Raw genomic sequence first — 49,372 nt, 5'->3', positions numbered from 1 at the left:
TCCTTCAAGCTGCCTCTTTGTTGGCTTCGTTTGCCCGCCCCGGTCACTGACTCATGTCAGCTCCCGGGGACGAACAACCTTGCCGCCTCGACGCAGCATGAATGATTTTGTGTATTGGCATCATCCTTCAAGCTGCCTCTTTGTTGGCTTCGTTTGCCCGCCCCGGTCACTGACTCATGTCAGCTCCCGGGGACGAACAATCTTGCCGCCTCGACGCAGCGTGAATGATTTTGTGTATTGGCTTCATCCTTCAAGCTGCCTCTTTGTTGGCTTCGTTTGCCCGCCTCGACGCAGCGTGAATGATTTTGTGTATGGTCATGTATAGCGAATGGCGGCGGACAACCCGCCATTCCCTGAAGCAAGGAACTCTTAATGGCGCAACAGAAATCGGTGACCCTGGTGATCAGCCATGTGCTCGACCCGGAGCATGGCCAGCGGTATGAAGCGTGGCTGGGCAAAATTATGCCGATTGCGGCAGAGTTTCCCGGCCATCTTGGCGCAAACGTCATTCGTCCGGCCCCCGGGCAGAATTTATGGAGCGTGATTATTCGCTTCGACACCATTGAGCATCTTTACGCCTGGACCCAGTCTGAGACCCGCCGCCAGCTGGTGGCGGAAATTGCGCCGCTGCTGAGCGAAGGCGATCGTACCGAAGTCCGGACTGAACCGGCCTTCTGGTTTACGCCGCCCGCGGCGAACGTGCGCCAGCCGCGACGCTGGAAGCAATTTTTAATCACCCTGCTGGTGATTTTCCCCAGTACTAACCTGGTGCCGTCAATAACCGGGATACTGTTGCCCTCGCTGAAGGGAAGCCTGTTGCTGCATCTGATCAATGATGCCTGTGTGGTCGCGCTGGTGGTCTGGTTCTGGATGCCCATCGTGACCCGTCTGTTTGCTGGCTGGTTAAAGAAAAACTGAGCCAGCCTCCTGAAGGAGTGCGTTATGTCGCAAACTGCCACACTGATCCTGACCCACGGTCGGGTTCATACTCTCGATCGTCAAAATCCCCTGGCCGATGCGGTGGCGATCGCTGACGGTAAAATTCTCGCCGTCGGTAGCCACGATCGGATCATGAGCTTTGCCGCGGACGGGACGCAAATTATCGATCTCAAAGGCCATACGGCGATCCCCGGCCTGAACGACTCCCACCTGCACCTGATCCGCGGCGGCCTGAACTACAATCTGGAGCTGCGCTGGGAGGGGGTTCCCTCGCTGGCGGACGCGCTGCGGATGCTAAAAGATCAGGCCGATCGCACGCCGTCGCCGCAGTGGGTGCGGGTGGTCGGCGGCTGGAGCGAGTTCCAGTTCGCCGAACGGCGGATGCCGACGCTGGAGGAGCTTAACGATGCGGCGCCGGATACGCCGGTATTTGTCCTGCATCTGTACGATCGCGCATTGCTGAACCGCGCGGCGCTGAAGGCGGTGGGCTACACCAAAGAGACCCCGGATCCGGCGGGCGGCGAGATCGTTCGCGACGGTAACGGCAACCCGACCGGGATGCTGATCGCCAAACCCAATGCGATGATCCTCTACTCGACGCTGGCCAAAGGGCCGAAGCTGCCGCTGGAACTTCAGGTCAACTCAACGCGGCAGTTTATGCGCGAGCTTAATCGTCTGGGGCTGACCAGCGCTATTGATGCCGGGGGCGGTTTCCAGAACTACCCGGAAGATTATGAAATTATTGAACAGTTGCACGCCAAAGAGCAGATGACCGTACGTATCGCCTATAACCTGTTTACCCAGCGGCCTAAGCAGGAGCTGGAAGATTTTGAGCGCTGGACCGATATGCTCAAGCCGGGACAGGGCACCGATTTTTACCGCGCCAACGGCGCCGGGGAGATGCTGGTTTTCTCGGCGGCGGATTTCGAAGACTTCCTCCAGCCGCGTCCGGATCTGCCGGAAGGGATGGAAGATGAGCTGGAGCGGGTGGTGCGCCATCTGGTTGAACACCGCTGGCCGTTCCGCCTGCACGCCACCTATGATGAATCCATCAGCCGGATGCTCGACGTCTTCGAGAAGGTGAATCGCGATATTCCGTTCAACGGGCTGCACTGGTTCTTCGATCATGCGGAAACCATCACCGAGCGCAATATCGAACGCGTTAAAGCGCTGGGCGGCGGCATTGCCGTACAGCACCGTATGGCTTTCCAGGGCGAATATTTTGTCGACCGCTACGGTAAAGACGCGGTCAAACATACACCGCCGGTCGCGAAAATGCTCGAACTGGAGGTTCCGGTGGGTCTGGGGACGGATGCCACCCGCGTGGCGAGCTACAATCCGTGGACCGCGCTTTACTGGCTGGTATCAGGGCGTACCGTCGGCGGGATGGCGATGTACGACGACAGCAACCGCCTGCCGCGCGACGTGGCGCTGGAGCTGTGGACGGCGGGAAGCGCGTGGTTTTCCAGCGAGCAGGGCAAGAAAGGGCGCATTGAGCAAGGCCAGCTTGCCGACCTGGTGGTGCTGTCGAAAGACTACTTCAGCGTCGCGGAAGAGGAAATCAAGGGGATCGAGTCGGTGCTGACGGTGGTGGACGGCAAGGTGGTGTACGCGGCGGGACACTTTTCGCCGCTGGCGCCGCCGCCCATTCCGGTGCTGCCCGAGTGGTCGCCGGTGGTGAAAGTTCCGGGCCATTACCGTTCCGCGCCGCCGACGGCCGCGAATATCGGCGCGATAGTTCAGATGCACCAGTGCTGCGGCAGCTGCGGCGTACATGGGCATCAGCATGATATTGCGCGCAAATCGGCGATTCCGGTTGCCGATGAGCAGGCGTTCTGGGGCGTACTCGGCTGCTCCTGCTTTGCTTTTTAGCGTGACGGGCGCTTATTAATACCGGTAGGCCAATGAGAGCATCAACGCCCTCATTGGCCTTTTTCATTTTCTCGGATAGCGCTGATAAGACAATGTGTGTCATTCTGCTCTCTCTTCAAATAGTGAAGGTGAGAACATGGATGATCTACTGATCTTTGGCGCTGTGATTTTATTCTGCGGGCTGGTGGTTGGGCCGCTCGTGGCGATTGCCGCGCTCAGGCGCAGCGCGGCGGTCCGTGTGGAACTGGCGGCTTTGCAGCGTCGGGTTGAGGAGCTTGAGCTGCGCGGCGTTGCGCAGGCACCGGTGGCGGAAGCAAGTGGCGTCGTGCCGACTGCTCCGGAAGTCGTTGCCTCTGTTGACGCAACAGCGCTGGTAGAACACGAGCCATCACCGGCGCCCGTGGCGGAAGCCGTTGACCCATGGCTTTCGCAGCCGAAGCCAACGCCGAAGCCGGAGCAGATGGCGAAATCGGCTCCTGAAACCGAACAACCTTCCGCGTTTGGCGGGATGGTATCGTCATTGGTTCGTTGGTTTATGCAGGGCAACCCGCTGGCGAAGCTCGGGATCCTGCTGCTGTTTCTTGGCCTCTCCTTTCTGCTGCGCTATACCGTGGAACACGCTCTTTTCCCCCTCGAGTTACGTCTGGTCGCGGCGTCGTTGTTCGCCATTGTCCTGCTGGCTGTCGGATGGCGATTGCGGCATAAGCAACCGATGTACGCCCTGATCTTACAGGGTGGGGCAACGGGGGCGCTCTATCTCACCGTTTTTGGCGCCTTTCGCCTGTGGCAGATGCTGCCGATGACTCTGGCGTTTGCGCTGCTGGTGGTGATTTGCGCGGCGAGCGTAGGGCTGGCGATTGTGCAAAAAGCGCTCAGCCTGGCCATGCTGGCGAGTCTTGGCGGTTACCTTGCGCCGCTGCTGCTCTCTACCGGCGGCGGCAGTCATGTGGCGTTGTTCTCCTTCTATCTTCTGCTGTCAGTCGGCATTCTTGCCATCAGCATCCGCCAGCACTGGCGGGAGCTTAATCTGCTTGGCCTGCTGTTTACCTTTGGCGTCGGTGGCCTGTGGGGGCTGAATGATTATCGGCCAGAGTATTACCTGAGCTGCCAGCTGTTCTTAATCGCCAATACGATTATTTTTGGCGTGTTGAGCGTGGCGCTGTCGCTGCGGGCGCAGGAAAAGGGTAAGCAGATTATTGACGGCGTTCTGCTGTTTGCACCGCCGCTGGTCGGCTTTGGTATGCAGTACGCTATCATCCGGCATATGGAATACGGTCCGGCGCTCAGCGCGCTGGGCTACGGTGGCTTCTATCTGGCTTTAGCCTGGCTGGCACTGCGTCGCTACCCCTCTTTAGGGAAGCCGCTGGTGCTTGCCGCGCTGGCGCTCGGCGGCGCATTTACCACCCTTGCTATTCCCCTTGCGCTTTCGGCTCGCTGGACCGCGATGGCCTGGTCGCTGGAGGGGCTCGGGATCCTCTGGCTGGGCGTGCAACAGCAGCAGCGGCGTATGAGCTATAGTGGGACTGCGCTACTCTTTTTGGCGGTTGGCAGCGCGCTCTGGGCGCAGGCAAATGACGCCACGCCGCTTTCTTTGCTGCTGATTTTCGCTGTACTCAGTCTTAGCTGGCTGGTCGCCGCCTGGCTGTGGCGAAGCATTGAGGTGCACGCCAGTGGAGGACTGCTTTTGGGCGGGCTACTGTTCTGGGTGGTGGCGCTGGTCGGCGCATCGCAGCTGGCGTTGAGTAAAGACTCGCAGGTTATATTTGGCGTGCTGGCGACGCTGGCCGCGTCGGTATGGTGCTGGCGCACGGTCGCCGGGCGTTTAGTCTGGCAAGAGCTGGATGCCAGCAAATGGTTGTTGTGGCCAATGATGCTGATAGTGCTGTTTTATCAGCTATCCCAACGGCAGATTTTCGCTGCTGGCTGGCAAAATCTGGCCTGGTGCGCGGCGCTGCCCGCGGCGGTGGCGCTGCTCTGGCATGATGGGCCTTCGCTCCCGCCGCGCATAAACAGGCTCGCCCACCTGTCGCTGTTCTGGATGGTGTTGCTGGCGCTGGCGATGGAGCTGTTTTGGTTTACCCGGGATTTGCCGTGGGGCATGTCGGCCTGGGCGAGTGGATTAATGATGGCGGCAGGCGGGGGGCTGATCTTCCTTGTCTCTGAAGCCGTTCATCGGCAAATATGGCCATTCCGGGTATGGCCTGGGCTGTATGCCTCTCAGGCCATGATACCGGTGGCGGTTGCGCTGGGATGCCTGCTAACGCTGACGAACGTGCAGGATGGTACGGTCTACGGTCAGACCTATTTGCCGTTGATTAACCCGCTGGAAGAGGGCGCCGCTTTCGCGCTGCTTGGGCTGACGATATTTTATCGCGTTTCGCGGCGTTATTTTCCGCTGCAGCTATCGGTATGCCGCCCCTGGCCCGCGGTCGCGCTGCTGGCGCTCGGCTTCTGGTGGCTGAATGGCCTGCTGCTGCGCGCCCTGGCCTGGTACGGCGAGGTGGCCTGGAATATAGAGGCGCTGTGGCATTCGCGCTTAATTCAGACCACTTTCGCTCTGGTCTGGACGCTGGCGGCGCTGGCGGTCATGCTGCGTGCGACGCGGCGACACTCCCGCCGCGAATGGCTGTGCGGCGCGGCGTTGTTAGGCGTTGTCATTGTGAAACTCATGCTGGTGGACAGCGCGCGCGGCGGCGGGCTGGCGCGCGCTGTCGCGTTTATCGGCGTGGCTATTTTGGTGCTGATCGTCGGGTATTTTTCCCCGTTACCGCCCAAAGCAGGAGAAGAAAAATGAAATGGATGAAAGCGGTGTTATGCAGCGTGCTGCTGGGCGTGACGGGCGCGGCTGTCAGCGGCGATGAAGCGCGAGAAAAACCACTGGACTATATGCAGGGGGTGATGCTGGAAACCACCGGCGCGTCGCCCTGGTATCGCGTCGAGCTTTCCCCGCTGCTCTATCAGGGGACGGCGTGGCCTGACCTGCGCGATGTGCGGGTATTTAACCATCAGGGAGAGACCGTACCGTTCGCGCTGCAGGTGCAGAAGGCGCAGCCCGTTACGCCTGAAGCGATGACGCTGCGGCTTTTCCCTCTGGAGATGTCGCCGGTTCCGCCGCGCGAAGAGGGGCGACGCGGCGGAGAATCGCTGGTCCTGCGTTCAACAACGGGGATCGAAATTCATCTGGAAACCGATGATGCGAAGGCGCTCGGGCAGAGCTACTTACTGACGCTGCCGGCGGAGAAAACGGACGCGTTTGCGCTGGCTCAGCTGCGGCTGAACTGGGCGGCGCTGGCGGGCAGCTGGCAGGGGAAAGCGTCGGTCTATTCCAGTCGGGATTTGAAGTACTGGCGCCCTGTCCAGGAGGATGCGCCCCTTATGGATCTGGCGCGCGATAGCGATCGTTTGAAAATGGATACCATTAGCGCTGACCTGACGCTCTCCGCGGACGGGAATCGTTACCTGCTGGTGATCCTCGATTCGCAAAGCAAGGCGGTCGTGTTAAATAGCGTGATGGCCCTGGCCGAACGCAGAGAGCCCGAGTCTACGCGCATTGAGCTTGATGCGCAGGCGAACAAGGTTTCAGATGAGGAAGCCGTTTGGCGCTGGGCCCGGCCTCAGCCGCTGACTTCGCTCAGGATATCGATGGCCAGCGAAGGGGTTCTGCCGGTCGCGCTCTCCTGGCGCAGCGGCGAAAAAGAAGCCTGGCAGCCGCTGACCAAAACCGTGCTGTATCGACTGGACGGCAAGCGTTCGCAGGATATTCAACTTTCAGGCCAGCCGGTTGAAGCGGTGCGGATCACAACGATTAACGCCAGATTACCGACGTCGCTGCCTGCGATAAGCGGTGCGCGAGACAAATACCAGCTGGTTTTTAATACCCAGGGAAAAGGGCCTTATATGCTGGCCTGGGGCAACCGGGCGGCGCCAAAGGCGGATGTCGCCATGGACATGCTGATCCCGGCGTCGCTGCGCAAAACGCAGGATGTAAGCGATCTACCGCTGGCCGTCGCGCAGGAGAGCGTCACCCTCGGCGGTGAAGCGCGGTTGACGGCGACGTCGGCTACCGAGCAGCAAAGCGGCTGGAAAACGCTGCTGGTATGGGGAGCGCTAATAGTGGGCGTCCTGGTGCTGGCGCTGATGGCGTGGCGAATCTGGCGCGAAGTGAAAAAAAGCGGCTCCGTATAAAACAAAAAAGGCCCGCATCTGCGAGCCTTTTGCCGAACGTACGCCGATTACAGGCTGGATACGTTCTCGGTCAGGTATTTAGCGACGCCTTCCGGAGAAGCGGCCATACCTTCTTTTCCTTTTTCCCACTGCGCCGGGCAAACTTCGCCGTGCTCTTCGTGGAACTGCAGCGCGTCAACCATACGCAGCATTTCGTCGATGTTACGGCCCAGCGGCAGGTCGTTAACCACCTGGTGACGAACAACGCCGTTGGCGTCGATCAGGAAGGAACCACGCAGGGCAACGCCTTCGTCCGGGTGCTCAATACCGTACGCTTTCTGGATTTCGCGTTTGATGTCAGCAACCATGGCGTATTTAACCGGGCCGATGCCGCCCTGGTCTACCGGGGTGTTACGCCACGCATTGTGGACGAACTCGGAGTCAAAAGAAACGCCAACCACTTCTACGCCGCGTTTCTGGAATTCTTCGTAGCGCTTGTCGAACGCGATCAGTTCAGACGGGCAAACGAAGGTGAAGTCCATCGGCCAGAAGAACAGAACGGTGGCTTTACCGCTGGTATGCTGTTTGAAATTGAATTTCTCAACGATTTCGCCGTTACCTAAAACCGCTGCCGCGGTGAAGTCCGGAGCCTGACGAGTAACCAGAACCATATGATTCTCCTGTTAATACTAAGGTTAATTGGAACGCAACGCGGGCAAGTATAGGGAGAGGCGTCGGCGAACTCAACGTGACGCTGACAATCGATGAGATAGGTTTTGTCTATCAATCGTTATTTGAAACGGCTATTCAGAATAGTCTTTTGCCAAAAAAGCGCAATCTTTTACAGTTCACCTTTTTTCGCCTGCGCCATCATCTGCGGGTAGAAGCGCCAGAACTGCTGCTCAAGACGATCGTAATGGGTATCCAGATCCTGCCAGGAGTCGCGCAGGGCGTCCAGCCGCGGACGGCGGCTGGCCATACCGTTCAGAACCCGCTGAATAAACGCCATATCCCGATAGCGTTCAAGCCAGCGCTCTGACCACAGGTATTCGTTGAGATTGACAAAACGCGGCGGGGAATCGGGCAAAATAAACGTGACCTGGGCGTGGGCGTAGCGGACAAACTCCGGCAGCGGCAGCTCGGGCGACAGCTGCGTCCAGTGGCGTGACAAGAAATGGTCCCACATCACATCCAGCGTAATCGGCGCGACCCGGCGCGTTTCGGGGCGAAACCACCCTTTGGCTTCGGTGACTTCGGGCAGGTTATCCGTCAGTACATCGATCCGGCGGTGCATAAAAATGCCCTCCACGACGTCAGCGGGCCACTCGCCGGCGGGGTCGCCGCGAACGAAATCGGCCAGTAAATTACCGGAAAGGGAGCTGTCAGCGAGATGGGCGAGGTGCAGGTGTGCGAGAAAATTCATGCGATTCGTTATCCGGATACGGCTAGTTGTTGCAGCGAAGAGGTGTGAGCACTAGACTAAGCCGCCTGTTTTTAAGTCATGAGTATATGCCATGCGCGTCGCCGATTTCTCCTTTGAATTACCCGAATCCCTGATTGCCCACTATCCCATGCCCGAGCGCAGCAGCTGCCGCTTGCTGTCATTAGACGGGCCGACGGGCGCGCTGACGCACGGTACTTTCACCGATTTACTCGACAAGCTCAACCCTGGCGATCTACTGGTTTTTAATAATACCCGCGTGATCCCGGCCCGCCTGTTTGGCCGTAAAGCCAGCGGCGGCAAGATTGAGGTGCTGGTCGAGCGCATGCTCGATGATAAACGTATTCTGGCACATATTCGCGCGTCTAAAGCGCCGAAACCGGGCGCGGCGCTGCTGCTCGGCGACGATGAAAGCATTAAAGCGACCATGGTTGCGCGCCACGACGCGCTGTTTGAAGTTGAGTTCGACGACGCGCGCAGCGTGCTGGACATTCTCAACGCTATCGGCCATATGCCGCTGCCGCCGTACATCGATCGTCCTGACGAAGACGCCGACCGCGAGCTGTATCAGACCGTATACAGCGAAAAACCGGGCGCCGTCGCGGCGCCAACCGCCGGCCTGCACTTTGATGAGCCGATGCTGGCGAAGCTTCGCGAAAAGGGCGTTGAGATGGCGTTCGTCACGCTGCACGTGGGGGCAGGAACCTTCCAGCCGGTACGCGTAGACAGCATTGAAGAGCATATTATGCACTCTGAATATGCGGAAGTGCCGCAGGAGGTGGTCGATGCGGTGCTGGCGGCAAAAGCGCGCGGCAGCCGGGTGATTGCGGTGGGCACGACCTCGGTGCGTTCGCTGGAAAGCGCGGCGCAGGCAGCGAAAAACGACCTGATTGAGCCTTTCTTCGGTGATACGCAGATTTTCATCTACCCGGGCTATCAGTACAAAGTCATTGATGCGCTGGTGACCAACTTCCATCTGCCTGAATCCACGCTGATTATGCTGGTTTCCGCATTTGCCGGCTATCAGCACACCATGAACGCCTATAAGGCTGCGGTAGAACAAAAATATCGCTTTTTTAGCTACGGGGACGCGATGTTTATCACGTACAATCCGCAGGCTATTTTTGAGCGCCCATAAGAAGGCTGTCGCACTGGCTATTTTGACGCCTTCAGGAATTTATTAGCTATGGAATCATTCCGTAGCGAGTCGTTAAACGTCAGACTGTTTTTCTGACGCGGGAGTGATAATGAAATTTGAGTTAGATACCACCGATGGTCGCGCGCGCCGCGGCCGTCTTGTGTTTGAGCGCGGCGTCGTTGAAACGCCAGCCTTTATGCCGGTTGGCACCTATGGCACCGTGAAAGGGATGACGCCGGAAGAAGTTGAAGCGACCGGCGCGCAAATCATCCTCGGCAACACCTTCCATCTGTGGCTGCGTCCTGGTCAGGAGATCATGAAGCTGCACGGCGATCTGCACGATTTTATGCAGTGGAAAGGACCGATCCTCACCGACTCCGGCGGCTTCCAGGTCTTCAGCCTCGGCGATATTCGCAAAATCACCGAGCAGGGCGTGCACTTCCGCAACCCGATCAACGGCGATCCGATTTTCCTCGATCCGGAAAAATCCATGGAGATTCAGTACGATCTCGGTTCCGATATCGTGATGATCTTCGACGAATGTACGCCGTATCCGGCGGACTGGGATTACGCTAAGCGCTCAATGGAAATGTCCCTGCGCTGGGCGAAGCGCAGCCGCGACCGGTTTGACGGTCTGGGCAACAAAAACGCGCTGTTTGGCATCATTCAGGGCAGCGTTTACGAAGATTTACGTGATATCTCTGTTAAAGGTCTGGTAGAGATTGGCTTTGATGGCTACGCTGTCGGCGGTTTGGCTGTCGGCGAGCCGAAGGAAGATATGCACCGTATTCTGGAGCACGTCTGCCCGCAGATCCCGGCCGACAAGCCGCGATACCTGATGGGCGTCGGTAAGCCGGAAGATCTGGTTGAAGGGGTGCGTCGCGGGATCGATATGTTCGACTGCGTCATGCCGACGCGCAATGCGCGCAACGGCCACCTGTTCGTCACCGACGGCGTGGTGAAAATCCGTAACGCGAAGCACAAGAGCGATACTTCGCCGCTGGATGCAGAATGTGATTGCTACACCTGTCGCAACTATTCACGCGCTTACTTGCATCATCTCGACCGTTGCAACGAAATATTGGGCGCGCGACTCAATACCATTCATAACCTGCGATACTATCAGCGCTTAATGGCTGGTTTACGCAAGGCTATTGAAGAGGGTAAATTAGAGAGCTTCGTGACCGATTTTTACCAACGTCAGGGTCGAACCGTTCCACCTTTGAACGTTGACTAATTTTAATAATGAGGGAATTTCAATGAGCTTTTTTATTTCTGATGCGGTAGCAGCAACCGGTGGCGCGGCGCAGGGCAGCCCGATGTCTCTGATCCTGATGCTGGTGGTGTTTGGTCTGATTTTTTACTTCATGATCCTGCGCCCACAGCAGAAACGCACCAAGGAACATAAAAACCTGATGAACTCCATTGCCAAAGGCGATGAAGTACTGACCAACGGTGGCCTGGTTGGGCGCGTCACTAAAGTCGCGGAAAGCGGCTACATCGCTATCGCGCTGAACGATACCACTGAAGTGGTTATCAAACGTGACTTCGTAGCTGCCGTTCTGCCGAAAGGCACCATGAAGGCGCTGTAATTACCCATTTTCCCTAAGGGAACTGCCGTGTTAAACCGTTATCCTTTGTGGAAGTACGTCATGCTGGTCGTCGTCATTGTCGTCGGCTTAGTGTATGCGCTTCCCAACCTGTATGGTGAGGATCCGGCCGTTCAAATCACTGGCGCGCGCGGCGTCGCCGCCAGTGAGCAAACGCTGATCCAGGTCCAGAAAACACTACAAGAAGAAAAAATTACCGCGAAGTCTGTGGCACTGGAAGAGGGCGCAATTCTTGCGCGCTTCGACACCACTGATATCCAGCTGCGCGCGCGCGAAGCGCTGATGGGCGTGCTGGGTGACAAATACGTCGTGGCGCTTAACCTTGCTCCGGCAACCCCGCGCTGGCTGGCGGCCCTGTATGCCGAGCCGATGAAGCTGGGTCTTGATCTGCGCGGCGGCGTGCACTTCCTGATGGAAGTCGACATGGATACCGCGCTGGGCAAACTGCAGGAACAAAATATCGACAGCCTGCGCAGCGAACTGCGTGATAAAGGCATTCCTTACGCGACCGTGCGTAAAGAAGACAACTACGGCCTGAGCATCGCTTTCCGCGACAGCGCCGCGCGCGACCAGGCTATCTCATACCTTAGCCCTCGTCACCGCGATCTGGTTATCTCCACTCAGGGCAGCACTGGCCTGAAAGCCGTGATGACCGACGACCGTCTGAAAGAAGCCCGCGAATATGCCGTTCAGCAGAACATCAATATCCTGCGTAACCGTGTAAACCAGCTGGGCGTTGCCGAACCTCTGGTTCAGCGTCAGGGCGCCGACCGTATTGTGGTTGAACTGCCGGGTATCCAGGACACCGCGCGTGCGAAAGAGATCCTCGGCGCGACCGCGACCCTGGAATTCCGTCTGGTTAACACTAACGTTGATAGCGCCGCGGCGGCCGCCGGTCGCGTTCCGGGCGACTCTGAAGTGAAATATACCCGCGAAGGCCAGCCGGTTGTGCTGTACAAGCGCGTCATCCTCACCGGTGACCACATCACCGACTCGACGTCGAGCATGGATGAGTACAACCAGGCGCAGGTTAACATCTCCCTGGATAGCGCTGGCGGCAACATCATGTCTAACTTCACCAAGGACAACATCGGTAAACCGATGGCGACCCTGTTTGTGGAGTACAAAGACAGCGGGAAGAAAGATGCCAACGGGCGCGCGATTCTGGCGAAAGAGGAAGAGGTGATTAACATCGCCAACATCCAGTCTCGTCTGGGTAACAGCTTCCGTATTACCGGCATCAGCAACCCGACCGAAGCGCGCCAGCTCTCCCTGCTGCTGCGTGCAGGCGCGCTGATTGCGCCGATTCAGATTGTTGAAGAACGGACCATCGGTCCAACCCTCGGTATGCAGAACATCAAGCAGGGCCTGGAAGCGTGTCTGGCCGGTCTGGTGGTCTCCATCCTGTTTATGATCTTCTTCTACAAGAAGTTCGGCCTGATTGCGACCTCTGCGCTGGTGGCTAACCTGGTGCTGATTGTCGGCATTATGTCCCTGATTCCGGGGGCGACGCTGACCATGCCGGGGATTGCGGGGATCGTGTTAACCCTTGCGGTGGCGGTCGATGCGAACGTTCTGATTAACGAACGTATTAAAGAAGAGCTGAGCAACGGGCGCTCCGTGCAGCAGGCGATTGACGAAGGTTATCGCGGCGCGTTCAGCTCCATCTTTGATGCCAACATTACGACGCTTATCAAAGTCATTATCCTGTACGCGGTCGGTACCGGTGCCATTAAAGGGTTTGCGATTACCACCGGTATCGGTATTGCGACCTCAATGTTTACCGCTATCGTCGGCACCCGTGCCATCGTGAACCTGCTGTACGGCGGCAAGCGCGTTAAAAAGCTGTCTATCTGAGGAGTGCGTTGTGGCACAGGAATATACTGTTGAACAATTGAACCACGGCCGTAAAGTCTGGGACTTTATGCGCTGGGACTACTGGGCTTTCGGCATTTCAGGTTTTCTGCTGATTTTGTCCATCGCTATTATTGGCGTGCGCGGGTTTAACTGGGGTCTGGATTTCACCGGCGGTACGGTGATTGAGATCACCCTCGAAAAACCTGTCGATATGGACCAGGTGCGTCAGTCGCTGCAGAAGGCGGGCTTTGAAGAGCCGCAGCTGCAAAACTTCGGCAGCAGCCGCGACATCATGGTGCGTATGCCGCCGGTGCATGACGCCAACGGCAGCCAGGAGCTGGGCAGCAAGGTCGTTAGCGTGATTAACGACTCGACCAGCCAGAACGCGACGGTCAAACGTATTGAGTTTGTGGGGCCGAGCGTTGGCGCGGACCTTGCGCAGACCGGCGCGCTGGCGCTGATAGCCGCGCTGGTATGTATCCTGATCTACGTCGGCTTCCGCTTTGAGTGGCGTCTGGCGGCAGGGGTGGTTATCGCGCTGGCGCACGACGTGGTGATCACCATGGGCGTGCTGTCGCTACTGCATATCGAGATCGACCTGACCATTGTGGCCTCGTTGATGTCGGTTATCGGCTACTCGCTGAACGACAGTATCGTGGTATCCGACCGTATTCGTGAAAACTTCCGCAAGATTCGCCGCGGTACGCCGTACGAAATCTTTAACGTGTCGTTGACGCAAACGCTGCACCGTACCTTGATCACCTCCGGGACAACCTTGATGGTTATCCTGATGCTGTACCTCTTCGGCGGTCCGATTCTGGAAGGCTTCTCGCTGACCATGCTCATCGGTGTCTCCATCGGTACGGCTTCTTCTATCTACGTCGCGTCCGCGCTGGCGCTGAAGCTGGGCATGAAGCGCGAGCACATGCTGCAGCAGAAAGTCGAGAAAGAAGGGGCGGATCAGCCGTCAATTCTGCCGTAAGGCAATCGCGTAGCGATAAAACGAATCCCGGTCGCAAGGCCGGGATTTTTTTATTACAGCCGCCCGGATTTTGGTTACTCTCCCGTATCAGCACGCAATGACATGGAGAAATGCCGATGGCTGTCGTAACGCTTTCCACCGTTCCTCAACCCCCGCTCTGGCACGATGTGCCTTCCGTTACGCTTAACGACGACACGCTGCGGCTGCGCAAGTCCAGGGTGCTGGCAAATATGCGTCAGTCCGGCGTAGACACGCTTATCGTCTATGCCGACAAAGAGCACGGCGGCAACTTTGAGTATCTCACCGGCTTTATTCCCCGTTTCGAAGAGGCGCTGCTGGTGCTGCATCGGGACGGCGAGGCGGTGCTGGTGCTGGGTAACGAGAATCTCAAGCTGGCAGGCCATGCCCGGCTGGAAAACCGTGTGATTCACGCCCCGTGGTTTTCGCTGCCCAATCAGCCGATGGAAACCGGTAAAACGCTGGCTCAGCGGCTTCAGGAGGCAGGCGTTGCGGCGGAAAACCGAATTGGCCTGGCGGGCTGGAAGCTCTTTACCGGCGCGGCGGATGACCGCGCGCAGATGTTCGATCTGCCTGCCTTTATCGTGGACGCTATTCGCCAGGCCGCCGGCCCGCAGGCAAGATTAACTAACGCCACCGGCATTTTTATCGACCCGGCAAGCGGAGCGCGAGTCACCAATAATGCCAACGAGCTGGCGCACTATGAGTACGGCGCAAATCTGGCTTCCACCGCGATTCTCACCGCGCTTAACGCCGTTGCGCCGGGTAAAACGGAAAAGCAAATCGGCGCGCTGCTGGCGGCGGAAGGGCAGCCTAATAGCGTGGTGATGATTGCCGCTACCGGCGAGCGCTTCGCCTGGGCGAATCTCTATCCGGGCGATAAGGTTATTCAGCGCGGAGATAAATTCTCGCTGACCACCGGCTTCAAAGGCGGCCTGAGCAGCCGCGCCGCCTACGTGGTGGCCGATGAGAGCGAACTGGCGCCCGAGGTGGCTGATTATCTCGAGGTCGTGGCGAAGCCCTATTTCAACGCGGTGGTGAACTGGCTGGAAAATCTGCGCATCGGCATGCGCGGCGGCGATATGTATGCGCTGATAGAGCAGGCGTTGCCGAAGGCGGAATATCACTGGCACCTGAATCCGGGGCATCTGGTCGCGGATGAGGAGTGGCTCTGTTCGCCCATTGGCCCCCATTCAACCGCCTGCCTGCAAAGCGGGATGATACTGCAAATCGACATCATTCCTTCCCGCCCGGGCTACGGCGGCGCAAGCATTGAAGATACCGTGGCGCTTGCCGATAGCGCGTTGCGTCGGGAGCTGGCGCAGCGCTATCCCGAACTCTGGCAGCGTATCGTCGCCCGGCGCTTGTATATCGGCGAGCAGCTTGGCATTGTGCTTCCTGAAGAGGTGCTGCCATTTTCCAGTACCGTGGGATACCTGCGTCCGTGGCTGCTGAGTCCCGAGCGCGCGCTGGTGTGCGCACCATACTGACACAATGCTGTCAGTAGGCCTGTCTTACACTCCTCCTGAACCCAAACAATGGACAGGAGGATGTATGAACAACGTAATTAACTGGTTTGAGATCCCGGTTGCTGAGATGGATCGTGCCGTGGCGTTTTACGAGCCGGTGATGCAGGTGACGCTGCGTCGGGAAAAAATGGATTGCATCGAGATGGCCGTTTTCCCGCATGAGGATCCGGCTCCCGGCGGCGCGCTGGCAAAGTTCGATGGCGTTAAGCCCTCCGATCAGGGATGTATTATCTATCTGCATACTGACAATCTGGCGGCCACGCTCGATCGCGTCAACTCGGCGGGCGGAAGCTGCGTGTTTGGCCCCCTTGAGCTGGCGGACGATATCGGCACGATTGCCCTGTTTATTGACAGTGAGGGTAATCGGATTGGCCTTCACCAACCCGCGTAAATGAGACAACAGAAATGAGCCGACGCGCCGACCGCCTTTTTCAAATCGTCCAGATCCTGCGCGGGAGGAGATTAACCACCGCCGGGCTGCTGGCCGAGCGGCTCGGCGTGTCAGAGCGCACCATCTACCGCGACATTCGCGACCTCTCGCTCTCCGGCGTCCCGGTTGAGGGGGAAGCCGGGAGCGGCTACCGGCTGCTGGCAGGCTATGACCTACCGCCGCTGATGCTGACAACTCAGGAATCGGAAGCGCTGATGGCCGCTATACGGCTGCTGCAAACCTGGGGCGGCGCCTCGCTGTCCCAGGCGCTGGAGTCGGCGCAGGAAAAAGTGCTGGCTATTTTGCCTGCCGAGAGCCGCCGTAAGGCGGAGCAGTCGCGCGTGTTCGCACCGGACTTTGGTGCGCAGGGCTATAGTAAAGATCAGTTTGATATAGTGCATCGGGCTGTCTCCGCCCAGCAGGCGCTGGGGCTGCGTTATCGCGATGAAGCGGGAAACGTGTCGCAGCGTGACGTACTGCCGCTGGGGCTTTTTTTCTGGGGCGAGCGCTGGCTGCTGGTGACCTGGTGCGAACTGCGGGAAGATTATCGCTGTTTTCGCCTTGACCGCTGTCTGGAGATTTCCGCCACCGGGCGTCATTTCAGCGAACGAGCCGATCGCTCATTGAGTGATTTCTTGCGTAAGGTGAGATGCGAAGAGCGTTAGCTTTTATGATCCCCGGCGTAGTTGCCGGGGATCATCGAGCCGATTAGAAGTTGTAGCCGACCACGAAGTAACCACCCCAGCCGGTAGAGCGGACGTTAAAGTCGCCGTCGCCGAAGTTCAGCTTCGCGTCATCCGCCCACTGGCCGCCGTTGTGGAAGTAACGCGCCACGACGGAGTAGTGCCAGTGATCGTAGTTCAGCGCCAGGATATGGCTGGACGCGATGGAGTTGCTGGTGCGTGAATGCTTACCGTTCAAATCATAAGCGTTGTCATCGCCCAGATCGGAGCCCCAGTCAAAGTTGGTGAAGCCGATATAGCTCAGTGAACCGCCCCACAGGTCGGTCAGCGGCACGAAGTATTTCACTTTGAAGCGGTAGCCGTCCCACTCATTCTCGTTTGATGCGCCATAGTTTTGCCACTGATATTTCGCATAGACGTTGAGCGAGAGGCTCATCGGCAGGCCGGTATCGATATCGGTACCCAGACCCATATACCAGGTGCTCTGACGACCGGACTTGTTGCGGCCCATGTCGTAGATATAGTTGTTAGCGAAATACCACTCTTTGAACGGGCCGAAGCTGAGGTCGGTACCGGTCAGTTTGTCGATGGAGAAGCGCGGCTCAATTTCCATAAACAGCGGGGAACCGTGGTTCCAGATACCTTTCGCGTTGGTGTTACCACCGAAGAATACCGGCGCATCCATATAGCCATAGAAATCAAACCAGTCTTTCTTGGCGAACGCTTCATATTCCAGATAAGTATCGTTACGGATCTGCGGCCCAAAACGAGTGTGGTAGCTACCCACCACGTTTACACTCTGGTGCCACCAATCAGACAGGTATTGCGGTTTGTCGTTTTCTGCCGCGCTGGCAGAGAAAGATGCGGAGAGCGCCAGAGCTGCGCCGGCTGCCAGTAATGTTTTTTTCATAATGATGCCACTGTTTAAATTAAGCCTGAAGGCGTTAAAAGAAGCGCCGAAGCGTTTCTAAATATTTCGTATTTCTGTGGCGTCTATTATAGGAATCATTGCTCACAAAAATATGTGTTGTTTCACATAACGAACATATGCGTAATCGATTGCGTTCACGATTTTATGCATTTCTTGCGGGAATGCCACCGAAATTCATAAATTCTGGCAATTTTTAGTGAACTGAATGGAAAATCTGTAAGTGGATTAGCATGAGAGGAGGGGAGCCGGATGTTCAGGGCATCCGGCTGACGGGGTTACGGCGTGTTTGCGGGCTGGATATCGTGGATGCGGACAAAGCCAACCTGCTCGGGCGTTACGCCATTCAGGCGTAGCGGAATATCGACGTCGCTCGGCGCCAGAACGCTTGCCGGCGCGCTAATCAGCTGATTTTGTACGTTAACTTCCTGATAGCTATCGGTGGTACCGCTGATCTGCCCGGAGGCGACCGTCGCGCTAAAGGCCGGCAGCGGATCGTTTGATTCACCCTGGATACGCAGGGTCAGGCGGGTACCGTCGCCATCCGGCGCGATATTGAGCAGCGACATGCGCAGCGTACCAATCTGACTTTTGAGACGGGCCGGCGTTTTCGCCTCCGGCAGCAGGTATACGCCGCTGCTCGATTTCGCATTCAGCACGTTTTGTTGGGTAATTTTGACCGTTTGCTGGTTGAGCTGGGTCATCTCTTTGCTCAGCGTGCTCACGCTCTGGTTCATCTGGCGGATTTCGCTTTGCTGCGCGCAGGCGCTGAGGGTGAAAATGCTACCCACGATGGCCAGCTTTAAATAACGTCTTGTCATAGTTGGGATTCCGTTAACAGAGGATGCTTAATGGTAGACCGATCGGATAATCGCACTATAGATCCTTTGTCTCAAAAGCTCTTTCTTTGTTGTCGGGTCACTTCGCGGTAAACTACCCGTTAGTTTAACTACATGTCAGGACGCGCCATGCATTGCCCTTTCTGTTTCGCCGTAGATACCAAAGTTATCGACTCTCGTCTGGTGGGCGAGGGCTCTTCCGTGCGTCGTCGTCGTCAGTGTCTGGTCTGTAATGAACGTTTTACGACGTTTGAAGTGGCGGAACTGGTGATGCCGCGAGTCGTAAAAAGCAACGACGTGCGCGAGCCTTTTAATGAGGACAAACTGCGCAGCGGTATGCTGAAAGCGCTGGAGAAGCGCCCGGTCAGCTCAGACGATGTCGAAATGGCGGTTAACCATATAAAAACCCACCTGCGCGGGACCGGCGAGCGGGAAGTGCCGAGCAAAATGATCGGCAACCTGGTGATGGAGCAGCTGAAGAAGCTCGATAAAGTCGCCTACATCCGCTTTGCTTCCGTCTATCGCAGCTTCGAAGATATCAAAGAGTTTGGCGAAGAGATCGCCCGCTTACAGGACTGAGCCCATGCAGGATGAAATATACATGGCGCGAGCGCTGAAGCTGGCCGCGCGCGGACGCTTCACCACGCACCCAAACCCGAATGTCGGCTGCGTGATCGTTAAAGATGGCCAGATCGTCGGCGAAGGTTTTCACTATCGCGCCGGTGAACCGCACGCGGAAGTGCACGCGCTGCGCATGGCGGGCGAAAAAGCGAAAGGCGCGACGGCGTACGTCACGCTGGAGCCCTGTAGCCATCACGGGCGAACGCCGCCGTGCTGCGAGGCGCTGATTGCCGCAGGGGTGACCCGCGTGGTTGCGGCGATGCAGGATCCGAACCCGCAGGTCGCGGGTCGCGGTTTGTACCGTTTGCAGCAGGAAGGGATTGACGTCAGTCACGGGCTGATGATGAACGAAGCCGAGGCGCTGAATAAAGGTTTTCTTAAGCGGATGCGCACCGGTTTTCCCTGGATTCAGTTAAAAATGGGCGCATCGCTGGATGGGCGCACGGCGATGGCCAGCGGAGAGAGCCAGTGGATCACCTCACCGCAGGCGCGGCGCGATGTGCAGCGCCTGCGCGCGCAAAGCCACGCCATCCTGACCAGCAGCGCGACGGTGCTGGCGGATGACCCGGCGCTAACCGTACGCTGGGACGAGCTCAACGCCGACACCCAGGCGCTGTACCCGCAGGAAAACCTGCGCCAGCCTTTGCGCATCGTTATCGATAGTCAGAATCGCGTCACGCCGCAGCATCGTATCGTGGAGCAGGCGGGTGAAACGCTGTTTGCCCGTACCCGTGCAGATGAACGCCAGTGGCCGGAGAACGTACGCACGCTGCTGGTGCCGGAGCATAACGGTCGCCTGGATCTGGTGGTCCTGATGATGCTGCTGGGCAAACAGCAAATTAACTCGATCTGGGTGGAAGCAGGCCCCACCCTTGCCGGCGCGCTGCTGGAGGCCGGGCTGGTGGACGAGCTTATCGTCTATATTGCGCCTAAACTGTTAGGCAGCGATGCGCGCGGATTATGTGTACTGCCGGGGCTTGAGAAACTTGAGCAAGCACCCCATTTCAAATTCAATGAGATACGTCATGTAGGCCCGGATATTTGCCTGCATTTAGTGAACGCTTGATTTCCCCGGACAAAAGGGAAAGCAGTGCGCCGATTATTATGATAGAATCCGCCCCCCTTGCGGGGCCAAATGAACTGAACCCGAAGGAAGAGTATGAACATTATTGAAGCTAACGTTGCTACCCCGGACGCTCGCGTCGCCATCACCATCGCGCGTTTCAACAACTTTATCAACGACAGCCTGCTGGATGGCGCGATTGACGCCCTGAAGCGTATTGGCCAGGTCAAAGATGAAAACATTACCGTGGTTTGGGTTCCAGGCGCGTATGAGCTGCCGCTGGCGGCTGACGCACTGGCGAAAACCGGTAAGTATGACGCAGTGATCGCGCTGGGTACCGTTATCCGTGGCGGCACCGCGCACTTTGAATATGTGGCTGGCGGTGCAAGCAATGGCCTGGCGCACGTCGCTCAGGACAGCGGAATCCCGGTAGCCTTCGGTGTTCTGACCACAGAAAGTATTGAACAAGCCATCGAACGCGCTGGCACCAAAGCCGGTAACAAAGGCGCTGAAGCCGCGTTGACCGCGCTGGAAATGATTAACGTATTGAAAGCCATCAAGGCCTGATTTTTGTAAGGGGAATTCCGTGAAACCTGCTGCTCGTCGCCGCGCCCGTGAGTGTGCTGTCCAGGCGCTTTACTCCTGGCAGTTGTCCAAAAACGACATCGCTGATGTCGAATACCAGTTCCTGGCGGAACAGGATGTGAAAGATGTAGACGTTCTGTATTTCCGCGAACTGCTGTCCGGAGTGGCGACTAACAGCGCGTATCTCGACGGCCTGATGAAGCCGTATCTTTCTCGTCTGCTGGACGAGCTGGGTCAGGTGGAAAAAGCGGTGCTGCGTATCGCACTGTTTGAGCTGTCAAAGCGTAGCGATGTACCGTACAAAGTTGCGATTAACGAAGCCATCGAACTGGCGAAAACCTTTGGCGCTGAAGATAGCCATAAGTTTGTCAACGGCGTGCTGGACAAAGCTGCCCCGGTAATTCGTCCCAACAAAAAGTAAATTCCAGGGCCGGTTTTTGCAGAGTCTCACTTCTGCAAACCGGCCTTATTCTTTTCTTTTTCTGAGGCATAACGTATGGCATGCGGCGAATTTTCCCTGATTGCCCGTTATTTTGATCGCGTAAAAAGCGCACGTCTTGATGTTGAAACCGGCATTGGCGACGACTGCGCGCTCCTGAACATCCCCGAGAAAAAAACGCTGGCAATCAGCACCGACACCCTGGTGGCGGGAAACCATTTTTTGCCCGATATCGACCCTGCCGACCTCGCCTATAAAGCGCTGGCGGTTAACCTGAGCGACCTGGCGGCAATGGGCGCTGAACCGGCGTGGCTAACCCTGGCCCTGACCCTGCCGGAAGCGGACGAAGCCTGGCTTGAGGCCTTTAGCGACAGCCTGTTCGTGCAGCTTAATTATTACGATATGCAGCTCATTGGCGGCGATACCACGCGCGGACCGCTGTCGATGACGCTGGGTATTCACGGCTATGTGCCGACGGGACGCGCTTTGAAGCGCTCCGGGGCAAAGCATGGCGACTGGATTTACGTCACCGGCACGCCGGGAGACAGCGCCGCGGGTCTGGCGATTTTGCAGGATCGGCTGCAGGTTGAAGATGACGCCGACGCGGATTATCTCCTGGCGCGCCATCTGCGTCCGCTGCCGCGGGTTCTGCAGGGGCAGGCGCTGCGCGATTTGGCGAACGCCGCCATCGATCTCTCCGACGGCCTGATTTCTGACCTGGGGCATATTCTCAAGGCCAGCGGCTGCGGCGCGCGCGTCGATCTTGATGCGATGCCGTTCTCGGATGCGCTGCTGCGCCAGGTTGAGCCTGAGCAGGCGCTGCGCTGGGCGCTCTCCGGCGGTGAAGATTACGAGCTGTGCTTTACCGTACCTGAACTCAATCGCGGGGCGCTGGACGTGGCCCTTGCCAACCTCGGCGCGCGTTTTACCTGCATTGGGCAGATCCTGCCGGAATCGGAAGGTCTGCAGTTCATACGCGAAGGTAAGCCCGTCACGTTCGATTTTAAGGGATACGATCATTTTGGCGCGTAGTAGAGATGTGGCGAAAAGCCGCCTGAAGATGAGCAACCCCTGGCATCTGCTGGCAACGGGATTTGGCAGCGGCCTTAGCCCCGTGGTTCCCGGCACCATGGGATCGCTGGCGTCGATCCCCTTCTGGTATTTGCTGACCTTACTCCCCTGGCAGCTCTATTCGCTGGCGGTGATGATGAGCATCTGCATTGGCGTCTATATTTGCCACCGTACGGCGAAAGATATGGGTACCCACGATCATGGCAGCATTGTCTGGGATGAGTTTGTCGGGATGTGGATCACCCTGATGGCTCTACCGACGATGGACTGGCAGTGGGTCGCCGCTGGATTTGTGATTTTCCGCCTCTTTGATATGTGGAAGCCGTGGCCCATCCGCTGGTTCGACCGCAATATCCACGGCGGGATGGGGATCATGGTGGACGATATTGTCGCCGGGGTGATTTCCGCCGGGGTGCTGTACGTGATTGGCCACCACTGGCCGATTGGTCTTTTTTAAACACTGTCCGGGCGGCTGGCCTGGCGCCTCTGGGAAATGGATCAGGCAGGCTTTTCCCGGAGGCGGTGCTGCGCACCTGTCCGGGCTACCGGCCCGCAGGCGTTGGTGAGTCAGTCGCCCGCAGATGCTGGTGAACCTGTAGCCCGGCTAAGCGCAGCGCGAGCCGGGAATCGGCAGGGAACCGCGCGTTACTTGAACCCCACAATCGGGTGCGGTTTATACGGCGTCTCCAGCTTTTCAATCTGATCCGGCGTCAGCGTTAAATCGACCGCATGCAGCAGCTCATCCAGCTGCTCCTGCCTTGAGGCGCCGATAATCGGCGCGGCCACGCCCGGCTTGCTCAATAGCCAGGCCAGCGCCACCTGCGCGCGGTTGGCGTCAAGCTCTTCCGCGACTTCGGCCAGGTTTGTCGCGATCAGTTCATCATTCTCATCAGTGGCATTGTAGAGCGCCTTACCGACTTCATCGGATACCAGACGGGCGGTGGTTTCCCCCCACGGACGGGTCAGGCGACCGCGCGCCAGCGGACTCCACGGCATCACCGCGACGCCTTCACGGCTGCACAGCGGCAGCATTTCGTTTTCTTCTTCACGATAAATCAGATTGTAGTGATCCTGCATGGTGACGAAGCGGGCCCAGTTATTCTGCCGCTGTAGCGCTAACGCCTGGGCAAACTGGCGGGCATGCATTGACGATGCGCCGATATAGCGGGCTTTACCCGCCTTGACGACGTCGTTTAGCGCTTCGAGAGTTTCTTCAATGGGCGTGGTGTAATCCCAGCGATGAATTTGCAGCAGATCGACATACTCCATGCCGAGGCGGCGCAGGCTGTCGTCAATGGAGCGCAGGATCTGCGCGCGCGACAGTCCCTGCGGCAGATCGCCCACCTGATGGTAAACCTTGGTGGCGACGATCACGGAATCGCGACGGGCATACTCACGCAGCGCGCGCCCGAGGATCTCTTCGCTGCTGCCGTCAGAGTAGTTATTCGAGGTGTCGAAGAAGTTAATGCCGCCCTCGAGGGCGTATTTTATCAGCGGGCGGCTGCTCTCTTCCGGTAAGGTCCATGCATGGTTACCGCGGTCCGGTTCGCCAAAGGTCATACAGCCGAGGCAGAGTCGGGAAACGCGGAGATCGGTATCGCCAAGAGGGATATAGTGCATAGTGCGCTCCTGCTACGGGTAAAGGGTATCCTTTAAGCATAGCAGGAGCGGTGGCGGCAATTATGCCAGCCAGGCGTGGATTTTGGCTTCTATTCCGGCGGCGTCCAGGCCGAGGTCGGCGTGCGCTTCTTCCTGGGTTCCCTGCGGGATAAAGAAATCAGGCAGGCCGAGATTGAGCACAGGAACCGCGCGGCGGCGGGACATCAGCAGCTCATTCACGCCGCTGCCCGCACCGCCCATAATGGCATTCTCTTCCAGGGTGACCAGCACTTCGTGTTCTGCGGCCAGCTGTAGCACCAGCGCTTCATCCAGCGGTTTGGCAAAGCGCATATCCACCAGGGTGGCGTTAAGCTTTTCCGCGACTTTTGCCGCCTGCGGCAGCAGCGTGCCGAAGTTCAGAATCGCGATTTTTTCACCTTCGCGTTTCACTACGCCTTTGCCGATAGGCAGCGAGGCTAGCGGTTCAAAGGCCGCGCCGGTACCGGAGCCGCGCGGATAGCGCACCGCGCTCGGGCCGTCGTTGTAGTGATAACCGGTATATAGCATCTGGCGGCATTCGTTCTCATCGCTGGGGGTCATGATGACCATGTCAGGAATGCAGCGCAGGAAGGAGATATCAAACGCGCCCTGATGGGTTTGCCCATCGGCGCCGACGATACCCGCACGGTCGATAGCGAACAGCACCGGCAGCTTCTGGATGGCGACATCGTGAATCACCTGATCGTAGGCGCGCTGCAGGAAGGTGGAGTAGATCGCCACCACCGGCTTATAGCCGCCGATCGCCAGTCCGGCGGCAAAGGTCACCGCGTGCTGCTCGGCAATGGCCACGTCGAAATACTGGTCGGGGTATTTTTTCGAGAACTCGACCATCCCTGAACCTTCGCGCATAGCTGGCGTGACGGCCATCAGCTTGTCATCTTTCGCGGCGGTTTCGCACAACCAGTCGCCAAAGATTTTCGAGTAAGAGGGCAGGCCGCCGCTGCTTTTCGGCAGCACGCCGCTGGTGTGATCGAATTTTGGCACCGCGTGGAAGGTGATCGGGTCTTTTTCGGCGGGCTCATAGCCGCGGCCTTTTTTGGTCATGATATGCAGGAACTGCGGACCTTTCAGGTCGCGCATATTCTTCAGCGTATTTACCAGACCGATAACATCATGACCGTCCACCGGCCCAATGTAGTTAAAGCCCAGCTCTTCAAACAGGGTCCCTGGAACCACCATCCCTTTGATATGTTCCTCGGTGCGTTTGAGCAGCTCTTTAATCGGCGGCACGCCAGAGAAGACCTTTTTGCCGCCTTCGCGCAGCGTGGAGTAGAGTTTGCCGGAGAGCAGCTGCGCCAGATGATTGTTTAGCGCGCCGACGTTCTCGGAGATCGACATTTCGTTGTCGTTGAGCACCACCAGCAGATCGGGTTTGATATCGCCAGCGTGGTTCATCGCTTCAAACGCCATCCCGGCGGTTATCGCCCCGTCGCCGATTACGCAAACCGCGCGGCGCTGCTTATCCTCTTTGGCTGCGGCGATAGCTATGCCGATTCCGGCAGAGATGGAGGTCGACGAGTGGCCGACGCTCAGGACGTCATACTCGCTTTCTCCGCGCCACGGGAAGGGGTGCAGCCCGCCTTTCTGGCGGATGGTGCCGATCCGATCGCGGCGTCCGGTCAGAATTTTATGCGGGTAAGCCTGGTGGCCGACGTCCCAGATCAGGCGATCGAAAGGCGTGTTGTAGACGTAGTGCAGCGCCACGGTTAGTTCTACCGTACCGAGCCCGGAGGCAAAGTGTCCGCTGGAGCGGCTGACGCTGTCCAGCAGATAACGCCGCAGTTCGTCGCACAGTTTCGGCAGGCTATCTTTCGGCAACAAACGCAACTCCTGGGTGGAATCCACCAGCGCCAGGGTCGGGTATTTGGCAATATCAAAACTCATCAGAGACTCATTTATTGTTTATTTATCACGCTGAATTATGTAATTCGCGAGCGCTTCCAGTGCCGTGGTATCCAGAGATTGCGCGGCCAGCTCAGTTAACGACCGGCGGGCGTCGGTAATCAGGTCAAAGGCCTTTTTCCGGGCTTGCTCGAGTCCCAAAAGGGCGGGGTAGGTACTTTTGCCCAGCTGCTGGTCGGCTCCCTGACGTTTGCCAAGTGTGGCAGTATCCCCTACCACGTCGAGAATGTCATCCTGGACCTGGAAGGCGAGACCGATGTTCTCGGCGTATCGATCGAGAGCGGGTAGCGCCCTGCGTCCGGCTTCACCTGCGCTCAGCGCGCCCATTCGTACCGCGGCGCGAATCAACGCGCCGGTCTTATGGCGGTGAATTCGCTCCAGCGACGTCAGATCAACCTGATGGCCTTCCGCTTCCAGATCCAGCGCCTGACCGCCGCACATACCGGCGATGCCGCTGGCCTGGGCCAGCTCAGAAATCATCGCCAGGCGATCGCGATCCGGCACTTCCGGCATCGGCGCATCACTCAGTATAGAAAACGCCAGCGTTTGTAGGGCGTCTCCGGCAAGAATTGCGTTCGCTTCGCCGAATTTTATATGGCAGGTCGGCTGGCCGCGGCGTAAATCGTCATCGTCCATCGCCGGGAGATCATCGTGCATCAGCGAATAGGCATGGATGCATTCGACGGCGGCGGCAGGGGCATCCAGCGTAGCGCGGCTAACGCCAAACATATCGCCGGTCGCGTAAACCAGGAACGGGCGCAGGCGTTTGCCGCCTAATAGTGCGCCATACTGCATGGCTTCGACCAGCGGAGTGTTCTGAAAGGGCTGCGGAGCGATAAAACGGCGCAGCGCTTCGTTAGCCTGCTCGACGCACGCCTGTAGCTGTTGCGGGAAGTCCATTTATTCAGCGTCCGGCGTAAAAGGGGTAAGCGGCGCGTCTTCGCTATCCGCCAGCAGAATTTGTACGCGCTGTTCGGCCTGCTGCAGCTTTGCCTGCCCCTGGCGCGCCAGCTGGATCCCGCGCTCGAATTCGCCGAGCGCTTCTTCTAACGGCAGCGAGCCGCTTTCCAGACGATTAACAATTTGCTCCAGCTCGCCCAGGGCGGTTTCAAAGCTGGCCGGGGCCTCATTTTTCTTTGGCATAGTGAATATAGACTCTTGTAATGTCTCGATGGCTATCAATATGGTAACGAAGTCGCGCGGTTAATCAAATAACGCGCAATGCCAGGTGAAAAGCGTCCAATAGTGGTATACTCCGCGCCCTGGATGCAGACGCCAGTCGCGCCTGTACAACTTTTTATGCTTAAAGCCCCGTCGGGCTTGCCAACGAATAGTGTCGCCATGAAGTTTATCATTAAATTGTTCCCGGAAATCACCATCAAAAGCCAATCTGTGCGATTGCGCTTCATTAAAATTTTAACCGGGAACATTCGTAACGTTCTCAAAAACTATGATGAGACGCTTGCCGTCGTTCGTCACTGGGATCATATCGAGGTCCGGGCGAAGGATGAAAACCAGCGTCCGGCTATTCGCGATGCCCTGACCCGTATCCCCGGTATCCACCATATTCTGGAAGTCGAAGACGTTCCTTATACCTCTCTGCACGATATTTTCGAGCAGACGCTGCCGCTGTGGCGTGACGCGCTGGAAGGTAAAACGTTCTGCGTGCGCGTTAAGCGTCGCGGTAAGCATGAGTTTACCTCAATCGAAGTGGAGCGCTACGTCGGCGGCGGTTTGAACCAGCATATTGAAACGGCGCGAGTGAAGCTGACCGATCCCGATGTGACGGTTAACCTCGAGATCGAAAACGATCGCCTGCTGCTGGTTAAAGGGCGCTACGAAGGTATCGGCGGTTTCCCGATCGGCACCCAGGAAGACGTGCTGTCGCTCATTTCCGGCGGTTTCGACTCCGGCGTTTCCAGCTATATGCTGATGCGCCGCGGCTGCCGCGTGCATTACTGCTTCTTTAACCTCGGCGGCGCGGCCCATGAAATCGGCGTGCGTCAGGTCGCGCACTATCTGTGGAACCGCTTCGGCAGCTCACACCGCGTGCGCTTCGTGGCGATTAACTTCGAGCCGGTGGTGGGTGAGATCCTGGAGAAAGTCGACGACGGTCAGATGGGCGTGGTGCTCAAGCGGATGATGGTGCGCGCGGCGTCAAAAGTCGCCGAGCGCTACGGCGTCCAGGCGCTGGTCACCGGCGAGGCGTTAGGCCAGGTTTCCAGCCAGACGCTGACCAACCTGCGCCTGATCGACAACGTCTCGGATACGCTGATTCTGCGTCCGCTGATTTCGCACGATAAAGAGCACATTATTGACCTCGCGCGTGAAATCGGCACTGAAGATTTTGCCCGCACCATGCCGGAATACTGCGGCGTTATCTCGAAGAGCCCCACCGTGAAAGCGGTGAAGGCGAAGATCGAGGCGGAAGAAGAGCACTTCGATTTCAGCATCCTTGAGAAAGTGGTGGCGGAAGCGAGCAACATTGATATCCGCGATATCGCTCAGCAGACCGAGCAGGACGTAGTGGAAGTGGAAACCGTCAGCGGTTTTGGCCCTGACGACGCGATCCTCGATATCCGCTCTATCGACGAGCAGGACGATAAGCCGCTGAAGGTGGAAGGCGTGGACGTGGTTTCTCTACCGTTCTATAAGCTGAGCACCAAATTTGGCGATCTCGACCAGAGTAAAACCTGGCTGCTGTGGTGCGAGCGCGGGGTGATGAGCCGCCTGCAGGCGCTGTATCTGCGCGAGCAGGGCTTTGAAAACGTGAAGGTATATCGCCCCTAGTTCTTCAGGAGCAAGGCGCAATCATGAAAACGGCAACCCTGGGTTGCCGTTTTGCATTTATTCGTAGTAGTTATAAATTCCTGCCGCCATCACCAGCTGTGAAGCGACTTCGTGCGCTTTTTCGCGTCCAACCAGCAGGTCGATCATCTTCAAGGCGAAATCAATTGAGGTTCCCGGCCCCTGGCTGGTGAGCAGCTTAACGCGAGCGTCCCAGACGACGCGCTTATCCTGCCACTGCTCGGCGGGGATGCGTTCTTTCAGCGCCGGAAAGCCGGTCATATTGCCGATGGGGAAAAGGTTGTGCGGCACCAGCACGGTCGGCGCCGCGGCGCAAATCGCCGCAACGATGCGCCCGGAAAGATGGAATTGACGTACTGTTTCAACCAGCAGCGGGCTGTCGCGAAAGCACTCCGCACCCTTAATGCCGCCGGGCAGAACAAGGATATCGAAGTCGCCATCGGCCACTTCGACCAGCGGCGCATCGGCCAGCAGCTTAACGCCGCGCGAGCAGACAATGGTCAGGCTGCCATCGCTGGCAACGCTGGCGGTCGTGACCTTTACGCCACCGCGAACGAGTAAATCAATGGTGGTGACCGCTTCGGTCTCTTCGCTACCAGGGGCGAGGCAAATCAGTGCCGACGCGCTCATATTCATTCTCCTTACGCTTTACCAGTTCAAACAGGCGGGTATTCTCAGGTACGGCGATACCGTGGGCTCGGGCGCGTTTTAACAGATAACCGGTGATATAGTCGATTTCCGTATGGCGCTGGGCGAGAATATCCTGCAGCATGGAGGAGGTATTTTCTGCCGTACTTTCAATAACCTGATGTACATAGAATAACAGGTTTTCCGGCGAGGTATGCATCCCCTCGCGATCCATCACCGCCGCAACTTCATAACAAATCGCGGCGACCTCCTGCGGGTATTCGCGTAAATCGCCGTTCTGACAGTTTTTTAACGCCGTCAGCGGGTTAATCACACAGTTTACCGCCAGCTTGCTCCAGGTCGCGGGGTAGATATTGTTATGCCAGGCGACGTCGGGCAGCACGCTCTGCAGTACATCGGCGAGATAGCTATAATCCTCAGGATAGGCTTTCGCCGGGCCAATATGGCTGGTGCCGTTGGCGACGTGGACGATTACGTTGCCGTCGCGGCGGGCCGCCTGCGTTGTCGAAGCCAGAAGCAGCGGCTGTTTGAGGCTCTTAAGCTCGTCAACGGTACCCATACCGTTGTGCATGAGCAGAACAGGTACTGACGACGGCAGGATGGCGCTCAGGTTTTTTACCGCGTTAGAGACCTGCCAGGCTTTGAGGGTGACCAGCAGCAGGTCGCTGCTGGCGAGAAAATCAGGATCGTTAGCGGTAAACGATTCATTAAACACGCTGCCGTCGGTTTCAATCACATTGACGCTACAGAATGGCTGTGGGACGCGTAACCAGCCCTGGACTTCATGTCCGTGTTTGTACAGCGCAGTTAGCCATAACTGTCCCAGTGCACCGCATCCGAGTACGGTTACTTTCATTATTCCTCCTCACCTGTGAGTGCTGCATCAGGTGCTCATGGCTAAAGTATAGCGTTATCAGTTATCCTTTCGGGATAACAAGTTGAGTTATGTCGCGTTGCGGGTATTATGCAACGCAAAAGAAACTGAAGGAGAGGAAAAGATGCCATCTTTCGATATTGTCTCTGAAGTCGATCTTCAGGAAGTTCGAAACGCCGTAGAGAACGCGACCCGCGAAGTTGAATCGCGTTTTGATTTCCGTAACGTCGAAGCGAGCTTTGAGCTGAACGAAAAAAACGAGACCATCAAGGTCCTCAGCGAGTCTGATTTCCAGATTAACCAGCTGTTGGATATTCTGCGCGCCAAGCTGCTGAAACGCGGAATTGAGGGCAGTTCTATCGAAGTGCCGGACGAGTTCGTGCACAGCGGTAAAACCTGGTTTGTCGATGCGAAGCTGAAGCAGGGCATTGAGAGCGCGACGCAGAAAAAAATCGTCAAGCTGATTAAAGACAGCAAGCTGAAAGTACAGGCGCAGATCCAGGGCGAAGAGATTCGCGTTACCGGTAAATCTCGCGACGACCTGCAGGCGGTTATGGCGCTGGTGCGCGGCGGTGATTTAGGCCAGCCGTTCCAGTTCAAAAACTTCCGCGATTAAAAGAGTCCCGTCTGTCGGCCGGGCTCGGCGTTAGCCGCCGCCCGGCAGGACACAAAGCACCGCTCAGAACCGTTTTTGCCTGCCTGAACAAAGGTGCTCGCTTTTATATCCCTTTGATTGCCTGCTCAATTTCAAAGCGGTTAGTGATCTTGCTGTCGATTTTGATATACACCGAACGCTCTTCGCTAATCACCAGCACCTCTTTGACGCCCTCTTTAGCCCGTAAGCGCGCCTCGAGCATTTTGTCCGCGGCGATATCCTCCGGGATCTCGACCCGCAGGCTGCTAACGTACGGCGGCTCGCTCATGGTGCTGGCCACCAGCAGCCACAGCATCGCCAGCAGGGCGCCGAGCAGGAAGACGGTTTGCGAATCAAAAAAGCCATCCACCCAGCCGCCGAGCGCTCCGCCGATGGCCACGCCAAGGAACTGGCTGGTGGAGTAAATGCCCATCGCGGTGCCTTTATATCCGGCCGGTGATTCTTTGCTGATCAACGACGGCAACAGCGCTTCGAGAAGGTTAAACGCGAGGAAAAATAGCTGAACGCCGGCGACCAGTTCCCAGAAATAGCCTCCGGCACCCCAGAGTACGATTTCAGCAATCAGCAGGATGGCGACGCACAGCAGGAAGACGCGCTTCATTTTGCGCTTCACTTCGGCGTAGATAATAAACGGCACCACCGCGACGAATGAGACCAGCATGGTGACCAGATAGATTTTCCAGTGCTCGGCGGCGGGGAAACCGGCGGCCTCAAGCTGGCCCGGCAGAGCGACAAACGTGGACATCAGCATGATATGCAGGCACATAATGCCGAAATTGAGCTTCAGGAGTTTTGGCTCGGCAAGAACTTTGCTGAAGCAGCCTTTCACCATACCGGACTCGCGGTTCAGCACGTGATTCTGGCTGTTCGGCACCACCCATAGCGTCAGCAGGATGCCGAGCGTCGCCAGGAGAGCAATCATCCAGAACAGGGCGTGCAGGCCGAGCTGGTGGGTAACGACAGGCCCGAGAACCATAGCGATAGCAAAGGTGACGCCAAAGCTGACGCCGATAAACGCCATGGCTTTAGTGCGGTTTTGCTCGCGGGTTAAATCGGAAAGCAGCGCCATGACCGCGGCGGCAATCGCCCCGGAACCCTGCAGCGCGCGGCCAAGAATAATGCCCCAGATAGAGTCAGAAAGCGCGGCGATAACGCTGCCGAGAACGAAGATTAACAGGCCGCCGACGATCAGCGGCTTACGGCCAATGCGGTCAGAAAGCAGCCCGAAAGGTATCTGGAATAGCGCCTGGGCCAGCCCGTAAATACCAATTGCCAGTCCGATAAGGGCTTCGCTTGCGCCCTGTAACGCCATGCCGTAAGTGGTCAGAACCGGCAGGACCATAAACATGCCGAGCATGCGCAAAGAGAATACGGTCCCCAAACCCCAGGTCGCACGCAGTTCGCCTGGCGTCATTTTATTATCGTTCATTACCACCTCAATATAAAAACTGCGCATAGTGTAGTGGGGGGAAACAGAAGCGTAAATAAATGTTTGTTTAACAGATATTACGACTGTGTTGCATGATGAGGTGAGTACGGTAGAAAGAAAAAACCAGTGGAGGGGCCTCCACTGGTGTTCAGCGGTTATTGGCAGTTAAAGTCAACCCACTGGCCGCCTGCGTCGGCGGATTTGACGCACTGCTCAACCCAGTAAACGCCGTGAAGACCGGCTTCGACGTCCGGATACCAGAAGGTCTCCAGGAACGCCAGGTCCCCGCGATCCATCGCGTCTATGGCGATAGCGTAGCGGCGATAGAGGTTGGCCCACGCCTCGAACAGCCCTTCAGGGTGACCGCCGCCAATGCGGTCGTCCGCCAGCGCCTGCTGGCTGAGATAGGGCATCCCGCGCTCGAGGACGCGGGCCGGTTCGCCCTGTACCTCATAGCTGAGCTGATTTGGACGCTCATCCCACCATTCGATGCTGGCTTTTTCGCCAATAACGCGGACTTTTTGCGAGTGCATCGCGCCGCTGTTGACCGCGCTGGTCCACAGTGAGCCAACGGCGCCGTTGTTATATTCCATCAGCACAAAGGCGTTATCTTCCAGCGGCGCGCGAGATTTGACGAAGCTTTGACGCGCGCACATCAGGCGGGTGATGTTCAGGTTCGGCACCATCGTCTCGGCAATAAATAGCGGGTGGGTCGCCAGATCCCCCAGCACATAGCTAGGGCCGGCATATTTGGGCGTTACCCGCCAGCGGGTGGATTCAGCCTGTAGCTCAACGGCTTCATTATGAAAACCGTGGGCGAACTGCATATTAATAATGCGGATCTCGCCGAGCTTCCCTTCCGCTATCATCTGCCGCGCCTGCTGGATCATCTGGTGTCCGGCATAACCGTACGTGACGCCGATAATTTTATTCTGCTTTTTGCTTAGCGCCAGCAGCTCGCGCGCTTCGTCGGCGGTAAAGCACAGCGGTTTTTCGCAAATCACGTGCAGCCCGGCTTCAAGCGCCGCTTTAGTGATAGCGAAGTGAGTATTGTTCGGCGTAGTGACCGATACGGCTTCAATGCCGTCAGGGCGTTTGGCCTCCTCCGCGAACAGCGTTTGGTAATCGGCGTAGCAGCGTTCAGGAGCGATGCCGAGCTGCTCGCCGAATTGACGACCGCGCTCGGCATCGATATCAAGCGCGCCGGCGAGCAGAGTAAAGACGTTGTCGCGAAGCGCCGCACAGCGGTGGCTGTAGCCAATCTGGCTGGTGCCGCCGCCGCCGACCATGCCCCAGCGCAGGGAGCGGGATAAGGGTTTCATGCCGTTTAACATGATGGTGCACTCCTCAATGATAGAGATCCTACGGATTTCAGATGTTCTTCTGTGTACCCGCGCTCGCCGAGCGCGGGCCTGGTTCTAAGGTTTTACATCTCGCCACGGGCTTCGCGTTCTTTCAGGTCATGCATGATCTGCGGGTATTGCTTATCCAGGCGATAAAACAGCAGGGTGATAATGACCACGATCCACAGGAAGAAAGAGCCGTAGAGATAAACGTGGTTAATCATGTCGATAGCGCTTTGCGGCTGAACGCCGGATCCGCTGCTGGAGCTGACGTAACCCGCCATGCTCAGCAGGCCCGAGATAACCGCGGCGGCAATACCTGCGCCGAGTTTCGTTCCAACGGAACCGGCGGAGAAGATCATCCCTTCCTGTCTGACGCGCGTTTTCCACTGGCCGAATTCGACGGCATCGCCGCAGAAGCCGAACAGCACGGCGTTCAGCGGGGCGAAGCCAATACCGCGAATAATCGCGTTTGCCAGCGCCCAGTGGTAATCATCAGAGTTAAACATAAACAGCACCTGGCCGATGGTCGCCAGCACGATGCCGCAGAGGGCAACGTTGCGTTTACCGTATTTGCGGATGGGCACGGAGCTCAGGAAGGTGAAAATAATAATGCAGGCGGTTTCGGCAACGAAAATGGAGCTATAGAAGGTATCGTCACCGAGCACGTAGCGGCAGTAGTAAGGCAGCGCGATCCCTACCACGGTGTAGTACACGCTTTGCGCGGTCCACAGGATGGCGCTGGCCCAGAAGTACTGGTTACGAAAAAGCGCGGAAAGCTGGGTTTTTACCGGTACGTTTCCCTGTTTCTCTCGCGCTTTGATGACCACCTTCTCTTCGCATTTATAAAAGCAAAACAGCAGCAACAGCAGCGCCAGAAAAGCCCAAATAGACATGGTTTTGATCCACGCGGCCTGATCGTCGCCAAAGTACTTCACCAGCGGCAATGTGCAGGCAACGGCGAGAATACGACCAAAAGGCGACATCGACATTCGGGTGATGCTGAGCATATCCCTTTCCCATGAGGCGCGGGTCATCATCGCAGAGAGGCTGCCGTAGGGGAGGTTGATGGCGGTATAGCACACGGTGGTGCAGAAGTTATAGGCGACCAGCAGATAGAGAAACTGCAGCGTGCCGTTGGTCTGCGGGACGGTGAACAGTAAAATTGCCGATACGGCGTAGGGTACGCTCATCCACAGCAGCCAGGGGCGTGATTTACCCCAGCGAGAGTTCGTGCGTTCCACCATCAGGCCCATGATGACATCGGAAACGCCGTCAAACAGACGTGAGATCAGCATCACCAGGCCAACGGTGGCGATGCTGATGCCGACATAGTCGGTATAAAACAGGGTTAAAACCGTGCCGATCATGCCGAAAACGACGTTACAGGCGGTATCGCCGCCGCCGTAAGCGATTCGGGTAGCCCAGCTTAGCTTATCGCCGCGTGCTGCCGCGGGAGAGAGAAGAATCTGCTGTTCACTCATGGTCAATTCCTTTGTCTGGAAGGACAAGTCAGGACTTCTGCGCCAGTTCCACCGGCACGACCTTATCCTGAATATCAGCCAGAACATAAGGAAATATTTATTTCATTTCAATGCTTGTTTGGAATTTAATTTCTGTATATGCGAGGCGGATCGAAAAACCGTAAAAATTGAGCCGTAAATTTTTTGGCTACAGCTATCAAGCTATTCTGATTGATAAGGTTATTAAGTGTTTTTCTGAACGATGTTTGATTTGTTTCTTGTATGTATTTAATGATTTTGCGCTGTGATTTTGTGAAGTGAATCGATACTTCATGGCATTTTTATTTTTCATTGTTCATTTAAATGAAATTAATTTTTCTTTTTTGGCAGGCGTGTTTTTGAAACACGCCTGCCTTAGCGTCAACGTTTAAAAGGTACTTCTGACGGGCGCGGTTGACGCGGTGGCTCTTGTCGTCGGGCCAGCCGCGAAAATACCTTTGGCCGCCAGCCCGGCGACGGTTATCGCGGCGGGAATGCCAAGGATCAGGAAAACGCTTTCGAAGCTGATATTCAGCGCCAGCATCTCCGCCCCGGCAAAGGCGCTCAGGATCGCACCCATGCGGCCAACGCCGTGCATCCAGCTGGAGCCGGTAGCCCGTGCTTCGGTAGGATAGTAGCGGGCGGAGAGCGCGTTCATGCCGGTATTGGCGCCGTTTAAGCAGGCTCCGCTGATAAACGCCAGCAGGCAGATGAGCGCAAAGCTTGCCGCGGCATAGCCCATCGCCATCGTAAACAGGCCGCCAACCGCGTAAATCAGCCCGAGCGCCCGATGTGGGTTGATCCGGTCCATTAGCCAGCCCGCAAACAGCGAGCCAAGGGTTCCCCCAGCCTGGTACATTGCGGTCATTACCGCCGCCTGGCCGACCGTTAAGCCCACCTCTTTTACCAGCGTCGGTAGCCAGCTGCCGAGGAGGTAAACCAAAAAAAGCCCCATAAAGTAAACCAGCCAGAGCATCATCGAACCGAAGCGATACTGGCGGGAGAGAACGATGCGCATGGCATTTGCCTGGACGGGCTGGGCCGGGAGGCTGAACTCGGCCTCATCGGGGATTTGTCCCGGATAGAGGCGTTGCATAATCCGCCGAATACGTTCGGCAGGCGCGCGCTTAACGACCAGAAAACGCACCGATTCCGGTAACAGCCAGATCAGGACCGGAGCGAACAGCAGCGGGAGGATCCCGCCAAGCAGCATCAGCGAGTGCCAGCCAAACTGCGGGATTAGCCAGGATGCGGAGAAACCGCCCGCCGCCGCGCCAAAGGTGAAGCCGCAAAAAATAATCGTAATCAGGAACGAGCGCTGGCGCTCCGGCGCATACTCTGACACCAGGGTGCCGATATTCGGCATGGCGGCGCCTAATCCCAGCCCGGTCAGGAAGCGGAAAACCATCATCTGCTCAATATTTTGTGAAAGGGCGGTGGCGATGGTCCAGAAGCCGAAGAAGAAGACGCTATTAATGATAATTTTTTTCCGTCCCAGCCAGTCGGCGAGCGGCCCGGAGAAAATGGCCCCCAGCGCCAGGCCTATCAGCGCGGCGCTGATGACAAAACCGAGTTGGTGATTGCTTACTCCCCATTCCTGCTTCAGCGTCGGGGCGATAAAACCCATGATGGCGATATCAAAGCCGTCCAGCGCGATAACGCAGAAGCCTAAAAACACCACCAGCTTCTGAAAGCGGCTTAGCGGATTGGCGTTGATTAACTCCCTGACGTCCAGGCGTTGAGTCTGTGTCATGGGACTCTCCTTATGCGCAAGGGCGCAGGTAGGACTGCGCGGCGTTAAACAGCAGCTGAGCGCGAGCGAGCGCCGGCAGCGCACCCCGATCGCCGCTTAGCGGGACCTCGATGGATACCGGCAGCGTGGCCGGAAGCGCCGCCATCAGACCGTGCAGGTCGAGTCCGCCTTCGCCGGGGACCTGGCGCGCGGCGCGGGCCTGGTAAATCAGCTCCTGCTCGTCAGCGGGGGGTTGCGGTAAGGCATCGCAAAGCTGCATATAGTTGAGGCAATTTTGCGGTAGCGCCGCGATCGTGGACAGGGATTCGCCGGCCCGCCAGAAGTGAATAGCGTCAATCAAAATACCGATATCGCTGCGGCCGCTGGCGGTGATGAGCGCCCGGGCTTCGGCAATGGTGCGCAGGTGGGTCCAGGGCATGGGCTCCAGGTTCATGATTAATCCATGCTCCTGGCCGGCTTCGGCAAGTCGGGCGAGATTTTCCGCGCTGCGCGCGCGGTTATCATCGTTTCCTGCCACTAAAACCTGCTTTGCGCCAAGGCGCGCGGCGGTAGTAAGAAAAAGCTGCAAACGAGCGTCCACTGAAAAATCGGGCGTCAGGCGGACGATCTCAACGTCCGAAACGCGAACGCCGGTTTCCATCAGCGCCGCCAGGGTATCGCGTACGGCGGCGGTGTCGCCGAGCATGTCGTAATCCGGATCTGACGGGGTTGCGGGAAGCAGGCGCAGACCAACGTGGGTGAATCCGGCCTGGGCCGCAATGCGTACCTGTTCCGGCGGCGGAACGTCGAGGAGGGTAAGCGCGGCAAGTGAGAGGGTTCGCATGTTCATAAAGGACTCCAGTGCAGTTGCAGGTGATTGTTGTTATGCGTATTGCCGTCCCTGGTGGAATGCTTTTACTGTGTTGTTTTATTGAGATTTTCTGCCAGGTTTTTTCCGACCAGATAGCCAAAAGTCATGGCCGGACCCAGCGTGATACCGCCGCTGGGATAGAATCCCCGCATCACGCTCGACATATCGTTGCCGATGGCGAAAAGCCCCTGGATCGGCTGCCGCTGGGCGTTGAGAACACGGGCATTTTCATCGGTGATTAATCCACTGAAGGAACCCAGCGAGCCGGGCAATATACGTACCGCATAAAAAGGCCCATGGCTGAGTTTCCCGAGCGTGGGGTGGGGCGAGCGGCTGGCGTCACCCTGCGCGCGGTTATAGGCCGAGGCGCCGCGCTGAAAATCCTTATCCTCTCCCTGGTCTACAAAGCCGTTAAACCGGGCGATCGTTTCCGTTAGCTGCTGCGGATTGATGGCGCATGTTTTCGCCAGCGCTTCCGGCGTCTCACCGACGTACAGATAGCCGGTCCGTCGCCAGGCCTCGGGGGTAAACGGGAAGGGGCGAGCATGGCCCAATCCGTAGCGCCGCAGCGCACGGCCGTCGGCAATTAGCCACGCCTGCGGCGTTTCGCCCGGCGGCGTCGCGTCCAGCAGCGCGGCAATAAAATCATGATAAGAGTCGGCCTCATTGGTGAAGCGTTTACCGTTGGGCAACACGGCAATAAAGCCGGGCTTAGCGCGCTCAACCAGATGCGGGAACGGCAGCTGCAGTCCGCTGGCGAGGGTAACGCGCGACACCGGCGCCCAGGCCATGGCGTGCCTGAGTGAGGTATCAAACTGGCCGCCGACCGCTTCGCCGAGCCGAATGCCATCCCCCTGATTGCCCGGGGGCGCGGCGGAGAAGTGGCCGTAGCCGCTGGCGGCGTGCGGCACGTTTTCGGCCAGACGCTGCCTGTCGTGAGGAAAGCCTCCGCAGGCGAGGATCACCGCGCCGGCGCGAACCTCCAGCGCGCCGCTATCGCTGCGTAATATCGCGCCTGCAACGCCGTTGTTGTCGGCAAGCAGACGTTCTACCGGCGCGTTAAGCTGAAAATTAACCCCCGCATCCAGCGCCGAACGCAGCAGGCGGGCGACCAGCGCGTTGCCGTTAACCAGATGCTGTCCGCGACCGGCGCGCAGCCGCTGCCAGCCGTGACGCAGCAGGCGGCGGGTCGCATACAGCGCCGAGCCCGGTGAGCGGGTCGCGTTAAAAAAGTGCGCCATATCCGTGCCGCCGGCAATGCCCATACCCGCAAGGCTGATGGTCTCCAGCGGAGGCCGCAGGCGATGCAGCCAGTCGCCCAGCAGCCGTCCGTCAAAAGGCTGCGCCGTGACCGAGCGGCCGCCCAGCGCAGCGCCCGGTGAAGCGTGAAAATCGGGCATTTTGCTGCCGGAAAGAAACTGCACGGCGGTGCGGCGGCGGAAAAAGTCGATCATCTCCGGTCCGTACTGTAAGAAGGCAAGCAGACGCGCATCGGCAGGCTCACCGTCCATTTCATGGCGTAAATAAGCGAGCGGCGCGCCGGGCTCTTCTTCAATCCCTTCTTCACGAGCCAGCGGGTTACGCGGGATCCACAGCCAGCCGCCGGACCAGGCGCTGGTGCCGCCAATGACCGACTCTTTCTCCGCAACCAGTACGCTGGCGCCGCCGAGCGCGGCGGTGACGGCGGCAGAGAGCCCCGCCGCGCCGGAGCCGACGACCAGAACATCCACGTTCATCTGCCCGCTCATGACCCTCTCCTTATTGCAGTGGTGAAAAATCAGTGGGGCGCAGAAGCACCGACTCCAGACGCTCGACGGCGGCCAGCTCGCGGTTTTTGCGCGAGAACGTCAGCCAGCGTTCGTCCTGCGCCATGCGCGCCCGACGCGCCAGGCGATCGTCCAGACTTTCATAGGCCCAGATATGCACCACCTGATTGACCACGCCAATTTCGGTAAAGAAGAAGCCGATGAGCTTACCGAGGTGCTCGGTTTGCACGGCGTAAGCATCGCTTTTGTACAGCGCCAGCCAGTCGGCCATTTTCAGCGGATTGATGGTGTAGGTGCGTTTTTCATAGATCATGATTTTCTCCTGTTTATCGTGCGTGTTGTTGCGCCATATGGCTGGCTGAGAGATAGCCGAAGGTGAGCGCCGGGCCGAGCGTAATACCTGGGCCGGGGTAGGTTCCGGCCATCATCGAATCCATATCATTACCCACGGCATAGAGGCCTTTAATCGGTTCACCGTGCTGGTTAATGACCTGAGCATCGGCGGTAGTGACCAGGCCGCGCGAGGTACCGAGATCGCCGGTATAGAGGGTGACGGCATAAAACGGCGCGCGGGTCAGCGGAGCGTTACAGGCGTTTGGCCGGTGGCCGGGGTCGCCCATCGCGCGGTTATAGCTGTTGCCGCCTTTGGTGAACGCCGGGTCGAGGCCCTGAGCGGCGTCGCGGTTGTAGCGTGCCACCGTGTCAGCGAGCGTCTGCGGATCCAGGCCGAGCCGCTGCGCCAGTTCAGGCAGCGTATCGGCCTTATGCAGATAGCCCGCTTTCACCAGCGCGTCGTTATTGACCGGGGCAGGGCGCGCCAGGCCGAGGCCGTAGCGCTTCATGGCCAGGGCGTCGCAAATCAGAAAGCAGGGCGCATTTTCTGCCCGGCTTTGCATGGCGCTGGCGAAGTGGTGATAAGAGTTAGATTCGTTCACGAAGCGCACCGCGTGCTGGTTGACGGCAATCACCCCGGGTTTGGCGCGATCGGTAACCAGGTGAGGGAAGCGCTCTTGCGTGCCGTCGGGATGCTGTAAAACCGAGACCGGCGCCCAGAAAAAGTTAGACGGCAGGTCAGCCCCTTCCCGGGCATTGACCGCGGCGGCAAGGCGCAGCGCGGCGCCGTCGTTGGCGGCGGGTGACATGGTGTAGTGCTCGCGGGTCTGGGGGCGATAGCGTTCAGCCAGCCTGCCTGCGGCAAAACCACCCGCCGCCAGTACCACCCCGCAGCGGGCTTCAAGAGTCTGCTTTTGACCCTCGTGCTCAATTTCAACTCCGGTCACCTCGCCATTGCGTTCGCTCAGCGAAAGCACGTTGACGTTGAGCCTGAGCTGCATACCTTTGCGAAAGGCGAGCGTCGCCATGCGGGCGATCAGCGCGTTGCCCATCGCCAGGCGGGTACCGCGAGAGTACCGCAGGCGATCGCGACCATAGCGCAGCAGCAGTCTGCCGCAGTGCGCGAACGAGCGTGGGGAGCGGCGCATATCGAGAAAGTGCTGGATATCAACCCGGTTAACCATCATCCCGCCAAACAGCAGCATTCCCGGTGGGGGAGAGCGGAGGTCGCGAAAATGCGCACCCAGTTCCCGTCCGTCAAACTCCACCACCTCCAGCGCCCGCCCGACATCGACGGCGCCGGGCTCATCCGGGTAATAATCCGGAGAGAGCGGGCGCAGGCTATATTTCACCGCGCCCTCTTTTTCAAGAAACGCCAGCGCCTCGCGCCCTGAAGCGATAAAGGCATCCACCAGATCCTGACGATAATGAGGCTCACCGATAATCGTCCGCAGATAGGTTTCGATGGACTGCGGGCTGCCGCCCACGGCCATTTTCCGCGCCTGATCGCTATCGTGGATCCACACCGCGCCGCCGGAAATGGCGGAGGTGCCGCCAAACTGCGGGGCTTTTTCCAGCATCAGCACCGACAGTCCCTTACAGCTGGCGGTCACCGCCGCGGCAAAGCCTGCGGCGCCGCTGCCGATAACGATGACATCCCAGCTTTTCATGCCGCCGCTCCTTGTTCCTGCGCAATGGCGCCGATGAATTGCCCCATCAGTTTCATCTGCGCCAGCGCCATCTCCGGCCCGGTCTGGATCGCGCAGCCGCGATCCCGGGCGAAGGCGAGGAGCGGGGTGATGATCGGAGCGGTCACCACGTCGGCGACATGCGTGGATAGCGGAAGGGTTTCCAGCAGCGACTGCGGCAGCGGCAACGGCTCGAAACCGGCCATTCCCGCCGGGGAACCATTCACCAGCAAATCCAGGCCGGCAAGCGTAGCGGGCAGGTCGACGAGATGAACGTGCGGAAAATGGGTGGCCAGCCGGTTATGCAGCAGCTGAAGGGTGGCGGGATTCTGATCATAAAGGGCCAGCTGGCGGATACCGGCTTCGCAAAGCCCCCACGCGATAGCGCTGCCGACGCCGCCGCAGCCGGAGAGAAGCCCCTTTTTACCGCCGGCGCTAAAGCCGTGCGCCTCTGCGGCAAGCTGAAAACCGACGCCGTCGAGCATATCGCCCTGTAAACGGCCATCGGCCAGCTTACGGATGACGTTAATGGCATTAAGGTGCTGAGCTCGCGGGGTTAACTCGTCGACCAGGGCGGCGGCCCGCTGTTTGTGCGGAACGGTGACCAGGACGCCGCTCATGTTGTGCCAGCCGCGCAGGGCCTGCAGAAAGTCAGCAACGGCTTCGGGGGCGATATCAACCGGGATCATGACGCTGTCCATCTGCTGGTCAGCAAAGAAGCGGTTGAAATTCTCCGGCGACTTAACCTGGGTAATCGGGTGGCCGATGACGGCGACGACCTGAGTGAATCCACTGACCATTTCAAACCTCATTTTGTTAAATGAATGTTGTGAAAGTATTTCAGCGGAAGCTGAGAGCGACAACGCAGAATTCGGCCATACTGGTTGTTAATCGCACTACCACTGCGATAATCGCGCTAAACTGATTGTATTGTTGCGAAAGTGTGAACAAGTATGCAAAACCAGATTCATACCCGCGATCTGATCGTCGGCCTGCAAAAAGGGCTGGCGCTGATCCAGCTATTTTCAAAAGAGTTCCCCCGGCTCACCGTGCCGCAGGCGGCGAAAATGAGCGGCCTGACGCAAAGCGCCGCGCGGCGCTTTTTCCTTACCCTGCTGCACGAGCGCTATCTGCAAACCGACGGACGTCATTACTGGCTAACGCCTAAAGCGTTAAGGTTGGGGCAGGCGTATGTCGATTCGGCGCAGTTCCCACGCATGGTACGACCGATCGTGGAGTACATCGCCAGTCGGACGGAAGAGCACGCTTCGGTCGGCGTGATAGATGATGACGAGCTGGTGTATATCGCCCGCAGTAAACACACGCCGTTTAACTCGACTTCAGTGCGTCTGGGGGAGAGAGTGCCGATTTACTGTACCGCCGGAGGGCGACTATGGCTGGCTTCCTTAGCGGAAACCGAGTGTGAAACCGTTTTGCAGCGGATCCGCCGCGAGCAGCGTACGCCCTATACGGTGACGGACGTGGCGGCGTTAATGGAAAAGATCGCTCAGGTTCGTCGCCAGGGATACGCCGCGATTGAGCAGGAGTTTGAAATTGGCATGCTGGTCCTGGCCGTGCCGCTGTCAGATCGGGAAGGGCTCTACTGGGGAGCGCTGAGTTTAACCAGCCATCAGTCAAGAACCTCGATTGAGGCACTATGCCGCGATCATCTGGATTTGCTCTATAGCGCTCAGGCGATGCTGGTGGGTTAAAACTAAAGGCGCAGACGATTCACTCATCCTCGTGCCGAGAGAGCTTACGGTAGGCAAAAAAAGGGCAGGAAGAATCCTGCCCTGAGAATGACGAACCGATATTAGGCGGTGATGCTGTTAGTGAAAGTGTTCCACTCGTTCGACACTTCGTGCACAGAATTGCTCCAGTTTTCGTTGCTTGAGGCAACGAAATCCTGCCACGTAGATGTGCCGCTCAGGTAATCACCGAACGCAATGGTATCGTTAACGATGGCATTGGCGATGGTAGCACCTGCGGAGGTAATAAAATCGCTCAGATGGCTTGCTGTATTATTAATAATGCTGGAAATGCTGTTAGCAATGCTGTTGAACACATTAAAACCACCAGAAATAGATTCCATTTCGCCAATAGTTAATTCTTTCATTGGTATTCCTTGTTAAGTTTGATTAATTTTTATTAGTGGGTCTCTTACCCACGGAAGAAATACTAACACTCTTAAATTATGTTAATCCAGAGTATTAATATGTGAAATATTCAATTTCATACAAATTTAATAAAATGAAGTTTTCTTCAGAGATAACGGCGTAAGCCATGAGTATGAATTTTTTATTCGGCACATCTGGCTTTAATGTGAAATTGCATGAGGGCCTTATAAAGAAAAGTGCGCTGAAAGTGGTTGCAGGGGGGAGTAATAAGACGGACTGCTTTTTTCATTGAAAACTTTAATATTGTTCAATAGAGATGCTATATGAACCGGGAGGGACAATATTCATGGCAAAAGACCGCCTGTTTGCGCGGAGGAGGGGAGGACAAGAGAACATCGCCCTGGCACCATACCCCACGTTAATATGTTAATTTTCGATTTCACATTCGCCCGCCAGGAATGACGGAAGCACAGCCCACTGAGTAAACGAGGGCTTAACTATGCCTTGTTAACCCGAGCCTTCGAAGAAACAATAAGTTCGGGGTCTGTCCCTTCTGCTATGTTGCGTACAATAAATTAATTTATCATATATATTCAGCTAAACCACTCGGCGCCGTTCGGGGTAGCGCGGCGGCAGGATTCATATCTCAAAGATACCATTGCCGACGGCAGTGGGCAAACCGTGCTTAACGATGATTCGTTAAACAACAGAATCATTAGCCGATATATAGCACTCATTTTATTGACAGTACCGGCGTTAAAACTAATTCTATTTCATCTAAATAAACGATGGCTGCAGGATAATGAATTGCTGCTGATGAATCTGATGCGGCTATTTGTCGAAATGAACTGGCAGTACTGCGTGACTATTATCGCATCAGTATGGCTAAACGCGTTCCGGCAGTAAGCGGAGAAAGGCATGTACGGGGGGCGTCTTTGATCGAGGACGCTGAAGCGGAATTTAGCCAGGGGCAGAGAAAGCGTTGAGAGGGTTGAGGGCACAATCTCAGAATAATAGAGTGGGGAGAATGATTTACAACCATCGGCGATGCGAGATTAACAGGGGGAAATAAGTAATGGCGTATCGTGCGATACGCCATTGAGAGACACTATCTGACCATGGTCAGCAGGTTGTGTGAATCCGGCACCATAAAGTCGACGGACATCATCACCGACAGCGCGGTAATGGCTACGATGGAAAAGACGAACAGCTTACGCGCCCAGACTTTATCATCCGCCACTTTATAACCGCGCAGCGCCATTCCGAGCCACCAGACGCTCACCGCCGCAGCGACAACCAGATATTTATATCCAGCGTAGCCGCCCAGGGAGAGCATCAGCGTGGCAACGGCGAAAGCGATGATGTAAACGGTGATATGGTTTTTCGCCACCGAAATGCCTTTCACTACCGGCAGTACCGGAATGTTCGCTGCCTGATAATCCTTGAAGCGGAAAATCGCGATAGCGTAAGAGTGAGGCATCTGCCACAGGCTGAAAATCGCCAGCAGAATCGCGGCACCGCTGTCAAAATCACCGGTAACCGCGCAGTAGCCAATCACCGGCGGCGCAGCGCCGGAGAGAGAACCAATCAGAGTGCCGTAGACGGAGTGGCGCTTCATGTACAGGCTGTAAACGCCGACATAAACCACGAACCCCATCACCCCCAGCCAGCAGGCCAGGGGATTCGCGCCAAACCACAGGAGCATGAAGCCAGCAATACCCAGCAGGGTGGCGTATACCAGCGAAGCTTCTGGCGAGATCAGCCCTTTGACCAGCACCCGGTTTTTCGTCCGTTCCATCTTACGATCGATATCACGGTCGATATAGTTGTTGAAAACACAACCCGAGGCGACCACCAGGGATACTCCGAGGAGCGTCCAGATAAAAAGCGGATAGTCGATGTGGCCCTTGGAGGCCAGCAGGAAACCGCCAATCACGGAGATCAGGTTGCCAAAAATAATGCCTGGTTTCGTTACTTGCAGGTATTGCTTAAACATACTCGCCGCTCTTAGTGCATCATCATGTTGTAGTTCAGGTTCCACATAATCCAGATGGAGCCGACAACTACGATAGCAATGATGATTACGGTGAAGATAAATGCGGTCAGGTTCCAACCTTCGTCCGATTTACTGTTCATGTGCAGGAAGTACACGAGGTGTACCACAATCTGCACAACCGCAGTGACCAGGATGGTTCCCAGAATAGCCGCATGCGATGCAGATCCACTCATCACCATTGCAAACGGGATAACCGTCAGAATGATCGACAGGATGAAACCTGTCATGTAGCTCTTCACGCTGCCGTGAGAAGCGCCGCTATGATCGGTAGAATGACTCATTACATCGCCCCCATCAGATATACAACAGAGAACACGCAGATCCACACGACGTCCAGGAAGTGCCAGAACAGGCTCAGGCACATGATACGGGTGCGGTTAGTGCTGGTCAGGCCGCGACGAGAAACCTGAACCATCAGCACCGCCATCCAGATCAGACCTGAAGTCACGTGCAGACCGTGGGTGCCGACCAGCGCGAAGAACGCTGACAGGAAGCCGCTGCGATCCGGGCCCATACCTTCAACAATCAGGTGATGGAATTCATAGAGTTCCATCGCGATGAACCCTGCCCCGAAGAGGAAGGTCAGCGCCAGCCAGGAAACCACCTGGCTCTTGTTGTTTTTGTACATGGCGATAGCCGCCATGCCGTAGGTGATGGAGCTGAACAGCAGCAGCGCGGTTTCAACCAGAACGAACGGCAGTTCAAAAATATCTTTACCGGTCGGACCGCCCGCCGTGCCGTTCACCAGAACGGCATAGGTAGCGAACAGAGTGGCGAAGATAATGCAGTCGCTCATCAGGTAGATCCAGAAACCGAATACCTTCATCGGTCCTGTATCATGGTGCCCGTGTTCGTGCGCGTGGGCGTTATGCGCAAGAGTATCAGTTGCCATTTTTCAGCCCTGCTTTGTTAATCTCATCGAAATGCTGATTTTCCAGTTTTTCGACTACTGCAACCGGCACGTAGTAATCCACGTCCTCGTCAAAGCTCTTAATAATCCAGGTCACCAGGATACCGACGAAGCTTGCAATCGCCATCCACCAGATATGCCAGATCATTGCGAAACCAAAAACCGTTGCGAAAGCAGCAATCACGATGCCCGCGCCGCTGTTTTTCGGCATATGAATCTCTTCATAGCCAGCCGGTTTCTTATACGCGTCGCCTTTTTCTTTCATTTCCCAGAACGCGTCACGCTCGTGAACGACAGGAACGATAGCAAAGTTGTAGAACGGCGGAGGAGAAGAGGTTGCCCACTCCAGCGTACGGCCGCCCCACGGGTCGCCGGTCAGGTCACGGTTCTGCTCGCGATCGCGGATAGACACGTAGAACTGAATCAGCTGGCAGAGAATACCGCAAGCGATCAGCGCCGCACCGCAGGCTGCAACAACCAGCATCGGGTGGAACTGCGGGTCAATCTGCTGGCTCAGGCGACGGGTCATGCCCATGAAGCCCAGTACGTACAGCGGCATAAACGCGACGAAGAAACCGATGATCCAGAACCAGAAAGCGCGTTTGCCCCAGGTTTCGTTCAGGGTGAAGCCAAAGGCTTTCGGCCACCAGTAGGTCAGACCTGCGAAGCAACCGAACACCACGCCGCCGATGATGACGTTATGGAAGTGCGCGATCAGGAACAGGCTGTTGTGCAGCACGAAGTCTGCGCCCGGTACCGCCAGCAGTACGCCGGTCATACCCCCTACGGAGAAGGTTACGATAAAGCCAATCGTCCACAGCATTGCTGAGTTGAAGACGATACGGCCCTGGTACATGGTAAACAGCCAGTTGAAGATCTTAACCCCGGTCGGGATAGCGATGATCATGGTCGTAATACCGAAGAAGGCGTTTACGTTCGCGCCCGCACCCATAGTAAAGAAGTGGTGCAGCCAAACGATGAACGACAGAACGGTAATACACACTGTTGCCCATACCAGCGAGGTATAGCCAAACAGACGCTTACGTGAGAAGGTTGCGGCGATTTCGGAGAAGACACCGAATACCGGCAGAACCAGAATGTACACTTCCGGGTGACCCCAGGCCCAAATCAGGTTGATGTACATCATCATGTTGCCACCCATATCGTTGGTAAAGAAATGGGTGCCCAGGTAGCGGTCCAGGGTCAGCAGCGCGACGGTGACGGTCAGAATTGGGAAGGAGGCGATAATCAGGATGTTGGCGCACAGAGATGCCCAGCTAAACACCGGCATCTTGAACATGGTCATGCCAGGGGCACGCATCTTGATAATCGTTACGAAGAAGTTAATACCGGTGAGCGTTGTACCAATACCGGATAGCTGGAGAGCCCAGATCCAGTAATCGACCCCGACGCCCGGACTGTACTCAATTCCCGAGAGCGGCGGATAGGCCAGCCAACCGGTCTGCGCGAATTCACCGACGCCCAGAGAGAGGTTAACCAGAATCACGCCCACAACGGTGAACCAGAAGCTCAGGTTGTTAAGGAATGGGAAGGCAACGTCGCGCGCGCCGATCTGCAGCGGAACCACCAGGTTCATCAGACCGATAACAAACGGCATCGCTACGAAGAAGATCATGATAACGCCGTGGGCGGTAAAGATCTGATCGTAGTGGTGAGGCGGCAGGAAGCCTGCTTCCCCGGCCGAGGCCAGCACCTGCTGGCTACGCATCATAACGGCGTCAGCGAAGCCACGCAGCAACATGACGATTGCTACGATAACGTACATGATACCGAGACGTTTGTGGTCAACCGAAGTCAGCCACTCATTCCAAAGGTAGGACCACTTACCGAAGTAAGTGATGGCCGCCAGAAGCGCCAGTCCCCCAATGATAATTGCAGCCACCGTAACCACAATAATGGGTTCATGGTAGGGCACTGCATCCAGTGTAAGTTTTCCGAACATCGTTTTCTTCCTCGGCCCCTTAGTGAGCGGTTTCCGCGTGGCTCATGTCCATGCCTTCCATTCCTTCGTGCGCAGCGTGCTCGCCCTCAGGTTGGGTCATATCCATGCTCTTACCGTGAGACATAAATTTGTTAACAACATCTTTAAACAAATCTGGTTTCACGTTAGAGAAGTATTCCACTTTGTTGTATTCGCTAGGCGCAGCCAGTTTGTCGAACGTTTCCATGGAGTCCATGGCGTTCGCAGACTGTTTGGCTTTCGCTACCCACTGATCGAAGGTTGCACGATCCGGCGTGGCGATAGCTTTGAACTTCATTCCTGAGAAGCCCGGGCCGCTATAGCTGGCGGAGATACCGTCGTAAGTACCAGCTTCGTTCGCGATGAGGTGCAGCTGAGTCTGCATCCCGGCCATTGCGTAAATCTGGCTACCTAAACGTGGGATAAAGAACGAGTTCATCACGGAGTTGGAGGTCACTTTGAAGTGTACCGGTACGTTCGCCGGGAAGGCGATTTCGTTGACGGTAGCAATACCTTGTTCCGGATAGATGAAGAACCATTTCCAGTCCATCGAAACGACTTCGATAGTGATAGGTTTTTCATCGTGAGCAAGCGGTTTGCTCGGCTCTAATGCGTGAGTGGTTTTCCAGGTCAGAACGGCCAGGAACAGGATGATCAGGATAGGAACCGTCCAGACCACAGCTTCCACTTTGTTGGAGTGTGACCAGTTCGGGCTATACTTCGCATCTTTATTGCTCGCACGATACTTCCAGGCAAATCCTACTGCCATCAAGACGGCTGGAATAACGACGATCATCATCAGGCCGAAGGCCGTCAGAATCAGAGAGCGTTGCTCCAGTCCAATCTGTCCTTTTGGGTCGAGGAGTGCAGAATCACAACCACTGAGTAA

Annotated in this window: 46 protein-coding genes (1 of these 46 running past the window's edge); 21 read left to right on the top strand and 25 right to left on the bottom strand. The window is 57.1% G+C overall.

Annotation, left to right across the window (positions count from 1 at the left end):
• The first annotated feature begins 372 nt into the window (after positions 1-372).
• From ACESQ2_RS01475 to ACESQ2_RS01460, 4 genes are all read left to right on the top strand, one after another.
• A complete protein-coding gene (locus ACESQ2_RS01475) occupies positions 373-918 on the top strand; it encodes an antibiotic biosynthesis monooxygenase (RefSeq protein WP_004129650.1) in 546 nt (181 codons plus the stop codon).
• Between the two features lie 24 nt (positions 919-942).
• The gene (locus ACESQ2_RS01470; RefSeq protein WP_014228153.1) at positions 943-2,811 is read left to right on the top strand and encodes an amidohydrolase; all 1,869 of its coding nucleotides are present in this window, start codon (positions 943-945) and stop codon (positions 2,809-2,811) included.
• Between the two features lie 136 nt (positions 2,812-2,947).
• Positions 2,948-5,605, top strand: a complete 2,658-nt coding sequence (locus ACESQ2_RS01465) for a DUF2339 domain-containing protein (RefSeq protein ID WP_049069675.1) — start codon at positions 2,948-2,950, stop codon at positions 5,603-5,605.
• Entirely contained in the window at positions 5,602-6,996 is a 1,395-nt protein-coding gene (locus ACESQ2_RS01460; RefSeq protein ID WP_373170108.1) for a DUF3999 domain-containing protein, read from the top strand. Before ACESQ2_RS01465 ends, ACESQ2_RS01460 begins: the two co-directional genes overlap by 4 nt.
• Before the next feature lie 47 nt (positions 6,997-7,043).
• Here ACESQ2_RS01460 and ACESQ2_RS01455 read toward each other — a convergent pair whose 3' ends face one another.
• Positions 7,044-7,646 carry a peroxiredoxin gene (locus tag ACESQ2_RS01455; RefSeq protein WP_004099418.1) on the bottom strand — a complete coding sequence of 201 codons (603 nt, stop codon included), beginning with the start codon at positions 7,644-7,646 and terminating at the stop codon, positions 7,044-7,046.
• Between the two features lie 170 nt (positions 7,647-7,816).
• Positions 7,817-8,398, bottom strand: a complete 582-nt coding sequence (acpH, locus tag ACESQ2_RS01450) for an ACP phosphodiesterase (protein WP_046877005.1) — start codon at positions 8,396-8,398, stop codon at positions 7,817-7,819.
• A 91-nt stretch (positions 8,399-8,489) separates the two neighbouring features.
• On the opposite strand from acpH, the gene queA reads away from it, so the two are divergent.
• The 8 genes from queA (at position 8,490) to ACESQ2_RS01410 (ending at position 16,645) form a co-directional block, all read left to right on the top strand.
• On the top strand, positions 8,490-9,554 hold the full coding sequence (queA, locus tag ACESQ2_RS01445) for a tRNA preQ1(34) S-adenosylmethionine ribosyltransferase-isomerase QueA (protein ID WP_032694142.1): 1,065 nt from the start codon (positions 8,490-8,492) through the stop codon (positions 9,552-9,554).
• A gap of 109 nt (positions 9,555-9,663) precedes the next feature.
• Positions 9,664-10,791, top strand: coding sequence for a tRNA guanosine(34) transglycosylase Tgt (gene tgt / locus ACESQ2_RS01440; RefSeq protein ID WP_004129667.1), 1,128 nt, complete (start codon positions 9,664-9,666; stop codon positions 10,789-10,791).
• 22 nt (positions 10,792-10,813) lie between these two features.
• Positions 10,814-11,146 (top strand): preprotein translocase subunit YajC, encoded by a 333-nt coding sequence (gene yajC, locus ACESQ2_RS01435; protein WP_004099423.1) that lies wholly within the window; start codon positions 10,814-10,816, stop codon positions 11,144-11,146.
• A 27-nt stretch (positions 11,147-11,173) separates the two neighbouring features.
• Positions 11,174-13,021, top strand: coding sequence for a protein translocase subunit SecD (gene secD / locus ACESQ2_RS01430; protein WP_071957337.1), 1,848 nt, complete (start codon positions 11,174-11,176; stop codon positions 13,019-13,021).
• A 10-nt stretch (positions 13,022-13,031) separates the two neighbouring features.
• Positions 13,032-14,003 (top strand): protein translocase subunit SecF, encoded by a 972-nt coding sequence (gene secF / locus ACESQ2_RS01425; protein ID WP_004848195.1) that lies wholly within the window; start codon positions 13,032-13,034, stop codon positions 14,001-14,003.
• Positions 14,004-14,119: 116 nt separating this feature from the next.
• Positions 14,120-15,511, top strand: a complete 1,392-nt coding sequence (locus ACESQ2_RS01420) for a Xaa-Pro peptidase family protein (RefSeq protein ID WP_048261401.1) — start codon at positions 14,120-14,122, stop codon at positions 15,509-15,511.
• 64 nt (positions 15,512-15,575) lie between these two features.
• Positions 15,576-15,941, top strand: coding sequence for a VOC family protein (locus ACESQ2_RS01415; RefSeq protein WP_014228160.1), 366 nt, complete (start codon positions 15,576-15,578; stop codon positions 15,939-15,941).
• A 14-nt stretch (positions 15,942-15,955) separates the two neighbouring features.
• Positions 15,956-16,645 carry a YafY family protein gene (locus tag ACESQ2_RS01410; RefSeq protein WP_014228161.1) on the top strand — a complete coding sequence of 230 codons (690 nt, stop codon included), beginning with the start codon at positions 15,956-15,958 and terminating at the stop codon, positions 16,643-16,645.
• Between the two features lie 43 nt (positions 16,646-16,688).
• Here the strand turns inward: ACESQ2_RS01410 and ACESQ2_RS01405 are convergent, their stop codons facing one another.
• Both ACESQ2_RS01405 and ACESQ2_RS01400 read right to left on the bottom strand, forming a co-directional pair.
• The gene (locus ACESQ2_RS01405; RefSeq protein WP_004848202.1) at positions 16,689-17,573 is read right to left on the bottom strand and encodes a nucleoside-specific channel-forming protein Tsx; all 885 of its coding nucleotides are present in this window, start codon (positions 17,571-17,573) and stop codon (positions 16,689-16,691) included.
• 296 nt (positions 17,574-17,869) lie between these two features.
• Positions 17,870-18,412 carry a DUF3251 domain-containing protein gene (locus ACESQ2_RS01400; protein ID WP_004848204.1) on the bottom strand — a complete coding sequence of 181 codons (543 nt, stop codon included), beginning with the start codon at positions 18,410-18,412 and terminating at the stop codon, positions 17,870-17,872.
• Between the two features lie 147 nt (positions 18,413-18,559).
• Here ACESQ2_RS01400 and nrdR point away from each other — a divergent pair, with 147 nt between their 5' ends.
• From nrdR to pgpA, 6 genes are all read left to right on the top strand, one after another.
• Positions 18,560-19,009: a transcriptional regulator NrdR gene (nrdR, locus tag ACESQ2_RS01395; RefSeq protein ID WP_014228162.1), complete on the top strand. Its 450-nt coding sequence runs from the start codon at positions 18,560-18,562 to the stop codon at positions 19,007-19,009.
• 4 nt (positions 19,010-19,013) lie between these two features.
• A complete protein-coding gene (ribD, locus tag ACESQ2_RS01390) occupies positions 19,014-20,117 on the top strand; it encodes a bifunctional diaminohydroxyphosphoribosylaminopyrimidine deaminase/5-amino-6-(5-phosphoribosylamino)uracil reductase RibD (RefSeq protein ID WP_373170107.1) in 1,104 nt (367 codons plus the stop codon).
• Between the two features lie 93 nt (positions 20,118-20,210).
• Complete coding sequence (gene ribE, locus ACESQ2_RS01385; RefSeq protein WP_004129690.1) at positions 20,211-20,681, top strand: 6,7-dimethyl-8-ribityllumazine synthase; 471 nt, start codon at positions 20,211-20,213, stop codon at positions 20,679-20,681.
• Positions 20,682-20,700: 19 nt separating this feature from the next.
• The gene (nusB, locus tag ACESQ2_RS01380) at positions 20,701-21,120 is read left to right on the top strand and encodes a transcription antitermination factor NusB (RefSeq protein WP_004099457.1); all 420 of its coding nucleotides are present in this window, start codon (positions 20,701-20,703) and stop codon (positions 21,118-21,120) included.
• Between the two features lie 75 nt (positions 21,121-21,195).
• On the top strand, positions 21,196-22,170 hold the full coding sequence (thiL, locus tag ACESQ2_RS01375) for a thiamine-phosphate kinase (protein WP_046877003.1): 975 nt from the start codon (positions 21,196-21,198) through the stop codon (positions 22,168-22,170).
• Positions 22,160-22,666, top strand: a complete 507-nt coding sequence (pgpA, locus tag ACESQ2_RS01370; protein WP_004133926.1) for a phosphatidylglycerophosphatase A — start codon at positions 22,160-22,162, stop codon at positions 22,664-22,666. Before thiL ends, pgpA begins: the two co-directional genes overlap by 11 nt.
• 188 nt (positions 22,667-22,854) lie before the next feature.
• Here pgpA and ACESQ2_RS01365 read toward each other — a convergent pair whose 3' ends face one another.
• The 4 genes from ACESQ2_RS01365 to xseB are packed head-to-tail and all read right to left on the bottom strand — an operon-like array spanning position 22,855 to position 26,913.
• Positions 22,855-23,829 (bottom strand): aldo/keto reductase, encoded by a 975-nt coding sequence (locus tag ACESQ2_RS01365; protein ID WP_014228165.1) that lies wholly within the window; start codon positions 23,827-23,829, stop codon positions 22,855-22,857.
• A gap of 60 nt (positions 23,830-23,889) precedes the next feature.
• Positions 23,890-25,752, bottom strand: coding sequence for a 1-deoxy-D-xylulose-5-phosphate synthase (gene dxs, locus ACESQ2_RS01360; protein WP_004129698.1), 1,863 nt, complete (start codon positions 25,750-25,752; stop codon positions 23,890-23,892).
• An 18-nt stretch (positions 25,753-25,770) separates the two neighbouring features.
• A complete protein-coding gene (gene ispA / locus ACESQ2_RS01355; RefSeq protein WP_004848218.1) occupies positions 25,771-26,670 on the bottom strand; it encodes a (2E,6E)-farnesyl diphosphate synthase in 900 nt (299 codons plus the stop codon).
• Positions 26,671-26,913, bottom strand: coding sequence for an exodeoxyribonuclease VII small subunit (xseB, locus tag ACESQ2_RS01350; RefSeq protein ID WP_004099468.1), 243 nt, complete (start codon positions 26,911-26,913; stop codon positions 26,671-26,673).
• Between the two features lie 198 nt (positions 26,914-27,111).
• Between xseB and thiI the strand changes: the two genes are divergently transcribed.
• Positions 27,112-28,560: a tRNA uracil 4-sulfurtransferase ThiI gene (gene thiI / locus ACESQ2_RS01345; RefSeq protein WP_014228166.1), complete on the top strand. Its 1,449-nt coding sequence runs from the start codon at positions 27,112-27,114 to the stop codon at positions 28,558-28,560.
• A gap of 57 nt (positions 28,561-28,617) precedes the next feature.
• Here thiI and yajL read toward each other — a convergent pair whose 3' ends face one another.
• Together yajL and panE are read right to left on the bottom strand one after the other, a co-directional pair.
• The gene (gene yajL / locus ACESQ2_RS01340; RefSeq protein ID WP_004848222.1) at positions 28,618-29,208 is read right to left on the bottom strand and encodes a protein deglycase YajL; all 591 of its coding nucleotides are present in this window, start codon (positions 29,206-29,208) and stop codon (positions 28,618-28,620) included.
• The gene (gene panE / locus ACESQ2_RS01335; protein WP_004848223.1) at positions 29,171-30,082 is read right to left on the bottom strand and encodes a 2-dehydropantoate 2-reductase; all 912 of its coding nucleotides are present in this window, start codon (positions 30,080-30,082) and stop codon (positions 29,171-29,173) included. The genes yajL and panE overlap by 38 nt, the downstream gene beginning before the upstream one ends.
• Positions 30,083-30,224: 142 nt before the next feature.
• Here panE and ACESQ2_RS01330 point away from each other — a divergent pair, with 142 nt between their 5' ends.
• On the top strand, positions 30,225-30,716 hold the full coding sequence (locus tag ACESQ2_RS01330) for a YajQ family cyclic di-GMP-binding protein (protein WP_004129715.1): 492 nt from the start codon (positions 30,225-30,227) through the stop codon (positions 30,714-30,716).
• Between the two features lie 103 nt (positions 30,717-30,819).
• On the opposite strand, the gene ACESQ2_RS01325 is transcribed toward ACESQ2_RS01330, so the two are convergent.
• From ACESQ2_RS01325 to ACESQ2_RS01285, 9 genes are all read right to left on the bottom strand, one after another.
• Entirely contained in the window at positions 30,820-32,184 is a 1,365-nt protein-coding gene (locus ACESQ2_RS01325) for an MFS transporter (RefSeq protein ID WP_046877002.1), read from the bottom strand.
• Positions 32,185-32,339: 155 nt separating this feature from the next.
• Positions 32,340-33,518, bottom strand: a complete 1,179-nt coding sequence (locus ACESQ2_RS01320) for a Gfo/Idh/MocA family protein (RefSeq protein ID WP_046877001.1) — start codon at positions 33,516-33,518, stop codon at positions 32,340-32,342.
• Positions 33,519-33,610: 92 nt separating this feature from the next.
• Positions 33,611-35,011, bottom strand: coding sequence for an MFS transporter (locus ACESQ2_RS01315; RefSeq protein WP_046877000.1), 1,401 nt, complete (start codon positions 35,009-35,011; stop codon positions 33,611-33,613).
• 406 nt (positions 35,012-35,417) lie between these two features.
• Positions 35,418-36,782 (bottom strand): aromatic acid/H+ symport family MFS transporter, encoded by a 1,365-nt coding sequence (locus ACESQ2_RS01310; RefSeq protein ID WP_009653612.1) that lies wholly within the window; start codon positions 36,780-36,782, stop codon positions 35,418-35,420.
• A 10-nt stretch (positions 36,783-36,792) separates the two neighbouring features.
• On the bottom strand, positions 36,793-37,611 hold the full coding sequence (locus ACESQ2_RS01305) for a sugar phosphate isomerase/epimerase (RefSeq protein WP_049069813.1): 819 nt from the start codon (positions 37,609-37,611) through the stop codon (positions 36,793-36,795).
• A gap of 65 nt (positions 37,612-37,676) precedes the next feature.
• On the bottom strand, positions 37,677-39,380 hold the full coding sequence (locus ACESQ2_RS01300; protein ID WP_049069814.1) for an FAD-dependent oxidoreductase: 1,704 nt from the start codon (positions 39,378-39,380) through the stop codon (positions 37,677-37,679).
• A gap of 10 nt (positions 39,381-39,390) precedes the next feature.
• Entirely contained in the window at positions 39,391-39,711 is a 321-nt protein-coding gene (locus ACESQ2_RS01295) for an NIPSNAP family protein (RefSeq protein WP_004133454.1), read from the bottom strand.
• Positions 39,712-39,724: 13 nt separating this feature from the next.
• Complete coding sequence (locus tag ACESQ2_RS01290) at positions 39,725-41,401, bottom strand: FAD-dependent oxidoreductase (protein WP_046876995.1); 1,677 nt, start codon at positions 41,399-41,401, stop codon at positions 39,725-39,727.
• Positions 41,398-42,219 carry a shikimate dehydrogenase gene (locus ACESQ2_RS01285; RefSeq protein WP_046876994.1) on the bottom strand — a complete coding sequence of 274 codons (822 nt, stop codon included), beginning with the start codon at positions 42,217-42,219 and terminating at the stop codon, positions 41,398-41,400. The genes ACESQ2_RS01290 and ACESQ2_RS01285 overlap by 4 nt, the downstream gene beginning before the upstream one ends.
• A 153-nt stretch (positions 42,220-42,372) precedes the next feature.
• On the opposite strand from ACESQ2_RS01285, the gene ACESQ2_RS01280 reads away from it, so the two are divergent.
• On the top strand, positions 42,373-43,131 hold the full coding sequence (locus ACESQ2_RS01280) for an IclR family transcriptional regulator C-terminal domain-containing protein (protein WP_032748248.1): 759 nt from the start codon (positions 42,373-42,375) through the stop codon (positions 43,129-43,131).
• Positions 43,132-43,232: 101 nt separating this feature from the next.
• Here the strand turns inward: ACESQ2_RS01280 and ACESQ2_RS01275 are convergent, their stop codons facing one another.
• The 6 genes from ACESQ2_RS01275 to cyoA all read right to left on the bottom strand — a co-directional run.
• Positions 43,233-43,535 carry a hypothetical protein gene (locus tag ACESQ2_RS01275; RefSeq protein ID WP_046876993.1) on the bottom strand — a complete coding sequence of 101 codons (303 nt, stop codon included), beginning with the start codon at positions 43,533-43,535 and terminating at the stop codon, positions 43,233-43,235.
• A 1,109-nt stretch (positions 43,536-44,644) separates the two neighbouring features.
• On the bottom strand, positions 44,645-45,532 hold the full coding sequence (gene cyoE, locus ACESQ2_RS01270; RefSeq protein ID WP_004129778.1) for a heme o synthase: 888 nt from the start codon (positions 45,530-45,532) through the stop codon (positions 44,645-44,647).
• 11 nt (positions 45,533-45,543) lie between these two features.
• On the bottom strand, positions 45,544-45,873 hold the full coding sequence (locus ACESQ2_RS01265; protein WP_004099523.1) for a cytochrome o ubiquinol oxidase subunit IV: 330 nt from the start codon (positions 45,871-45,873) through the stop codon (positions 45,544-45,546).
• Positions 45,873-46,484, bottom strand: a complete 612-nt coding sequence (locus tag ACESQ2_RS01260) for a cytochrome o ubiquinol oxidase subunit III (protein WP_004099525.1) — start codon at positions 46,482-46,484, stop codon at positions 45,873-45,875. The genes ACESQ2_RS01265 and ACESQ2_RS01260 overlap by 1 nt, the downstream gene beginning before the upstream one ends.
• Positions 46,474-48,465 (bottom strand): cytochrome o ubiquinol oxidase subunit I, encoded by a 1,992-nt coding sequence (gene cyoB / locus ACESQ2_RS01255; RefSeq protein ID WP_004848247.1) that lies wholly within the window; start codon positions 48,463-48,465, stop codon positions 46,474-46,476. Before cyoB ends, ACESQ2_RS01260 begins: the two co-directional genes overlap by 11 nt.
• Before the next feature lie 19 nt (positions 48,466-48,484).
• Positions 48,485-49,372, bottom strand: the 3' portion of a protein-coding gene (gene cyoA / locus ACESQ2_RS01250) for a cytochrome o ubiquinol oxidase subunit II (protein ID WP_004848249.1). The gene runs 60 nt beyond the window's last position; the window shows 888 of its 948 coding nt (coding positions 61-948); its start codon lies off the right edge, out of view; the stop codon is at positions 48,485-48,487.

The organism is Klebsiella sp. Q11, from assembly GCF_964241505.1.
Taxonomy (GTDB): domain Bacteria; phylum Pseudomonadota; class Gammaproteobacteria; order Enterobacterales; family Enterobacteriaceae; genus Klebsiella; species Klebsiella michiganensis.
Note: the sequence above shows the minus strand (reverse complement) of the source record. Positions and strands in the feature narration are given on the sequence as shown.

Bases quoted from the DNA above. Each gene is read 5' to 3' on its own strand.
- ACESQ2_RS01475 (WP_004129650.1), top strand. From the start codon at position 373: ATGGCGCAACAGAAATCGGTGACCCTGGTGATCAGCCATGTGCTCGAC.
- ACESQ2_RS01470 (WP_014228153.1), top strand. From the start codon at position 943: ATGTCGCAAACTGCCACACTGATCCTGACCCACGGTCGGGTTCATACT.
- ACESQ2_RS01465 (WP_049069675.1), top strand. From the start codon at position 2,948: ATGGATGATCTACTGATCTTTGGCGCTGTGATTTTATTCTGCGGGCTG.
- ACESQ2_RS01460 (WP_373170108.1), top strand. From the start codon at position 5,602: ATGAAATGGATGAAAGCGGTGTTATGCAGCGTGCTGCTGGGCGTGACG.
- ACESQ2_RS01455 (WP_004099418.1), bottom strand. From the start codon at position 7,646: ATGGTTCTGGTTACTCGTCAGGCTCCGGACTTCACCGCGGCAGCGGTT.
- acpH (WP_046877005.1), bottom strand. From the start codon at position 8,398: ATGAATTTTCTCGCACACCTGCACCTCGCCCATCTCGCTGACAGCTCC.
- queA (WP_032694142.1), top strand. From the start codon at position 8,490: ATGCGCGTCGCCGATTTCTCCTTTGAATTACCCGAATCCCTGATTGCC.
- tgt (WP_004129667.1), top strand. From the start codon at position 9,664: ATGAAATTTGAGTTAGATACCACCGATGGTCGCGCGCGCCGCGGCCGT.
- yajC (WP_004099423.1), top strand. From the start codon at position 10,814: ATGAGCTTTTTTATTTCTGATGCGGTAGCAGCAACCGGTGGCGCGGCG.
- ACESQ2_RS01420 (WP_048261401.1), top strand. From the start codon at position 14,120: ATGGCTGTCGTAACGCTTTCCACCGTTCCTCAACCCCCGCTCTGGCAC.
- ACESQ2_RS01415 (WP_014228160.1), top strand. From the start codon at position 15,576: ATGAACAACGTAATTAACTGGTTTGAGATCCCGGTTGCTGAGATGGAT.
- ACESQ2_RS01410 (WP_014228161.1), top strand. From the start codon at position 15,956: ATGAGCCGACGCGCCGACCGCCTTTTTCAAATCGTCCAGATCCTGCGC.
- ACESQ2_RS01405 (WP_004848202.1), bottom strand. From the start codon at position 17,573: ATGAAAAAAACATTACTGGCAGCCGGCGCAGCTCTGGCGCTCTCCGCA.
- ACESQ2_RS01400 (WP_004848204.1), bottom strand. From the start codon at position 18,412: ATGACAAGACGTTATTTAAAGCTGGCCATCGTGGGTAGCATTTTCACC.
- nrdR (WP_014228162.1), top strand. From the start codon at position 18,560: ATGCATTGCCCTTTCTGTTTCGCCGTAGATACCAAAGTTATCGACTCT.
- ribD (WP_373170107.1), top strand. From the start codon at position 19,014: ATGCAGGATGAAATATACATGGCGCGAGCGCTGAAGCTGGCCGCGCGC.
- ribE (WP_004129690.1), top strand. From the start codon at position 20,211: ATGAACATTATTGAAGCTAACGTTGCTACCCCGGACGCTCGCGTCGCC.
- thiL (WP_046877003.1), top strand. From the start codon at position 21,196: ATGGCATGCGGCGAATTTTCCCTGATTGCCCGTTATTTTGATCGCGTA.
- ACESQ2_RS01365 (WP_014228165.1), bottom strand. From the start codon at position 23,829: ATGCACTATATCCCTCTTGGCGATACCGATCTCCGCGTTTCCCGACTC.
- dxs (WP_004129698.1), bottom strand. From the start codon at position 25,752: ATGAGTTTTGATATTGCCAAATACCCGACCCTGGCGCTGGTGGATTCC.
- ispA (WP_004848218.1), bottom strand. From the start codon at position 26,670: ATGGACTTCCCGCAACAGCTACAGGCGTGCGTCGAGCAGGCTAACGAA.
- xseB (WP_004099468.1), bottom strand. From the start codon at position 26,913: ATGCCAAAGAAAAATGAGGCCCCGGCCAGCTTTGAAACCGCCCTGGGC.
- thiI (WP_014228166.1), top strand. From the start codon at position 27,112: ATGAAGTTTATCATTAAATTGTTCCCGGAAATCACCATCAAAAGCCAA.
- yajL (WP_004848222.1), bottom strand. From the start codon at position 29,208: ATGAGCGCGTCGGCACTGATTTGCCTCGCCCCTGGTAGCGAAGAGACC.
- panE (WP_004848223.1), bottom strand. From the start codon at position 30,082: ATGAAAGTAACCGTACTCGGATGCGGTGCACTGGGACAGTTATGGCTA.
- ACESQ2_RS01330 (WP_004129715.1), top strand. From the start codon at position 30,225: ATGCCATCTTTCGATATTGTCTCTGAAGTCGATCTTCAGGAAGTTCGA.
- ACESQ2_RS01325 (WP_046877002.1), bottom strand. From the start codon at position 32,184: ATGAACGATAATAAAATGACGCCAGGCGAACTGCGTGCGACCTGGGGT.
- ACESQ2_RS01320 (WP_046877001.1), bottom strand. From the start codon at position 33,518: ATGTTAAACGGCATGAAACCCTTATCCCGCTCCCTGCGCTGGGGCATG.
- ACESQ2_RS01315 (WP_046877000.1), bottom strand. From the start codon at position 35,011: ATGAGTGAACAGCAGATTCTTCTCTCTCCCGCGGCAGCACGCGGCGAT.
- ACESQ2_RS01310 (WP_009653612.1), bottom strand. From the start codon at position 36,782: ATGACACAGACTCAACGCCTGGACGTCAGGGAGTTAATCAACGCCAAT.
- ACESQ2_RS01305 (WP_049069813.1), bottom strand. From the start codon at position 37,611: ATGAACATGCGAACCCTCTCACTTGCCGCGCTTACCCTCCTCGACGTT.
- ACESQ2_RS01300 (WP_049069814.1), bottom strand. From the start codon at position 39,380: ATGAGCGGGCAGATGAACGTGGATGTTCTGGTCGTCGGCTCCGGCGCG.
- ACESQ2_RS01295 (WP_004133454.1), bottom strand. From the start codon at position 39,711: ATGATCTATGAAAAACGCACCTACACCATCAATCCGCTGAAAATGGCC.
- ACESQ2_RS01290 (WP_046876995.1), bottom strand. From the start codon at position 41,401: ATGAAAAGCTGGGATGTCATCGTTATCGGCAGCGGCGCCGCAGGCTTT.
- ACESQ2_RS01285 (WP_046876994.1), bottom strand. From the start codon at position 42,219: ATGGTCAGTGGATTCACTCAGGTCGTCGCCGTCATCGGCCACCCGATT.
- ACESQ2_RS01280 (WP_032748248.1), top strand. From the start codon at position 42,373: ATGCAAAACCAGATTCATACCCGCGATCTGATCGTCGGCCTGCAAAAA.
- ACESQ2_RS01275 (WP_046876993.1), bottom strand. From the start codon at position 43,535: ATGAAAGAATTAACTATTGGCGAAATGGAATCTATTTCTGGTGGTTTT.
- cyoE (WP_004129778.1), bottom strand. From the start codon at position 45,532: ATGTTTAAGCAATACCTGCAAGTAACGAAACCAGGCATTATTTTTGGC.
- ACESQ2_RS01265 (WP_004099523.1), bottom strand. From the start codon at position 45,873: ATGAGTCATTCTACCGATCATAGCGGCGCTTCTCACGGCAGCGTGAAG.
- ACESQ2_RS01260 (WP_004099525.1), bottom strand. From the start codon at position 46,484: ATGGCAACTGATACTCTTGCGCATAACGCCCACGCGCACGAACACGGG.
- cyoB (WP_004848247.1), bottom strand. From the start codon at position 48,465: ATGTTCGGAAAACTTACACTGGATGCAGTGCCCTACCATGAACCCATT.